This window comes from Aeromonas sp. 61P, from assembly GCF_051919545.1.
Classification (GTDB): domain Bacteria; phylum Pseudomonadota; class Gammaproteobacteria; order Enterobacterales; family Aeromonadaceae; genus Aeromonas; species Aeromonas veronii.
In genome coordinates this window covers 4,479,132-4,536,802 of sequence record NZ_JBQBEL010000001.1, presented here as the reverse complement: position 1 = coordinate 4,536,802, position 57,671 = coordinate 4,479,132, and the positions used below count along the sequence as shown (strand labels likewise).

Annotated in this window: 48 protein-coding genes, 2 tRNA genes and 5 pseudogenes (2 of these 55 cut by a window edge); 29 read left to right on the top strand and 26 right to left on the bottom strand. The window is 57.9% G+C overall.

Annotated features, from left to right (window positions below; genetic code table 11):
- From thiL to ACTG2O_RS20955, 6 genes are all read left to right on the top strand, one after another.
- Window positions 1-374, top strand: the 3' end of a protein-coding gene (gene thiL / locus ACTG2O_RS20980; RefSeq protein WP_026034998.1) for a thiamine-phosphate kinase. Its footprint begins 586 nt before the window's first position; only the last 374 of its 960 coding nucleotides appear in the window; its start codon lies beyond the left edge, outside the window; its stop codon occupies window positions 372-374.
- Entirely contained in the window at window positions 361-864 is a 504-nt protein-coding gene (locus ACTG2O_RS20975; protein ID WP_439976681.1) for a phosphatidylglycerophosphatase A family protein, read from the top strand. The genes thiL and ACTG2O_RS20975 overlap by 14 nt, the downstream gene beginning before the upstream one ends.
- 487 nt (window positions 865-1,351) lie before the next feature.
- Window positions 1,352-3,076: a dipeptide ABC transporter ATP-binding protein gene (locus ACTG2O_RS20970; RefSeq protein WP_163128772.1), complete on the top strand. Its 1,725-nt coding sequence runs from the start codon at window positions 1,352-1,354 to the stop codon at window positions 3,074-3,076.
- Between the two features lie 69 nt (window positions 3,077-3,145).
- Window positions 3,146-4,702, top strand: coding sequence for an ABC transporter substrate-binding protein (locus ACTG2O_RS20965; protein ID WP_439976588.1), 1,557 nt, complete (start codon window positions 3,146-3,148; stop codon window positions 4,700-4,702).
- A 99-nt stretch (window positions 4,703-4,801) separates the two neighbouring features.
- Window positions 4,802-5,776 (top strand): ABC transporter permease, encoded by a 975-nt coding sequence (locus ACTG2O_RS20960; protein ID WP_005349514.1) that lies wholly within the window; start codon window positions 4,802-4,804, stop codon window positions 5,774-5,776.
- Between the two features lie 3 nt (window positions 5,777-5,779).
- Complete coding sequence (locus tag ACTG2O_RS20955) at window positions 5,780-6,721, top strand: ABC transporter permease (protein ID WP_019445927.1); 942 nt, start codon at window positions 5,780-5,782, stop codon at window positions 6,719-6,721.
- A 76-nt stretch (window positions 6,722-6,797) separates the two neighbouring features.
- On the opposite strand, the pseudogene dxs reads toward ACTG2O_RS20955, so the two are convergent.
- From dxs to xseB, 3 genes and pseudogenes are all read right to left on the bottom strand, one after another.
- Window positions 6,798-8,602, bottom strand: a pseudogene (gene dxs, locus ACTG2O_RS20950) (1-deoxy-D-xylulose-5-phosphate synthase).
- Window positions 8,603-8,623: 21 nt separating this feature from the next.
- On the bottom strand, window positions 8,624-9,514 hold the full coding sequence (gene ispA, locus ACTG2O_RS20945; protein WP_005349523.1) for a (2E,6E)-farnesyl diphosphate synthase: 891 nt from the start codon (window positions 9,512-9,514) through the stop codon (window positions 8,624-8,626).
- Window positions 9,515-9,766 (bottom strand): exodeoxyribonuclease VII small subunit, encoded by a 252-nt coding sequence (gene xseB, locus ACTG2O_RS20940; protein ID WP_005338838.1) that lies wholly within the window; start codon window positions 9,764-9,766, stop codon window positions 9,515-9,517.
- 211 nt (window positions 9,767-9,977) lie between these two features.
- On the opposite strand from xseB, the gene pomA reads away from it, so the two are divergent.
- The 3 genes from pomA (at window position 9,978) to greA (ending at window position 12,271) form a co-directional block, all read left to right on the top strand.
- Window positions 9,978-10,736, top strand: a complete 759-nt coding sequence (gene pomA / locus ACTG2O_RS20935; RefSeq protein ID WP_005349525.1) for a flagellar motor protein PomA — start codon at window positions 9,978-9,980, stop codon at window positions 10,734-10,736.
- An 8-nt stretch (window positions 10,737-10,744) separates the two neighbouring features.
- The gene (locus ACTG2O_RS20930) at window positions 10,745-11,638 is read left to right on the top strand and encodes a flagellar motor protein MotB (RefSeq protein ID WP_005349528.1); all 894 of its coding nucleotides are present in this window, start codon (window positions 10,745-10,747) and stop codon (window positions 11,636-11,638) included.
- A 156-nt stretch (window positions 11,639-11,794) separates the two neighbouring features.
- Entirely contained in the window at window positions 11,795-12,271 is a 477-nt protein-coding gene (greA, locus tag ACTG2O_RS20925) for a transcription elongation factor GreA (protein ID WP_005338833.1), read from the top strand.
- A 76-nt stretch (window positions 12,272-12,347) separates the two neighbouring features.
- On the opposite strand, the gene ACTG2O_RS20920 is transcribed toward greA, so the two are convergent.
- Together ACTG2O_RS20920 and yhbY are read right to left on the bottom strand one after the other, a co-directional pair.
- A complete protein-coding gene (locus tag ACTG2O_RS20920; RefSeq protein ID WP_019445924.1) occupies window positions 12,348-12,929 on the bottom strand; it encodes a hypothetical protein in 582 nt (193 codons plus the stop codon).
- Window positions 12,930-13,032: 103 nt separating this feature from the next.
- Window positions 13,033-13,329, bottom strand: a complete 297-nt coding sequence (gene yhbY / locus ACTG2O_RS20915) for a ribosome assembly RNA-binding protein YhbY (RefSeq protein WP_005338829.1) — start codon at window positions 13,327-13,329, stop codon at window positions 13,033-13,035.
- A gap of 97 nt (window positions 13,330-13,426) precedes the next feature.
- On the opposite strand from yhbY, the gene rlmE reads away from it, so the two are divergent.
- The 15 genes from rlmE (at window position 13,427) to pnp (ending at window position 28,817) form a co-directional block, all read left to right on the top strand.
- Window positions 13,427-14,056, top strand: coding sequence for a 23S rRNA (uridine(2552)-2'-O)-methyltransferase RlmE (gene rlmE, locus ACTG2O_RS20910; protein WP_439976587.1), 630 nt, complete (start codon window positions 13,427-13,429; stop codon window positions 14,054-14,056).
- A gap of 45 nt (window positions 14,057-14,101) precedes the next feature.
- Window positions 14,102-16,048: an ATP-dependent zinc metalloprotease FtsH gene (ftsH, locus tag ACTG2O_RS20905; protein WP_019445922.1), complete on the top strand. Its 1,947-nt coding sequence runs from the start codon at window positions 14,102-14,104 to the stop codon at window positions 16,046-16,048.
- Between the two features lie 59 nt (window positions 16,049-16,107).
- Window positions 16,108-16,953 (top strand): dihydropteroate synthase, encoded by an 846-nt coding sequence (gene folP / locus ACTG2O_RS20900; protein WP_439976586.1) that lies wholly within the window; start codon window positions 16,108-16,110, stop codon window positions 16,951-16,953.
- Between the two features lie 15 nt (window positions 16,954-16,968).
- Window positions 16,969-18,303: a phosphoglucosamine mutase gene (gene glmM, locus ACTG2O_RS20895; protein WP_005338823.1), complete on the top strand. Its 1,335-nt coding sequence runs from the start codon at window positions 16,969-16,971 to the stop codon at window positions 18,301-18,303.
- 131 nt (window positions 18,304-18,434) lie between these two features.
- On the top strand, window positions 18,435-19,199 hold the full coding sequence (tpiA, locus tag ACTG2O_RS20890) for a triose-phosphate isomerase (protein ID WP_043822828.1): 765 nt from the start codon (window positions 18,435-18,437) through the stop codon (window positions 19,197-19,199).
- Window positions 19,200-19,526, top strand: a complete 327-nt coding sequence (gene secG / locus ACTG2O_RS20885) for a preprotein translocase subunit SecG (RefSeq protein ID WP_005338811.1) — start codon at window positions 19,200-19,202, stop codon at window positions 19,524-19,526. It begins immediately after the preceding gene.
- A 7-nt stretch (window positions 19,527-19,533) separates the two neighbouring features.
- Window positions 19,534-19,618 (top strand) — tRNA-Leu (locus ACTG2O_RS20880).
- 92 nt (window positions 19,619-19,710) lie between these two features.
- Window positions 19,711-19,787: transfer RNA gene (locus tag ACTG2O_RS20875), tRNA-Met, on the top strand.
- A gap of 166 nt (window positions 19,788-19,953) precedes the next feature.
- On the top strand, window positions 19,954-20,412 hold the full coding sequence (gene rimP / locus ACTG2O_RS20870) for a ribosome maturation factor RimP (protein ID WP_005338809.1): 459 nt from the start codon (window positions 19,954-19,956) through the stop codon (window positions 20,410-20,412).
- Between the two features lie 14 nt (window positions 20,413-20,426).
- Window positions 20,427-21,929, top strand: a complete 1,503-nt coding sequence (gene nusA / locus ACTG2O_RS20865; RefSeq protein ID WP_439976585.1) for a transcription termination factor NusA — start codon at window positions 20,427-20,429, stop codon at window positions 21,927-21,929.
- Between the two features lie 20 nt (window positions 21,930-21,949).
- Complete coding sequence (infB, locus tag ACTG2O_RS20860; RefSeq protein ID WP_005338806.1) at window positions 21,950-24,643, top strand: translation initiation factor IF-2; 2,694 nt, start codon at window positions 21,950-21,952, stop codon at window positions 24,641-24,643.
- 55 nt (window positions 24,644-24,698) lie between these two features.
- Window positions 24,699-25,136, top strand: coding sequence for a 30S ribosome-binding factor RbfA (rbfA, locus tag ACTG2O_RS20855; RefSeq protein ID WP_005338799.1), 438 nt, complete (start codon window positions 24,699-24,701; stop codon window positions 25,134-25,136).
- A gap of 1 nt (window position 25,137) precedes the next feature.
- Window positions 25,138-26,088 carry a tRNA pseudouridine(55) synthase TruB gene (gene truB / locus ACTG2O_RS20850; protein WP_005338798.1) on the top strand — a complete coding sequence of 317 codons (951 nt, stop codon included), beginning with the start codon at window positions 25,138-25,140 and terminating at the stop codon, window positions 26,086-26,088.
- A 144-nt stretch (window positions 26,089-26,232) separates the two neighbouring features.
- Entirely contained in the window at window positions 26,233-26,502 is a 270-nt protein-coding gene (gene rpsO, locus ACTG2O_RS20845) for a 30S ribosomal protein S15 (protein WP_005338797.1), read from the top strand.
- A 167-nt stretch (window positions 26,503-26,669) separates the two neighbouring features.
- Window positions 26,670-28,817 carry a polyribonucleotide nucleotidyltransferase gene (gene pnp / locus ACTG2O_RS20840; protein ID WP_439976584.1) on the top strand — a complete coding sequence of 716 codons (2,148 nt, stop codon included), beginning with the start codon at window positions 26,670-26,672 and terminating at the stop codon, window positions 28,815-28,817.
- Between the two features lie 98 nt (window positions 28,818-28,915).
- On the opposite strand, the gene ACTG2O_RS20835 is transcribed toward pnp, so the two are convergent.
- The 11 genes from ACTG2O_RS20835 to ACTG2O_RS20785 form a co-directional block, all read right to left on the bottom strand.
- On the bottom strand, window positions 28,916-29,974 hold the full coding sequence (locus ACTG2O_RS20835; RefSeq protein WP_005338795.1) for a protein-glutamate methylesterase/protein-glutamine glutaminase: 1,059 nt from the start codon (window positions 29,972-29,974) through the stop codon (window positions 28,916-28,918).
- Complete coding sequence (gene cheD, locus ACTG2O_RS20830; RefSeq protein WP_058059429.1) at window positions 29,971-30,462, bottom strand: chemoreceptor glutamine deamidase CheD; 492 nt, start codon at window positions 30,460-30,462, stop codon at window positions 29,971-29,973. The genes ACTG2O_RS20835 and cheD overlap by 4 nt, the downstream gene beginning before the upstream one ends.
- Window positions 30,463-30,465: 3 nt before the next feature.
- Window positions 30,466-31,269 (bottom strand): CheR family methyltransferase, encoded by an 804-nt coding sequence (locus tag ACTG2O_RS20825; protein ID WP_439976583.1) that lies wholly within the window; start codon window positions 31,267-31,269, stop codon window positions 30,466-30,468.
- Between the two features lie 57 nt (window positions 31,270-31,326).
- Window positions 31,327-33,081, bottom strand: a complete 1,755-nt coding sequence (locus ACTG2O_RS20820) for a methyl-accepting chemotaxis protein (protein WP_439976582.1) — start codon at window positions 33,079-33,081, stop codon at window positions 31,327-31,329.
- Between the two features lie 43 nt (window positions 33,082-33,124).
- A complete protein-coding gene (locus ACTG2O_RS20815) occupies window positions 33,125-33,694 on the bottom strand; it encodes a chemotaxis protein CheW (RefSeq protein ID WP_111899904.1) in 570 nt (189 codons plus the stop codon).
- A 12-nt stretch (window positions 33,695-33,706) separates the two neighbouring features.
- The gene (locus tag ACTG2O_RS20810) at window positions 33,707-35,632 is read right to left on the bottom strand and encodes a HAMP domain-containing methyl-accepting chemotaxis protein (RefSeq protein ID WP_019445911.1); all 1,926 of its coding nucleotides are present in this window, start codon (window positions 35,630-35,632) and stop codon (window positions 33,707-33,709) included.
- A gap of 10 nt (window positions 35,633-35,642) precedes the next feature.
- On the bottom strand, window positions 35,643-37,853 hold the full coding sequence (locus tag ACTG2O_RS20805; RefSeq protein WP_064337188.1) for a chemotaxis protein CheA: 2,211 nt from the start codon (window positions 37,851-37,853) through the stop codon (window positions 35,643-35,645).
- Between the two features lie 22 nt (window positions 37,854-37,875).
- The gene (locus ACTG2O_RS20800; RefSeq protein WP_005358513.1) at window positions 37,876-38,202 is read right to left on the bottom strand and encodes an STAS domain-containing protein; all 327 of its coding nucleotides are present in this window, start codon (window positions 38,200-38,202) and stop codon (window positions 37,876-37,878) included.
- Window positions 38,203-38,215: 13 nt separating this feature from the next.
- Entirely contained in the window at window positions 38,216-38,584 is a 369-nt protein-coding gene (locus ACTG2O_RS20795) for a response regulator (protein WP_005338778.1), read from the bottom strand.
- Window positions 38,585-38,593: 9 nt separating this feature from the next.
- A complete protein-coding gene (locus ACTG2O_RS20790) occupies window positions 38,594-39,808 on the bottom strand; it encodes a methyl-accepting chemotaxis protein (protein WP_019446273.1) in 1,215 nt (404 codons plus the stop codon).
- A 252-nt stretch (window positions 39,809-40,060) separates the two neighbouring features.
- Window positions 40,061-41,149, bottom strand: a complete 1,089-nt coding sequence (locus ACTG2O_RS20785; RefSeq protein ID WP_021230362.1) for a ketoacyl-ACP synthase III — start codon at window positions 41,147-41,149, stop codon at window positions 40,061-40,063.
- A 226-nt stretch (window positions 41,150-41,375) separates the two neighbouring features.
- Between ACTG2O_RS20785 and ACTG2O_RS20780 the strand changes: the two are divergent.
- From ACTG2O_RS20780 to ACTG2O_RS20770, 3 genes and pseudogenes are all read left to right on the top strand, one after another.
- Window positions 41,376-42,316: pseudogene (locus ACTG2O_RS20780) on the top strand (LysR family transcriptional regulator).
- 128 nt (window positions 42,317-42,444) lie between these two features.
- Window positions 42,445-43,053: a LysE family translocator gene (locus ACTG2O_RS20775; RefSeq protein ID WP_042060280.1), complete on the top strand. Its 609-nt coding sequence runs from the start codon at window positions 42,445-42,447 to the stop codon at window positions 43,051-43,053.
- 143 nt (window positions 43,054-43,196) lie between these two features.
- Complete coding sequence (locus ACTG2O_RS20770) at window positions 43,197-45,056, top strand: peptidase U32 family protein (protein ID WP_439976581.1); 1,860 nt, start codon at window positions 43,197-43,199, stop codon at window positions 45,054-45,056.
- 85 nt (window positions 45,057-45,141) lie between these two features.
- On the opposite strand, the pseudogene ACTG2O_RS20765 reads toward ACTG2O_RS20770, so the two are convergent.
- Window positions 45,142-45,614 (bottom strand): annotated as a pseudogene (locus tag ACTG2O_RS20765) (methylated-DNA--[protein]-cysteine S-methyltransferase).
- Window positions 45,611-47,155, bottom strand: coding sequence for an AlkA N-terminal domain-containing protein (locus tag ACTG2O_RS20760; RefSeq protein ID WP_439976580.1), 1,545 nt, complete (start codon window positions 47,153-47,155; stop codon window positions 45,611-45,613). Before ACTG2O_RS20760 ends, ACTG2O_RS20765 begins: the two are co-directional and overlap by 4 nt.
- A 207-nt stretch (window positions 47,156-47,362) precedes the next feature.
- Here ACTG2O_RS20760 and ACTG2O_RS20755 point away from each other — a divergent pair, with 207 nt between their 5' ends.
- Window positions 47,363-47,764, top strand: a complete 402-nt coding sequence (locus ACTG2O_RS20755; protein ID WP_071912335.1) for a VOC family protein — start codon at window positions 47,363-47,365, stop codon at window positions 47,762-47,764.
- Between the two features lie 70 nt (window positions 47,765-47,834).
- Here ACTG2O_RS20755 and ACTG2O_RS20750 read toward each other — a convergent pair whose 3' ends face one another.
- The 4 genes from ACTG2O_RS20750 to ACTG2O_RS20735 form a co-directional block, all read right to left on the bottom strand.
- Window positions 47,835-49,313 carry a carboxypeptidase M32 gene (locus ACTG2O_RS20750; RefSeq protein WP_439976579.1) on the bottom strand — a complete coding sequence of 493 codons (1,479 nt, stop codon included), beginning with the start codon at window positions 49,311-49,313 and terminating at the stop codon, window positions 47,835-47,837.
- A gap of 138 nt (window positions 49,314-49,451) precedes the next feature.
- Window positions 49,452-50,033, bottom strand: coding sequence for a DNA endonuclease SmrA (smrA, locus tag ACTG2O_RS20745; protein WP_019446284.1), 582 nt, complete (start codon window positions 50,031-50,033; stop codon window positions 49,452-49,454).
- A 188-nt stretch (window positions 50,034-50,221) separates the two neighbouring features.
- The gene (locus ACTG2O_RS20740; RefSeq protein WP_005338733.1) at window positions 50,222-50,401 is read right to left on the bottom strand and encodes a DUF3149 domain-containing protein; all 180 of its coding nucleotides are present in this window, start codon (window positions 50,399-50,401) and stop codon (window positions 50,222-50,224) included.
- Between the two features lie 121 nt (window positions 50,402-50,522).
- Window positions 50,523-51,425: a TraB/GumN family protein gene (locus ACTG2O_RS20735; RefSeq protein ID WP_439976578.1), complete on the bottom strand. Its 903-nt coding sequence runs from the start codon at window positions 51,423-51,425 to the stop codon at window positions 50,523-50,525.
- Between the two features lie 88 nt (window positions 51,426-51,513).
- On the opposite strand from ACTG2O_RS20735, the gene ACTG2O_RS20730 reads away from it, so the two are divergent.
- Window positions 51,514-51,846, top strand: a complete 333-nt coding sequence (locus ACTG2O_RS20730) for a DUF1904 family protein (RefSeq protein ID WP_201952443.1) — start codon at window positions 51,514-51,516, stop codon at window positions 51,844-51,846.
- 91 nt (window positions 51,847-51,937) lie between these two features.
- On the opposite strand, the pseudogene ACTG2O_RS20725 reads toward ACTG2O_RS20730, so the two are convergent.
- The 4 genes and pseudogenes from ACTG2O_RS20725 to ACTG2O_RS20710 form a co-directional block, all read right to left on the bottom strand.
- Window positions 51,938-52,764, bottom strand: a pseudogene (locus tag ACTG2O_RS20725) (SDR family oxidoreductase).
- 141 nt (window positions 52,765-52,905) lie between these two features.
- Window positions 52,906-54,360, bottom strand: a complete 1,455-nt coding sequence (locus ACTG2O_RS20720) for an OprD family outer membrane porin (RefSeq protein WP_019446288.1) — start codon at window positions 54,358-54,360, stop codon at window positions 52,906-52,908.
- Between the two features lie 500 nt (window positions 54,361-54,860).
- Window positions 54,861-56,798, bottom strand: a complete 1,938-nt coding sequence (locus ACTG2O_RS20715; RefSeq protein WP_439976577.1) for a methyl-accepting chemotaxis protein — start codon at window positions 56,796-56,798, stop codon at window positions 54,861-54,863.
- Between the two features lie 105 nt (window positions 56,799-56,903).
- Window positions 56,904-57,671, bottom strand: a pseudogene (locus tag ACTG2O_RS20710) (DMT family transporter); it runs 116 nt beyond the window's last position.

Sequence of the window (57,671 nt, the reverse complement as noted above, 5' to 3'; positions counted from 1 at the left end):
GTCAGGCACTGCGCGGGCTGGCGGGCAGTGCGCTGGATCTCTCCGACGGGCTGGCATCGGATCTCGGCCATATCCTCAAGGCCTCCGGTGTACGTGCTCAGATCGATCTCGATCTGCTACCGCTCTCGCCGGTGCTGCAGGATGCGGTGAGCGAGCAGGAGGCGTGGCAACTGGCGCTGGCCGGTGGCGATGACTATGAGCTCTGCTTTACCGTACCGGAGGAGCACCGCGGCGCGCTCGATACGGCGTTGGCCCACAGCGGGGTCAAGTTCAGCCGCATCGGCCGCATCGTGGCGGGCGAGCCGGGCATTGATTACCTGCGTGGCGACCAAGCGGTCGAGTTGCAACTGAAAGGGTGGGATCACTTCGCATGAGTTTGTTCAGAATAAAGCCCGAGCTGACACGACTGGATCTGAAAAATCCGCTTCATTTTTTGGCGGTGGGGTTTGGTTCCGGTCTCAGCCCCAAAGCGCCGGGCACCATGGGCACCTGGCGGCCATTCCGCTCTATCTGCTGGTGAGCGGGCTGCCGACCCACTGGTTTATCGCCTTGCTGGCGGTGGGTTTTGTTGTGGGGATCCGTATCTGCCAGAGCGCCACCGATGCCATCGGCATGCCGGATCACGGCGCCATCGTCTGGGACGAGGTGATCGGTTTTGGTGTCACCATGATCGCCGCGCCAGCCGGTTGGGAGTGGGTGGTGGCGGGCTTCGCGCTGTTCCGGTTGTTTGACGTGCTCAAGCCCTGGCCCATCTCCTGGTTTGATCGCCGCATTCACGGCGGATTCGGCATCATGCTGGACGATCTGATCGCCGGCCTGTTCGCCCTGTTTTGTATGCAATTACTGGCGTTCTGGCTTGGCTGAATGCCACCTTCCGGGGGATGACCGTTCTGGCATCCCCCGATTTATATCTGCTTAATTTTCATTCATCGGCATATGCTGCCGTTTATCATCCATTTCACATAAATATTCACTACTCATTCGGGGCTCGTGATCGTTTTTGAAATAGTGATAAATGCTGCTTGTTGCGTTGTTGTTGAAATTAAAGTAATGATACCAATAGATGTACGGACGCACCGGCCATTTGTGTGATGAAAATCATCATTTAACGCTGCCGAATTGGTGGTTATCTGCACAAAACATTGCGGAATTGTATAACTCAATCATTTACACCCGTGGTCAAACCGTCTAAGTTACTCGCGGGTTATTCCAAAAAAATGCAAAAAACCCGCCCGGATCGCTGGTTTCGCTGCCTCATGGATTGAGCAAATATTGCCCAAGGTAACAACCGGCATCTGCGGCTGATTTACGGACGAATTATTTGGGACGGATGTCCCCCGCAGAGGTAAACATGTCCTTGCTCGAAGTAAAGAACTTGCGGATCGAGTACCCCTCCCGCTACGGGGTGCTGGCCGCGGTGAAGGATCTCTCTTTCTCTATCGAAAAGGGTGAGATTGTCGGGGTGGTCGGTGAATCCGGCGCCGGCAAGTCCACCATCGGCAACGCCGTCATCGATCTGCTGAGCCCGCCGGGTCGCATCGCCCGTGGCGATATCTACCTCAATGGCGAGCTCATCTCCGGCAAGAGCCAGAACGAGATGCGGGCCATTCGTGGCTCCCGTATCGGGTTCATCTTCCAGGATCCCATGACCTCCCTCAACCCGCTGTTCACCGTTGAGCATCAGCTGGTCGAGACCATTCTGGCCAATACCAAGCTCTCCCGCGAGGCGGCCTTTGCCAAGGCGCTGGAGCTGATGGGGGCGGTGGGTATTCCGCAGCCGGAGCTGCGCATCAAGCAGTATCCGCATCAGTTTTCCGGCGGCATGCGCCAGCGGGTGGTCATTGCCATCGCGCTCTCCTGCGATCCTGAGTTGATCATTGCCGATGAGCCGACCACGGCGCTGGACGTCTCCATTCAGGATCAGATCCTCCAGCTTATCCGCGCCCTCTGCAAAGAGCGTCAGGTGGGCTGCATGCTGGTGACTCACGACATGGGGGTTGTCTCCAACGTTACCGACAAGGTGGCGGTGATGTATCGCGGCGATCTGGTGGAGTTCGGTCTGACCGAACAGGTGCTGGGCAGCCCCAATCACCCCTATACCCGCAGCCTCATCTCGGCGGTCCCCCGCTCCGATGTGAAGCTGGTGCGCTTCCCGCTGGTCTCCTATATCGAGGATGCCAGTGCGCCGGATACCAATATCGACCTCAAGACCCACTGGCTCGGCCAGAGTCAGGACGAGCGAGCCTATGAAGGGGCGCTGTTGCGGGTGGAGAACGTCGATCTGAAGTTCGTCACCAAGGACTCCATCTTCCCGAGCCGCCGCCAGTATGTACGCGCCTGCAACAACATCAGCTTCGAGATCTTCGAAGGGGAGACCTTCGGTCTGGTGGGGGAGTCGGGCTCCGGCAAATCGACCATTGCCCGCGCCATCACCGGTCTCTATCCGCCTGATACCGGCAAGATCTTCTTCGAGGGGATCGATCTGACCGCTCTCAAGAGCGAGCGCGAGCGTCGCCCGTTGCGTCGCCAGATGCAGATGGTGTTCCAGAACCCGTACTCTTCGATGAACCCGCGGATGAAGGTGCGCGACATCATTGCCGAGCCGATCCGCTTCCATCAGCTGGCGAGCAGTGAGAGCCAGATCGAGGGGATCGTCGGCGATCTGCTGGATCACGTGGGCCTTGGCCGCGGTGCCGGGGTCAAGTATCCCCACGAATTCTCCGGCGGCCAGCGTCAGCGCATCTCTATTGCCCGCGCCCTGGCCACTCGCCCGCGCTTCCTTATCTGTGACGAGCCGACCTCGGCGCTGGATGTGTCGGTGCAGGCCCAGATCCTCAACCTGCTCAAGGATCTGCAGCAGGAGCTCAAGCTCACCATGCTGTTTATCAGCCACGATCTGCCGGTGATCCGCCAGATGTGCGACCGCATCGGGGTGATGCAGCACGGTCATCTGGTGGAAGTGGCCGAGACCGAGAAACTCTTTACCAATGCCGAGCATGAGTACAGTCGCAAGCTGATCTCCCTCATGCCGGAGTTCAAGGGAATGTCCCGCGAGGGGCTGGAAATCGCAAGCTAGGAGAGCGCCGGTGCGCCGGTCTGCTTGTCAAAAAAGTGTCATAAGAAAGCCAAAAGCATGGAGAACAAGATGAAGAAAGGATTGTCCAAGATTGCCCTGGCGCTATTTGCCGCCGGTTTCGCCTTCAGTGTCTCAGCCGCTGATATCAAGGTGGGTGTCGCCTCTGACGCCACTTCGCTGGATCCGCAGGAGCAGCTCTCCGGTCAGACCCTGGAGATGTCGCACCTGGTATTCGATCCCCTGATGCGTTACACCCAGGACCTGCAGTTCGAGCCCCGTCTGGCCGAGAAGTATGAGCGTATTGACGATAAGACCGTCCGCTTCCACCTGCGCAAGGGGGTCAAGTTCCACTCCGGTAACGACTTCACCGCTGACGACGTGGTGTGGACCGTTAACCGCCTGAAATCCTCCGTCGACTTCAAGGCGATCTTCGATCCCATCAGCGAAGTGAAGAAGGTCGATGACTACACCGTGGATCTCGTCACCGCCAAGCCGTTCCCGCTGGTGCTGCAGACCGTCACCTACATCTTCCCGATGGACTCCAAGTTCTACACCGGCAAGACCGAAGCGGGCAAAGACAAGGCCGAGATCGTCAAAAACGGCGACTCCTACGCCTCTACCCACGTCTCCGGTACTGGCCCGTTCACCGTCAAGTTCCGCGAGCAGGGTGTGAAGCTGGATTATGCCCGTAACGCCAACTACTGGGATAAAGCCTCCAAGGGTAACGTCGAGAACCTGACCGTGGTGCCGATCAAGGAAGATGCGACCCGTGTTGCAGCCCTGCTGGGTGGCGACGTGGACATGATCTATCCGGTTGCGCCGAACGATCTGGAGCGCGTGAAGAATGGCAAGGACTCCCAGCTGGTCACCCTGTCCGGTACCCGTGCCATCATCATCGAGCTGAACCAGAACACCAACCCGGCGCTGAAAGACAAGCGCGTGCGTCAGGCGATCAACTACGCCATCAACCAGGTGGGTATCGTCGAGAAGATCAACAAGGGCTTCGGTACCCCTGCTGGTCAGCTGAGCCCGAAAGGCTATGCCGGTCACAACGAGGCGCTGGTACCCCAGTATGATCTGGCCAAGGCCAAGGAGCTGATGAAAGAGGCCGGTTACGAGAAAGGCTTCAAGATGACCTTCATCTCCCCGGCAGCCCGCTACGTCAACGACGTCAAGATTGCCCAGGCTGTCTCCGCCATGCTGGCCAAGATCAACATCAAGGTGGATCTGAAGACCATGCCGGTGGCCCAGTACTGGCCCGAGTTTGACAAGTGCGCCGCAGACATGCAGATGATCGGCTGGCACTCCGACACCGAAGATACCGCGAACTTCTTCGAGTTCCTGACCTTCACCAAGGACGCCAAGACCGGTATGGGTCAGTACAACTGCGCCGGTTATGCCAACGCCGAAGCTGACAAGCTGGTGATGGATGCCAACGCCGAGACCGATCCGGCCAAGCGTGCCGAGATGCTCAAGAAGGTCGAAGCCATGCTGATCGAAGATGCTGCCTACGTGCCGCTGCACTGGGAAGATCTGGCCTATGGCGCCAAGAAGAACGTCGACATCAAGCCGGTGGTCAACGTGATGAACTTCCCTTACCTGGGTGACCTGGTGGTCAGCAAGTAAGAGAACGTCGCAAGGAAGGACGGGGCGGGGTGGTCAGCTGGCCACTCCGCCCACTAACAGAAGCCTGTGCCACGACACAGGCCACGTAGAAGGACAAGCATGTTTACATTCCTGCTGAAACGGTTCTATCAGGCCGTGATAGTGATGTTCGTCATCAGCCTGGTCGCCTTCTCCATCCAGGACAACCTGGGTGACCCGTTGCGCGAGCTGGTGGGACAATCCGTCTCCGAAGCCCAGCGTCACGAGTTGCGCGAGAAGATGGGCCTTAACGATCCCTTCCTCATCAAATACAGCCGCTTTTTGAAAAATGCGGTGCATGGGGATTTGGGCACCTCCTATTTCTTCAAGCGACCCGCTCTCGAGGTGATCCTCGACAAGCTGGTGGCTACCCTTGAGCTGGTGTTTGCCGCCGCGCTCATCATCGTGGTGGTCTCCATTCCACTCGGTGTCTATTCGGCGATCCGCCCGCGCAGCATTCCCACCAAGATCATCATGGCAGGGAGCAGTATCGGTATCTCGATCCCGGTGTTCCTGACCGCCATCATGCTGATGTACCTCTTCTCCATCCAGCTGGGCTGGCTGCCTGCCTATGGCCGCGGCGAGACCCGTAACCTGCTGGGCTGGGAGTCGGGCTTCTTCACCTGGGATGGCATCCTGCACCTGATCCTGCCGGCGGTGTCCCTCTCTTCCATCATGCTGCCGCTGTTTATCCGGCTGGTGCGCTCCGAGATGCTGGAGCAGCTCTCCTCCGAATACGTCAAGTTCGCCCGCGCCAAGGGGCTGGACAACAACAAGGTCTACTATCAGCACGCTCTGAAGAACACCATGCTGCCGGTCATTACCGTCGGTGGGGTGCAGATCGGCACCATGGTGGCCTACACCATTCTGACCGAGAGCGTGTTCCAGTGGCCGGGCACCGGCTTCCTGTTCCTCGAGGCGATCCACCGGGTCGATACGCCCCTCATCACCGCCTATGTCATCTTTGTGGGGCTGATCTTCGTGGTGACCAATACCCTGGTCGACCTGCTCTACGGGTTGATTAACCCGACCGTTAACCTGACCGCCAAGGGGTAACAGATGACTAATGCTGTAACTGCAAGCCCAAGCCGTTGGGCACGATTCAAGAACTCTGACATCGTCTACTACTTCCTGCGGGACAAGGTAGCCATGTTCAGCTTTGCGGTGTTTGTGGTGTTCGTGCTGGCGGCGCTGCTGGCGCCCTGGCTCGCCCCGCACAACGTCTATGACCAGACCAGTTTTGATCTGATGGATGCCGAGTTGCCCCCCTCCTGGCTCGAAGGCGGCGAGGAGCGTTTCTGGCTCGGTACCGACAACCAGGGGCGGGATATCTGGAGCACCATTCTCTATGGCGCCCGTATCTCCCTTACCATCGGCCTGTTTGCGGTGGCGCTGCAGCTGGTGCTCGGTATCGTCATCGGTCTGATTGCCGGTTACTTCGGTGGCCGTATCGACAACCTGCTGATGCGCTTTGCCGATGTGCAGCTGTCGTTCTCCACCATGATGGTGGCGATCATCATCTCCGCCATCTTTCAGGCAACCTTTGGCTCCGAGTTCTACTCGAAGTTCGCCATCATGATGCTGGTGGTGATCATCGGTATCGCCGAGTGGCCGCAGTACGCCCGTACCGTGCGCGCCTCTGTGCTGGCGGAGAAGAAGAAGGAGTATGTGGAAGCGGCCAAGGTGATGGGGTTCCGCGCCCCGCGCATCATGTTCCGCCACATTCTGCCCAACTGTTTGTCGCCCATTCTGGTTATCTCCACCGTGCAGGTGGCCAACGCCATCATGAGTGAAGCGGCACTATCCTTCCTTGGGCTCGGGATGCCGGTAGACCAGCCGTCTTTGGGGTCGCTGATCAGCGTCGGCTTCAACTACATCTTCTCCGGCTCCTGGTGGATCACCGCCTTCCCGGGGATCTGTCTGGTGGTGCTGGTGCTGGTCATCAACCTGCTGGGTGACTGGCTGCGGGATGTGTTTAACCCGAAGATTTACAAGGGTTAACTCCGGTCAGAAGTGAAGATACAAGAAGGGCGCCATCAGGCGCCCTTCTTGTATTTGCTCTTTAACTCGCAGCAGGTCAGGCTTGCAGCCAGGCTTCGATGCTGCGCTGGATGCCGGCATCGTCCAGACCAAGCAGGGTATAGATCTCCTGCTGGGTGCCCTGTTCCACGAAGCGATCCGGCAGGCCGAGGTTGAGCACCGGCTTGTCTTCGATAGTGACGAAGTGATCGTGGCTGGCCGCAAGTGAGAGCACCAGCGCTTCATCCATCGGTTTGACGAAGCGCATGTCCACCAGGGTGGCATCCAGCACTTCGGCGGCCGCTTTGGCGTGGTGCAGCAAGGTGCCAAACGCCAGAATGGCAGTGCCCTTGCCCTCTCGCAGGACATGTCCCTTGCCAAGCTCCAGCGCTTGCATCTCTGACGAGATGGGGGCGTCGCTCAGGCTGCTGCCGCGCGGGTAGCGCACGGCGGCAGGGCCCTGATGGAGATAGCCGGTATAGAGCATCTGGCGGCACTCGTTCTCGTCAGATGGCGTCATCACCACCATGTTGGGCACGGTGCGTAGGAAGCTGATGTCGAACGCCCCCTGATGGGTCGGGCCATCGGCGCCCACCAGACCTGCCCGGTCGATGGCGAATAGCACCGGCAGATCTTGCAGCGCTACATCGTGGATCACCTGATCGTAGGCGCGCTGCAGGAAGCTCGAATAGATGGCCACCACCGGCTTCTTGTCGGCGATGGCAAGACCTGCGGCGAACGTGACCGCATGCTGCTCGGCAATGGCCACATCGAAGTAGCGATCCGGATATTGCTGGCTGAATTTCACCAGCCCGGAACCTTCGCGCATGGCGGGGGTGATGCCGACCAGCTTTTCGTCTTTGGCGGCCATGTCGCACAGCCACTGGCCAAAGATGGCGGAGAAGGTGGGTTTGGCGCTGCTCGCCTTGGGCAGGGAACAATCGTCAGGATTGAACTTGGGCACGGCGTGATAACCGATGGGGTCTTTCTCCGCCGGCTCGTAACCCTTGCCCTTCTTGGTTTTGACGTGCAGCAGTTGCGGGCCCTTGAGGTTGCGCATGTTGCGCAGGGTCTCGACCAGTGCCTCGATATCGTGACCGTCGATGGGGCCGATATAGTTGAAGCCGAACTCCTCGAACAGGGTGCCGGGTACCACCATCCCCTTGAGGTGCTCTTCGGCCCGCTTGGCCAGCTCCTTGACCGGTGGCAAACCCGCCAGCACCTTCTTGCCGCCTTCGCGGATGGTGGTGTAGAGCTTGCCGGACATGACCCGGGCCAGATGGTTGTTCAGCGCCCCGACATTCTCGGAGATGGACATCTCGTTGTCGTTGAGGATCACCAGCATGTCCTTGTGCACATCGCCAGCGTGGTTGAGCGCTTCGAAGGCCATCCCTGCGGTAATGGCACCATCACCGATCACTGCAACGACCTTGCGACCCAGCCCTTCGCTCTCGGCGGCGACCGCCATGCCAAGGGCGGCACCGATGGAGGTGCTGGAGTGGCCAACGGAGAGCACGTCGTACCGCTCTCGCCACGCCAGGGGAAGGGGTGCAGACCGTCTTTCTGACGGATGGTGTGGATCTGATCACGGCGCCCGGTCAGGATCTTGTGGGGATAGGCCTGATGGCCCACATCCCAGATCAGCCGATCGAACGGGGTGTTGTAGACGTAGTGCAGGGCGACGGTCAGTTCGACCGTGCCGAGACCGGAGGCAAAGTGTCCGCTGGAGCGGCTGACAGAGCGCAGCAGATATTCGCGCAGCTCGTTGCACAGCACCGGCAGCCGATCTTTGGGCAAGGAACGCAGCTCGACCGGAGTGTCCGCGAGGGCCAGGTTGGGGAAATTGCTAATATCAACGCTCATATTGTTACTGTTATCCAGCGTTTAGTGGGTTCGCTCGATGATGTAATCGGCAAACGCTTCCAGAATGTCGGTATTGTAGGGCAAGGATTGCAGGGCTGTTAAGGCTTTCCCATGCAGTTCGCGAGCCAGCTCACGGGCATTTTCGAGTCCGAGTAGGGCCGGGTAGGTACTTTTTTCCAGCGCCAGGTCAGAACCTTGTGGCTTGCCCAGGGTGGCGGTATCACCTGTGATGTCGAGGATGTCATCCTGCACCTGAAAGGCGAGGCCAATCGCGGCGGCATAGGTTTGCAGGGCAGCCAGCGTGGCGTCATCGACATCGGCTTTGCACAGGGCGCCGAGCGCCACGGCACATTCAATCAGTGCACCGGTCTTGTGGCGGTGTACCTGCTCTAGCTCGGCGAGCGAGATCTGGCGCCCTTCGGCCTGCAGATCCAGCGCCTGACCGCCACACATACCGAGATAGCCGGAGGCGCGAGCGAGGGTACTCAGCATCCGCACCCGGTTGGCCATCAAGGAGTCGGGCATGGGGTGATCGGCCAGAATGGAGAACGCCAGGGTCTGCAGCGCATCACCGGCCAGAATGGCGGTTCCTTCGTCAAACGCCTTGTGAACGGTTGGCTGACCACGACGCAGGTCGTCGTTATCCATGGCGGGCAGGTCATCGTGCAGCAGGGAGTAGGCGTGGATGCACTCCACGGCAGCCGCAGGGCCATCCAGCAGTTCGCTCTTGACGCCCAGCATCTCGCCGACCGCGTAGACCAGAAACGGGCGAACCCGCTTGCCGCCCAGCAGCAGGCCATAACTCATGGCATCGCGCAGGCGCGGCGCCATGGCGGGCAAGGATTCAAGTTGTGCTGACAAACAGTCGTCAATACGCTGACGATGCAGACGGGAAAAATGGTCCAGCGCCACTCACTCCTCTCCTTGTTCTGGCTGGAAGGGGGCGAGCTGGTCACTGCCATCGGCTTGACTGAGCAGGATCTGGATCTTCTGTTCGGCCAGTTCCAGCTTCTGCTGACCGGCCCGTACCAGATGAACGCCCTGCTCGAACTGCTTGAGTGCCTCTTCCAGGGGTAGGGAACCTTGTTCCAGCTGATGAACGATGGTTTCCAGCTCTTCCAGAGTGGCATCAAAACTCAGACGGTCGATTTTTTTACTGGCCATGTCCATCCTCGGGGATTGAAAAAAACGGCTTATATTAACATCGACCGTCCACAGGGGGGAGGCAGAAAAGCATTGCCCTCTCAAACTCTCGCTAAACTGGCCGATAATGAGCCATCATTCTCAGTGGATGCATGCTTGCCGCATGGGTCGCAATAGCAGAAAATTCAACAGACTATAAATAGACATAAGAACCGGTGACAGGAGTAGGGACGTGGATCTAGGCAGTCTGATAGGGATAGTGCTGGGTTTCGGGGTGGTGGTGTACGGCATGCTGCTGGGTGGCCCCATGAGCATGTATGTTGATATGCCATCGGTCTACATCACTGTATTGGGCTCAATCTTCATCGCCATGATGAAGTTCAACCTTGGCCAGTTCCTGATGGCATTCAAGGTGGCGGGCAAAGCCTTTATGTACAAGGGCGACAAGCTTGAAGACCTGATTACCAAAGCCGTTGAACTGGCTGACGCGGCTCGCAAAGGTGGCTTTCTTGCGCTGGAGGCCGCAGAGATCCCCAATGCATTTATGAAAAAAGGGATCGACATGCTGGTGGATGGTCACGATGCCGAAGTGGTGCGTGCCGTGATGGAAAAGGATATCGACCTGACAGCCGAGCGCCATGTCATTGCCATCAAGGTCTTCCGTACCCTTGGGGATCTGGGCCCAGCCATGGGGATGATAGGTACGTTGGTGGGTCTGGTGGCCATGTTGGCCAACATGAGTGACCCCAAGTCGATCGGGCCGGCGATGGCGGTGGCCTTGCTGACCACCCTGTACGGTGCGATAGAGGCCAATATGTTGGCGATCCCGATTGCCGACAAGCTGGAGCTGCGCAGCGGGGAGGAGAAGCTCAGTCGTACCTTGATCCTTGATGCCATTATGGGGATTCAGGATGGCCAGAACCCGCGGGTGATCCAGTCCATGCTGCAAAACTATCTGAACCAGTCCAAACGTAATACTGGCACCGAATAGGGGGCGCTATGTCTGATTGCAAGTGCCCACCACCAGGTCTTCCTGGTTACATGGGAACCTTTGCCGACCTGATGTCACTGCTGATGTGCTTCTTCGTGCTATTGCTCTCCTTTGCCGAGATGGATGTGCAGAAGTTCAAGCAGATAGCCGGTTCCATGGACAAGGCATTCGGGGTACAGAACATCCTTGAGGTGAAAGATATTCCCAAGGGAACCTCGGTGATTGCCCAGGAGTTCAGGCCCGGTCGCCCGGAACCCACGCCGATTGATACCGTGATGCAGCAGACCATCGATCTGACCCAGACCGAACTGGAGTTTCTGCCCGGCGAGTCGGATCAGGCCGGTGGTCAGGACAAGAGTGATGGCAAACAGACGGGGGGCGATACCGCGCAGGATGCGAAGAAGGCGCAAGAACAGTCCAATACCCTGGCCAAAGCACTCGCCGAACAGATGAAAGATCAGATCCAGGATGGCGCTATCGAAATTGAGGCGCTGGGCCAGCAGATCATCATCCGGATCAGGGAAAAAGCATCTTTCCCGGCCGGTTCGGCATTTCTGCAGCCACAGTTCTGGCCGGTCATTCGCAAGGTAGCGACCCTGCTCAAGGATGTGCCGGGTGAAATCACCATCTCCGGTCACACCGACAACGTGGCGACCGAAGATGAGCTGTTCCAGTCCAACTGGGAGCTGTCGTCGCAACGGGCGGTTGCGGTGGCGCACCAGATGCTGAAGGTCCCCGGTTTTGATCAGGGGCGACTGGTGGTGCAGGGGATGGCGGACTCCCAACCATTGGTGCCCAATACGACCCCGGAAAATCGTCGGATGAACCGGCGGGTGGAGATCGCCATCATGCAGGGCAAACCGACTGTTTCGGCCCCCATTTCCGTACCGGAAGGGAAGTAAGTGAAGGGAATGTCGATGACGCAAGTGGGATCTGCATCAGGGGGCTGACGTGGATTTTGTGTTGGCTTCATATTAAGATGCCTCATCCGAACCGATTGCTGCGGCCTCCTTGCAGATGGCCGCAGTTTCTATTTTCAAGCAACCCAGGTTTCGACTATGAATCATACTCCGATGACTGTTCGCGGCGCTGAGAAGCTGCGCGAAGAGCTCGATTATCTCAAGACCGAGCTTCGTCCCCAGATTATCGAAGCGATTGCCGATGCCCGTGAGCACGGTGATCTGAAGGAAAACGCCGAATACCATGCCGCTCGCGAGCAGCAGGGGTTCTGTGAAGGCCGCATTCAGGAGATTGAAGCCAAGCTCTCCAATGCGCAGGTGATCGATGTCACCAAGATGACCAACAACGGCCGCGTTATTTTTGGCGCGACTGTGACTCTGCTCAAGAGCGAGACAGAGGAAGAGGTGGTTTACCGCATCGTGGGTGACGATGAGGCTGATATCAAACAGAACCTCATCTCTGTCAACTCCCCCATTGCCCGCGCCCTGATTGGCAAGGAAGTGGACGATGTCGCTATCGTCAAGACGCCGGGCGGTGATGTGGAATACGAAGTACTGGAAGTCGCTTATATCTAAGCGAATGCTACAGACGATGAAACAGGGGGGCTGGCGCTCCCCTGTTTGTCTTTATCTATATGATTATTGATAAAAATCAGGACAGATACGCCTCGGTAAAGGCGTCCTGATGACGCTGAAACAACCAGTGGCGCAGCCGTTCGATGTTGCTCTCGCTCATTTGAAAGCTCAGTGCCCAGGTGGCATGGTCGGCATTGGCTTTAATGCGCCTAACCAGTCGTCCCTGTAGTGGAAGAGGGGGCTCTTGCTCGATGCAGAGCTCGCCGTTGATGGGGGTATCGGCCACCATGTCGATTGGCAAATTTTCCACGATGAGGCCGTTGAGGGAGAGGCTGAGTACCTGAAACAGGCCCAGCTCGCTGCATAGCTTGGCTTTTTGGGTAAGACGCCAGGCGCGCGGTTGCGCAAACCCCAGTTCCCTGATGACCGGTGCAGATAAGCGGGGCTCGACGAAGCCATCTTCCCCTTGGGTAAAGCTCAGAGGAAAACGCAGCTGATGGCCTGCGAAGCGGGCTTCGAGTACGAGGTGTTCGGCTTTTTGCAGCAAGCCAAGCATGGGGGCATCGAGGTGACCACTCAGAACATGGGTGTCCTGATTGCTCCCCAAGTCCCGCAGCATGGCCAGCTCATCGTCGGTCAGAATAGGAGGGTGAGCCATAATGCGTGTCCGGAAGTATTCATCGCAGGTTAAGGGCTTTGCGACTACTTTGGCAAGCGACTCGGGAAGAAGTGGAATAAGGAAAGAGCGATGCTCTTTCCTTTTACTTGCGGGGCAGCTGGATTTTGGGTTCGTTGGCTTGACGATAAATGGTCAGCACATGACCCATGCTTTGCACCTTGATTGAACCGGTTTCACGGACGATAGCATCCATAACCAGTTGTTTCATTTCGCGATCTTCAGAGGCAACCTTAACCTTGATCAGCTCGTGATGGTTCAGCGCCAGATCGATCTCGGCCAGTACACCTTCGGTCAGACCATGCTGACCCAGCAGGACGACAGGCTTGAGGCTATGGGCAAGGCCCTTGAGGTACTGTTTCTGTTTATTGTTGAGAATCATCGCAATTTCTTCATAAGTCAGGGTTGAAAGGGGCGTATTCTACCCCCACTTAGCCCTTAATACTAATAACCCTTGTGGTTTTTTAAAGTCGATTATCATGACCCAGAAAAAACGTTCCCCCAGTTCAACTCGCTGGTTAAAAGAACATTTCGACGATCAATACGTCAAAAAAGCCCAGAAAATGGGCCTGCGTTCTCGTGCTGTTTTCAAGATTGACGAGATCCAGGGCAAGGATCGCTTGCTGAAACATGGCATGACAGTAGTGGATTTGGGAGCTGCCCCCGGTGGTTGGTCCCAGTTTGCGGTTGAACAGGTTGGTGATTCGGGTCGTGTCATCGCATGTGACATTTTGCCGATGGATCCCATTGCTGGTGTCGATTTCCTGCAAGGGGACTTTCGGGAGGAAACTGTACTCGGCGCTTTGCTGGAGCGAGTGGGTCCCGAAAAGGTCGATGTCGTGATGTCTGATATGGCGCCCAACATGAGCGGTACCCAGCAGGTGGATCAGGCTCGCGCCATCTATCTGGTCGAGCTGGCGCTGGACATGTGCAATCAGGTATTGCGTAGTGACGGCAGTTTCGTAGTAAAGGTGTTTCAGGGTGAGGGCTTTGATGCCTATCTCAATGAAATTCGTAAACTTTTCTCCGCTGTCAAAATTCGTAAACCAGACTCATCCCGCGCCAGATCACGGGAAGTCTACATTGTGGCTACCGGTTTTAAACTGTAGTACCCTAACCTTCATCGTTAACTGTCAGTCTGCGAGGTTACTGATTTGAGTGACATGGCGAAAAACTTAATCCTGTGGCTGGTCATCGCCGTCGTTTTGATGTCGGTGTTCAATAGCTTCAGCCCCAGCGATACCACCAGTCGCCAGCTGGACTATTCCAGCTTCGTTAAAGAGGTGACCCAAGAGCAGATCCGTGAAGTGCGGATGGACGGTAAGGTCATTAATGGCGTCAAGCGTACTGGTGAACGATTCACCACCATCATACCTGCGCCGGATCCCCAGCTGCTCAACGACATGCTCAATCACAATGTCAAAGTGATGGGCGAGAAGCCGGAAGAGCCGTCTCTGTTGACCTCTATCTTCATCTCCTGGTTCCCGATGCTGCTGCTGATCGGTGTCTGGGTCTTCTTCATGCGTCAGATGCAGGGCGGCGGTGGCAAAGGTGCCATGTCGTTCGGCAAGAGCAAGGCTCGCCTGATGAGCGAAGATCAGATCAAGACTACCTTTGCTGATGTTGCAGGTTGCGATGAGGCCAAGGAAGAGGTGAAGGAGCTGGTCGACTATCTGCGCGACCCGAGCAAATTCCAGAAACTGGGTGGCAAGATCCCGACCGGTGTGCTGCTGGTTGGTCCTCCCGGTACCGGTAAGACCTTGCTGGCCAAGGCTATTGCGGGCGAGGCCAAAGTGCCGTTCTTCACCATCTCCGGTTCCGATTTCGTGGAGATGTTCGTCGGTGTCGGTGCCTCCCGGGTGCGTGACATGTTCGAACAGGCCAAGAAATCCTCCCCCTGCATCATCTTCATTGATGAAATTGATGCGGTCGGTCGCCAGCGTGGCGCCGGTCTGGGTGGTGGTCACGATGAACGTGAGCAGACTCTTAACCAGATGCTGGTCGAGATGGATGGTTTTGAAGGCAATGAAGGCATCATCGTCATCGCAGCCACCAACCGTCCTGACGTACTGGATCCGGCACTGCTGCGTCCGGGCCGTTTCGACCGTCAGGTTGTGGTCGGTCTGCCGGATGTCCGTGGTCGCGAGCAGATCCTGAAAGTGCACATGCGCAAAGTTCCGTTGGCGGATGATGTCAATCCGGCGCTGATTGCCCGTGGTACCCCCGGTTTCTCCGGTGCGGATTTGGCCAACCTGGTCAACGAAGCAGCCCTCTTCTCTGCCCGCGAGAGCCGCCGAGTGGTCTCCATGGCCGAGTTCGAGAAGGCCAAGGACAAGATCATGATGGGTGCGGAACGCCGCTCCATGGTGATGAAAGAGTCCGAAAAAGAGATGACTGCGTATCATGAAGCTGGTCACGCCATCATTGGTCGTCTCGTTCCTGACCATGACCCGGTTTACAAGGTCTCTATCATTCCGCGCGGTCGTGCGCTGGGTGTGACCATGTATCTGCCGGAGCAGGATCGCTGGAGCCACTCCAAGCAGCATCTGGAGTCAATGATTTCCAGCCTGTATGGCGGTCGCCTGGCAGAAGAGCTGATCTATGGTGCCGAGAAGGTTTCTACTGGCGCTTCCAACGACATCGAGCGAGCGACCGACATCGCCCGCAAGATGGTGACCCAGTGGGGTATGTCCGAGCGTCTCGGCCCAATGCTCTACGCGGAAGAAGATGGCGAGGTGTTCCTCGGTCGCAGCATGGCCAAGGCCAAGCATATGTCCGACGATACCGCTCGCGTGATCGATGCCGAGGTCAAGCAGGTCATCGACCGCAACTACGCCCGTTCCAAGCAGATCCTGCTGGATAACATGGACGTGTTGCACAGCATGAAAGATGCGCTGATGAAGTACGAGACCATTGACGCCAAACAGATCGATGATCTGATGGCGCGTCGCGAGGTACGTGCTCCGAGCAACTGGCATGACGAGCACGGTGATACCCCGCAAGGCGGTTCCACTGTGGCTGCCGAGGCCAAGCCTGCCGATGAGGCTGCACCGGTGGCGGATGTCACTATCGACAAAGCCAACGACGTGCCGGCCAAATAATCGTGACTCTCCAAACCCCGGGCTTGCCCGGGGTTTTTCTTTATCAGATGGACATGAAAATGCAGTTAACCAGCAAGGGGCTCAGCCTCTCCCTCGATCGTCCCCATGTGATGGGGATCCTCAATGTGACGCCCGACTCATTCTCCGATGGCGGTAATTTCAACCAGTTTGAACGGGCAATGGCCCATGCGCGCCAGATGGTCTCTGACGGTGCGACCCTCATCGACATCGGTGGCGAGTCAACCCGCCCTGGTGCGCCCGATGTGAGCGAGCAAGAGGAGCTGGACAGGGTCATTCCTGTCGTAGAGCAGATGGCCCGTGAGCTGGATGTGATGATCTCACTCGATACCTCCAAAGCGGCTGTGATGCGGGAGGGTTGCAAGGCGGGTGCCCATCTGATCAACGATGTGCGGGCACTGCAAGAACCTGGAGCACTGCAAGCCGCGGCCGAAGCTCGGGTTCCGGTCTGTCTGATGCATATGCAGGGGCAGCCGAGAACCATGCAGGTCGAGCCGCACTATGAGGACCTGATCGGGGAGGTTCGCGCCTTCTTTGATGAGCGTATTGCGGCTTGTCTGGCGGTCGGGATCCGTCGTGAAGAGCTGTTGCTGGATCCGGGATATGGCTTTGGCAAAACCCTTGCACACAACTATCAGCTGTTGGAGGCTCAAAAGGAACTGCTTGATTATGGCTTGCCGCTATTGGTGGGGATGTCGCGAAAGTCTATGATAGGCAACCTGCTGGGCCGTCCGGTGGATGAGCGTCTGGCGGGCAGTCTGGCATGCGCCCTTATCGGCATGCAGCATGGGGCCCGCATCATCAGGGTACACGATGTACGGGAGACCATGGACGCATTGCGCGTCGGTTGGCTGGCAATGACGGGACAAGATTTTATTTCCAGATAATAAAGAGAACAGACAATGGCAAGAAAGTATTTCGGTACCGATGGGGTACGCGGCAAGGTTGGCGAATACCCGATCACCCCTGATTTTGTAATGAAATTGGGTTGGGCTGCCGGCAAGGTGCTCTCCAAGAAGGGCACCAAAAAGGTGCTGATTGGCAAAGATACCCGCATCTCCGGTTACATGCTGGAATCCGCGCTGGAAGCGGGGCTCTCCGCAGCAGGCCTTAAAGCCATTCTGATGGGGCCCATGCCCACGCCGGCGGTTGCCTACCTGACTCGCACTTTCCGTGCCGAAGCTGGCATCGTCATCAGCGCTTCCCACAACCCCTTCTACGACAACGGCATCAAGTTCTTCTCCGCCGATGGCACCAAGCTGCCCGATGATGTCGAGCTGGCTATCGAAGCCGAGCTGGATCACGAGCTCAAGTGTGTCGAGTCGGCCGAACTTGGCAAAGCGGTGCGCATTGATGATGCAGCCGGTCGCTATATCGAATTTTGCAAGAGCACCTTCCCCTCCCACATGAATCTGGATGGGGTGAAAATGGTGGTCGACTGTGGCCACGGCGCCACTTACCACATTGCGCCTTCGGTTTTCCGCGAGCTGGGCGCTGAAGTGATCACCATGGGCTGTGCCCCGGATGGTCTCAATATCAACGATGGTGTCGGTTCGACTGCGCCTGACGCTCTGGTTGCCAAGGTACTGGAGTGCAAGGCCGATCTGGGGGTTGCCTTTGATGGTGACGGCGACCGTCTGATCATGGTTGACCATACCGGCTATCTCATCGACGGTGATGAAGTGCTCTATATCATCGCGCGCGATGCCCTGCGCAATGGTCGCCTCAAAGGCGGTGTCGTCGGCACCCTGATGGCCAACATGGGTCTGGAGCTGGCGCTGCAAACCCTGGGCATTCCGTTTGCCCGTGCCAAGGTGGGTGACCGCTATGTGCTGGAGATGATGGAAGAGAAGGGCTGGCGTATCGGTGGCGAGAACTCCGGCCACATTATCTGTCTGGATCAAACCACTACGGGTGATGGCATCGTGGCCGCTTTGCAGGTACTTACCGCCATGCGCAGTGCCGAGATGCCGCTGGCCAAGCTGCGCTCCGGCATGAGCAAGTTCCCGCAGGTGCTGGTGAATGTTCGTTTTGCCGAAGGCAAGGATCCGCTGGCCGCTGATGCTGTCATGGCTGAGGTTGCCAAGGTGGAACAGGAGCTGGCTGGCCGTGGTCGCGTACTGTTGCGTAAATCAGGTACCGAACCGCTGATCCGGGTCATGGTCGAAGGGGAGCATGAACAGCAGGTGCGTGACATGGCTCAGCGCATCGCCAAGCAGGTTGAATCGGCGTTTTAATGAACAACCAGGGCGACTTTTTAGCCGCCCTGGTTGTATCTTGTTCAAACGATTCAAAAATTTAAAAATAGCACTTGTCAGCTGAACATCCTCTGGATATTATCAGCCCCGCTTTCGCAAGGGAGTTGCCGATGGGACATCGCAAGCCGTTTGTAGCAGCCAACTGGAAGTTGCACGGTAGTAGGTCGCAGTTAGAGCAGTTTACGAGTCAGTGCCTAAACGGTGTTGACGGAAAAGTAGATGTGGTTCTCTGTCCTTCCCATGTACATCTCGACTTTAGTGCTTCACTGCTCAATGAGCAGAAGGTAATAAAGTTGGGGGCTCAGAATGTGAGTCAGCACGCTACTGGCGCTTACACTGGAGAAATCTCGTGTCAGATGCTGGTTGAGGCAGGGTGTCGTTACGTATTGGTAGGGCACTCCGAGCGCAGGCGTCTCTTTGGTGAGACCAGTTTTATAGTCGCAGAGAAGTTTGCGGCAGCCAGAGCGGCAGGCTTGATTCCCATCCTCTGTTTAGGTGAATCAGGTGCGGCGAGGCAGGCGAGAAGAGCCTTTGAGGTGATCGCTGAAGAGCTGGATATCGTCATAGAGAAAAATGGCGCGATGGCTTTCGATAATGCTATCATCGCCTACGAGCCGATTTGGGCTGTAGGTACAGGTAAATGCGCCACACCCGAGCAGGCACAAGAGGTTCATTCCTTTATACGTGGTCGCTTGGCGGAGGATACTCCGGTAATAGGTGAGAAAGTTAGAATCATCTATGGTGGGAGCGTAACGCCAAGCAACGCGAGAGATTTGTTTGCACAGCCCGACATTGATGGCGGACTGATTGGCGGAGCAAGCCTCGATAGCGATGCGTTTTTAGGAATTGTTGAAGCGGCAAAGGGTGCAAGTTAAATGTACGAGATTCTTTTAGTCGTTTATCTGCTGGTTTCACTGGCCCTGATTGGTCTTGTGATGATTCAGCAAGGTAAAGGGGCTGATATGGGCGCCTCCTTCGGCGCAGGGGCATCGAACACAGTATTCGGCTCCGGTGGTTCAGGCAGTTTCCTGACCCGAACAACAGCAATTTTGGCTACTCTGTTTTTCGTTATCAGCTTGGTGCTCGGATCTATGTCCAGCAACAAGGTCAAGCAGGGTAGTGAGTGGGAAAATCTGCAACAAACCCAACAGGTTGAGCAGACCAAAGCGCCAGTGAAGAAAGATACTGACGTTCCCGAGTAAGAGTTTTGCCGTGGTGGTGGAATTGGTAGACACGCTATCTTGAGGGGGTAGTGCTCTAGGGTGTGCGGGTTCGAGTCCCGCCCACGGCACCAATTAAGCAGTGAGCTCGGGAAACCGAGTGTATTATAGCCAGTCAGTCTTGTATCGAGAGAGTGAAGTGGCTATAATCTCGCACGATTTCGGACGCGGGGTGGAGCAGCATGGTAGCTCGTCGGGCTCATAACCCGAAGGTCGTCGGTTCAAATCCGGCCCCCGCAACCAAATTTCACGCATTTCCTACGCTCAGGAAGGCGGTCGCTGCGAGGCGACAATCAGGGTAAAGCGCCAAGCCCCGATTTGACATCGGGGCTTTTTGTTATGTGCAATTTACTCTGAATCGATATCTATCTGGGCTTTATGCCCTTTTTTTGTTTTTCGGAGGGTGACTTTGGCTACGTTGGAACAACGTTTGACCGATCTGCTCGAGGCTCCGGTCGTTGCCTTGGGTTTTGAACTTTGGGGTATTGAGTTTATCCGTGCGGGTAAACACTCCACCTTGCGTGTCTATATCGACGGCGAGCAGGGTGTGACTGTCGAGAACTGTGCTGAGGTCAGCCATCAGGTTGGCGCCATCATGGACGTCGAAGATCCCATCACCGAGGAGTACTACCTCGAGGTGTCCTCCCCAGGCCTGGATCGTCCCCTGTTCAAGGTTGCCCATTTCGAAAAATACGTTGGCCAAGAGGCGGCGGTAACGCTTCGGATGGCAACAAACAACCGCCGCAAGTTCAAAGGCGTAATCAAAGCTGTGCAAGGCGACATGATCACCCTGACAGTAGATGGTAAGGACGACGTGTTGGCTTTCACCAATATCCAAAAAGCGAACATAGTGCCGAACTTTGGTTAACGAGGCTATCGGATATGAATAAAGAGATTTTGCTGGTCGTTGACGCAGTATCCAACGAGAAAGCGGTACCCCGCGAGAAGATCTTCCAGGCTCTGGAAACCGCGCTGGCGACTGCGACCAAGAAGAAATATGAAGGCGAGATTGAAGTTCGGGTCGAAATCGATCGCAAGACCGGTGACTACAACACTTATCGCCGCTGGGTAGTCATTGCGGATCAAGCCGCGATGGAGAACCCCTATGCTGAAATCACCCTGGAAGCGGCACAAATTGATCAGCCGGAAATCCAGATCGGTGAGTATGTTGAAGACCAGATCGACTCTGTGACCTTCGACCGTATCACTACCCAGACCGCCAAGCAGGTTATCGTGCAGAAAGTGCGCGAAGCCGAGCGTTCACAAGTAGTTGATCAGTTTAAAGATAAAGAAGGCACCATCATCAGTGGTGTGGTCAAGAAGAGCAACCGCGACAACGTCATCCTGGATCTGGGCAGCAATGCTGAAGCCGTGATCTTCCGTGATGACATGCTGCCGCGTGAAACCTTCCGCCCGGGCGACCGTGTCCGTGGCCTGCTCTACGCAGTACGCCCGGAAGCCCGTGGTTCCCAGCTGTTTGTCAGCCGTTCCAGCCCGGACTTCCTGAAAGAGCTGTTCCGTATCGAAGTACCGGAGATCGGTGAAGAGATGATCGAAATCATGGGCGCTGCCCGTGATCCGGGTTCCCGCGCCAAGATCGCGGTGAAGACCAACGATCGTCGTATCGACCCGATCGGTGCCTGTATCGGTATGCGTGGTGCCCGTGTGCAAGCAGTCTCCGCCGAGCTGAGCGGTGAGCGTGCCGACATCGTGCTGTACGATGACAACCCGGCCCAGTACGTGATCAATGCCATGGCACCTGCCGATGTGGCCTCCATCATCGTTGATGAAGACAACCACACCATGGATATCGCCGTGGAAGCTGCCAACTTGGCTCAGGCCATCGGTCGCAATGGTCAGAACGTGCGTCTGGCCTCCCAGCTGACCGGTTGGGAGCTGAACGTGATGACCGTTGAGGACATGCGTGCCAAGCACCAGGCCGAAAACGACCGCATCATGAACCTGTTCACCAGCACCCTGGATATCGATGACGATTTCGCCGGTCTGCTGATGGAAGAGGGCTTCTCTACCCTGGAAGAGATCGCCTTTGTACCGGTCAACGAGCTGCTGGCTATCGACGGTCTGGATGAAGACATGGTCGAAGAGCTGCGCAAGCGCGCCAAAGATGCCCTGACTACCAAGGCACTGGCCAAAGAAGAGTCTTTCGATGGCGTTGAGCCGTCCGAAGAGCTGCTCAATCTGAACGGTCTGAGCCGCGAACTGGCTTACGCTCTGGCGGGCCGTGGCGTGGGCACCCTGGAAGATTTGGCTGAGCAAGGTATCGATGACCTTGCTGATATTGAAGGGCTGACTGCCGAGAAGGCAGGTGAGCTCATTATGGCTGCTCGCAATATCTGTTGGTTCGGAGAAGAGCAGTCCGAGTAAGATCAAACGGAGGAAAATGAATGGCAGAAGTATCAGTCAAACAACTTGCCACTGACATCGACACACCGGTTGATCGTCTTCTCCAGCAGTTTGTCGATGCCGGTATCAGCAAGAGCAAGGCCGACGACATGGTCAGCGAGTCTGAGAAACAGGCTCTGCTGGCACACCTGAAGAAACAGCATGGAGGTGACGAGGTCGCCGCTCCTGCCCGCATGACCTTGCAGCGCAAGACCAAGAGCACCATCAGTGTTCAGGGGACTGGCGGCAAGAACAAGGAAGTGCAGGTAGAAGTGCGCAAGTCTCGCACCTATGTAAGACGCTCGGCGCTGGAAGATGAACAGCGTCAGGCGGAAGCCGAGGAAACAGCGCGTTTGGAAGCAGAAGAAAAAGCTCGTCGCGAGGCCGAAGAAAAGGCTCGCCTCGAAGCTGAAGAGAAGGCTCGCCGTGAGGCTGAGCAGGCTCGTCGTGAAGCTGAGGAAAAGGCGCGGATCGAGGCACAATCAAAGGCTCGACAGGCTTCACAGCCCGCCAAAGCAGCCAGTAGCACAGCTCAGCAAGAGGCAGAAAAGATGGCCAAGCGCGAAGCAGAAGAACTGAAGCGCCAACAGGAACAAACAGCTTTGAAAAAAGCTGAAGAACTCGCCGCGAAGAAAGCCGAAGAGGCTCGTCTCATGGCGGAACAGAACGCAGCCCGCTGGGCTGAAGAAGAGGCCGCTCGCGCCAAAGAGAGTAGCGACTACCATCTGACCACCAACAAGCATGCGCAAGCCGCAGAAGACGAGTTGGATCGGAAAGAAGAGACCAGCCGCCGCACTGCCGCAGCTGCCAAGGCACCGAAGAAAGCCGGTCGTCGTGAAGATGATCGTGACTCTCGCAACCCGCGTGCCCGTAAAGGCAAGCGCGGCAAGGTCGCCATGCCGAACGCCATGAAGCACGGCTTCAACAAGCCGGCTGCCGTGGTGAACCGCGACGTCGTCATCGGTGAGACCATCACTGTGGCCGAGTTGGCCAACAAGATGGCCGTCAAGGGCGTTGAAGTCATCAAGGTGATGATGAAGATGGGTGCCATGGCCACCATCAACCAGGTGATCGATCAGGAGACCGCTCAGCTGGTCGCCGAGGAGATGGGTCACAAGGTTGTGCTGCGTCGTGAGAACGAGCTGGAAGAGGCGGTACTGTCCGATCGTGACGAGACCTCCGAAGCCAAGCCGCGCGCACCGGTCGTTACCATCATGGGTCACGTTGACCATGGTAAGACCTCGCTGCTGGACTACATTCGTAAAGCCAAGGTTGCTGCTGGCGAAGCCGGTGGTATTACCCAGCATATCGGTGCTTACCACGTCCAGACCGACAGTGGCATGATCACCTTCCTGGATACCCCGGGTCACGCGGCGTTTACCTCCATGCGTGCTCGTGGTGCCAAGGCGACCGATATCGTTGTTCTGGTTGTTGCAGCTGACGACGGCGTGATGCCGCAAACCATCGAAGCTATCCAGCACGCCAAGGCGGCCGGTGTGCCGCTGGTTGTTGCGGTCAACAAGATCGACAAGCCTGAAGCGGATCCGGATCGCGTCAAGACCGAACTGGCCCGTTACAACGTCATGTCCGAAGATTGGGGTGGAGACTGCCAGTTCGTGCATGTGTCCGCCAAGTCTGGCGAAGGCATCGACGACCTGCTGGAAGCCATCCTGATCCAGGCTGAAGTACTGGAGCTGAAAGCGGTGGTTGATGGCATGGCCAACGGCGTCGTGATCGAATCCTTCCTGGATAAAGGTCGTGGCCCGGTTGCGACCGTACTGGTACAAGAAGGTACTCTGCGTCAGGGCGACATCGTTCTGTGTGGTCTCGAGTACGGCCGTGTTCGCGCCATGCGTGACGAACTGGGTCGCGAGATCAAGGAAGCGGGTCCGTCCCTGCCGGTGGAAATTCTGGGTCTGTCCGGCGTTCCCTCTGCCGGTGACGAAGCCACCGTTGTCCGTGACGAGAAGAAAGCCCGTGAAGTGGCGCTCTATCGTCAGGGCAAGTTCCGCGAAGTCAAGCTGGCTCGCCAGCAGAAGGCCAAGCTGGAAAACATGTTCGCCAACATGACCGAGGGCGAAGTGTCCGAAGTGAACGTGGTGATCAAGGCCGACGTACAAGGTTCTGTGGAAGCGATCTGCGATGCGCTGGTCAAACTCTCCACCGACGAAGTGAAGGTGAAGATCGTGGGTTCCGGCGTAGGTGGTATCACCGAAACCGACGCGACCCTGGCTGCTGCTTCCAGCGCCATCCTGGTTGGTTTCAACGTCCGTGCCGACGCATCTGCGCGCAAGGTCATCGAATCCGAGAGCCTGGATCTGCGTTACTACTCCGTCATCTATGACCTGATCGACGAAGTGAAGCAGGCCATGAGCGGCAAGCTGGCCCCTGAGTATCGTCAGGAGATCATTGGTCTGGCTGAAGTGCGTAGCGTCTTCAAGTCTCCGAAGTTCGGCGCCGTTGCCGGCTGTATGGTTACCGAAGGTGTGGTCAAGCGTTCCAACCGTATCCGCGTTCTGCGTGACAACGTGGTTATCTATGAAGGCGAGCTGGAATCCCTGCGCCGCTTCAAGGATGACGTCAACGAAGTTCGCAACGGCTACGAGTGTGGTATCGCGGTCAAGAACTACAACGACGTGCGCGAAGGCGACCAGATCGAAGTTTACGAGACTGTTGAAATCCAACGGACTCTGTAAGCCGAGAGTTAGACAAAATAGGGGGCCGCGGCCCCCTTTTATCGCAGGATAGAATATGGCCAGAGAATTCAGCCGGACCCGTCGGGTCGGACAGCAGATCCAGCGTGAAATTGCGCTGATCCTGCAGCGCGAGGTGAAAGACCCGCGCATCGGCATGGTGACCGTTTCCGATGTGGAAGTGTCCCGTGACCTCAACTATGCCAAGATTTACGTCACCTTCTTGCAGCTGGAAAATGATGCCGAGCGCATCAAGGAAGGCTTGCAGGGGCTGACCGAAGCAGCCGGATATATCCGTAGTCTGCTGGGCAGTGCCATGCGTCTGCGCGTGGTGCCCGAGCTGCGTTTCTACTACGACCAGACTCTGGTCGAGGGGATGCGTCTCTCCAACCTGGTGACCAACACTGTGCGTGAAGACAAGCGCCGCATGGCCGAATCCGGCCGTGACGAAGAAGCTGAATCCGCACCGGATGACACGACTGAGGATAAAGCCTGAGATGACCCGAAGACGTCGTTTCAAGGGCCGTGATGTGCACGGCATTCTGCTGTTGGACAAGCCGACCGGCCTGACCTCCAACGATGTGTTGCAGAAGGTCAAGCGCATCTACAACGCCGCCAAGGCCGGTCACACCGGCGCACTGGATCCGCTGGCGACCGGCATGCTGCCGATCTGCCTCGGCGAGGCCACCAAGTTCTCCCAGTATTTGCTGGAAGCGGACAAGCGCTATGAGGTGACCGCCAAACTGGGCGAGCGCACCAACACCAGCGACTCCGACGGTGAGGTTGTCTCTACTCGTCCGGTGAACGTGGCTGTCGGTACCCTGATCGAGGCGCTGGACCAGTTCCGTGGCCCCATCATGCAGGTGCCCTCCATGTACTCCGCGCTCAAGCACAACGGCCGTCCGCTCTACGAATATGCCCGCGAAGGCATCGAGATTGAGCGTGAAGCCCGTCCCATCACCGTATTCGAGCTCAAACTGCTGAGCTTTGAAGGTGATGAGGTGCGCCTTGAAGTGCACTGCAGCAAGGGCACCTACATCCGCTCTCTGGTGGATGATCTGGGTGAAGTGCTGGGTTGTGGCGCCCACGTGACCCAGTTGCGCCGTACCCAGGTGGCCAGCTATCCGTACGAGCGGATGCTGACGCTGGAGCAACTCGAGTGCATCTTCGAGCAGGCCAAGGCCGAGAGCATCCCGCCGCGCGAGCAGCTGGATCCGCTGTTGCTGCCGATGGACACCGCCGTAGCAAGTTTGCCCGAGGTGAACATGCTGGCGGTTGTGGCTGCCTATGTGAATCAGGGCCAGGCCGTGCAGGTGGCGGGTGCGCCGCAAAGCGGTCAGGTTCGCATGACGGTCGGCCCGGAGCGCGAGTTCATCGGGGTTGGCGAGATTGATGATGATGGCCGCGTCGCCCCCAAGCGACTGGTGCGTTATCACGACGAGGAGTGATCCTCAGGCGGTATCAGCGCGTCTTTCCCATTTCGCCTCTTTATCGTTGCGAAAAGGGGCGGGGACGATTATGATACCGCCCTCATTTCACGGCTGAATTAGAGATTGGCTGTGAACCTTTAAACACTCTACTGGAGTATTACCATGTCTCTAAATGCTGAGATCAAAGCTCAAATCGTTGCTGACAACGCTCGTTGCGCCAACGACACCGGTTCCCCCGAAGTGCAAGTTGCCCTGCTGACTGCCCAGATCAACCATCTGCAAGGTCACTTCAAAGAGCACTCCAAGGACCACCACGGTCGTCGCGGTCTGCTGCGCATGGTTTCCCAGCGTCGTAAGCTGCTGGACTACCTGAAGCGTAAAGATTCCGAGCGTTATGCTGCTCTGATCGCCAAGCTGGGTCTGCGTCGTTAATCGACCATCAGATTTCGCGAAAAAGGGGAACCGTCAGGTTCCCCTTTTTTATTGCTCTTCAAGCCGTTGCCTGCCTCACAGAATTCGCGTCGCCGCTTACCTTTTGCATCGAATCAAGTATACTTGTGCGCGAATTTAAAGAGCCAAATTGTAAAAAGGAAATTCACGTGAATCCTATTGTAAAGTCATTCCAGTACGGTCAACACACCGTCACTTTGGAAACCGGTGTGATGGCCCGTCAAGCCACTGCGGCCGTTATGGTCAGCATGGACGATACCTGCGTATTTGTGACCGTAGTCGGCAAGAAAGAGGCCGATCACGGCCGTGATTTCTTCCCGCTGACCGTCAACTACCAGGAGCGTACCTATGCTGCTGGTCGTATCCCGGGTGGTTTCTTCCGTCGTGAAGGCCGTCCGAGCGAAGGCGAGACCCTCATCTCCCGTCTGATCGACCGTCCTATTCGTCCGCTGTTCCCGGAAGGCTTCCTCAATGAGGTTCAGGTCGTTGCGACCGTAATGTCCGTGAATCCGGCCGTATCCCCCGACATCGTTGCCATGATCGGTGCCTCTGCTGCACTGGCCATCTCCGGTATCCCGTTTGGCGGCCCGATCGGTGCTGCTCGCGTGGGTTACATGAACGGTCAGTATGTGCTGAACCCGACCACTACCGAACTGCCGCAGAGCGATCTGGATCTGGTGGTTGCCGGTACTGCCAATGCCGTGCTGATGGTTGAGTCCGAAGCGGCCATCCTTTCCGAAGAAGTGATGCTGGGCGCCGTGGTGTACGGTCACGAGCAGATGCAGACCGTGATCAATGCGATCAACGAGTTTTCCGCTGCCGTCGGCACCAAGCCGTGGGACTGGACTCCGCCTGCCGTCAACGAAGCGCTGAAAGCCAAGGTTGCCGAGCTGGCGAGCGCCGAGCTGGGTGAAGCCTACCGCATCACCGAGAAGGCTGTTCGTTACGAAACTATCGCGGCCATCAAGGGTCGTGTGGTTGAGCAAGTTATCGCTTCCGGTGTGGAAGAAGATGCCAAGAAGATCGGCGAAGAGTTCCACAGCCTGGAAAGCCGCATCGTTCGTGGTCGCGTAGTACGTGGTGAGCCGCGTATCGATGGTCGCGATCCGGAAATGATCCGCGCCCTGAGCGTAGGTACCGGTATTCTGCCCCGTGCTCACGGCTCTGCCCTGTTCACCCGTGGTGAAACTCAGGCCATCGTGGTCGCCACTCTGGGTACCGAGCGTGACGCCCAGAACATCGACGAGCTGACCGGCAACCGTGCCGATCGCTTCATGCTGCACTACAACTTCCCGCCATACTGTGTCGGTGAGACCGGCATGATGGGTAGCCCGAAGCGTCGTGAAATCGGTCACGGCCGTCTGGCCAAGCGCGGGGTTGCTGCCGTGATGCCGAGCGCCGCCGAGTTCCCGTACGTGGTGCGCGTGGTCTCTGAAATTACCGAATCCAACGGTTCCTCCTCCATGGCGTCTGTCTGTGGTTCCTCTCTGGCGCTGATGGATGCCGGTGTGCCGATCAAGGCCTCCGTTGCCGGTATCGCCATGGGTCTGGTGAAGGAAGAAGAAGGTTTCGTCGTGCTGTCCGACATCCTGGGTGACGAAGATCACCTGGGCGACATGGACTTCAAAGTAGCCGGTACCACCGAAGGTGTGACCGCGCTGCAGATGGACATCAAGATCGAAGGCATCACCAAAGAGATCATGGAGATTGCGCTGAAGCAAGCTCGTGGCGCTCGTCTGCACATCCTGAAAGTGATGGACGAAGCTATCCAGGCTCCCCGTGCCCAGATCTCCGATTTTGCACCGCGTATCCACACCATCAAGATCAATCCTGAGAAGATCAAGGATGTGATCGGTAAGGGGGGTTCCGTGATCCGTGCGCTGACCGAAGAGACCGGCACCAACATCGAGCTGGATGATGACGGTACTGTACGTATCTCCGCCGTGGCCAACGAAGCCGCCATGGAAGCGATCCGTCGCATCGAGGCCATCACCGCCGAGATCGAAGTGAACCGCATCTATGAAGGTAAAGTTGTCCGTCTGGCCGATTTCGGTGCATTCGTCAACATTCTGCCGGGCAAAGATGGTCTGGTACACATCTCCCAGATCACCGACGCTCGCGTGCAGAACGTGGCTGACCACCTGACCATCGGTGACGTAGTCAAGGTGAAGGTACTGGAAGTGGACCGTCAGGGCCGCGTACGTCTCTCCATCAAGGAGGCGAACGCCCCGACCGAAGCAACTGTACCTGCTGCTGATGCCGCTCCGGCCGCAGAAGAAGCGCCTGCTGCAGAGTAATCTGCTCGCCTGATACCGGATCGGTTCCGGTTGATGTAAAAAGTCCGGCTCCCCAATGGGAGCCGGACTTTTTTATGGTCAAAACGAGCAATAAGGGATTACTTGCCGAGGATGGCGTACTGCATCTCTTGCAAGGGAAGCACATGGCGAGCAGCCCCCAGCTTGATTGCCTCCTTGGGCATGCCAAAGACCACGCAGGATGCCTCATCCTGGGCATAGGTGTTGGCACCCGCATCCAGCATCTCGCGCAATCCCCGGGCTCCGTCATCCCCCATGCCGGTCATGATGATGCCGGTGGCATTCTTGCCGGCATATTTTGCAACGGAGCGAAACAGCACATCCACCGAGGGGCGATGGCGGTTGATAAGCGGCCCGTCGACCACCTCGACGTGATAGTAGGCACCGCTGCGTTTGAGCAGCATATGCTTGCCTCCGGGGGCAATCAGCGCCAGCCCCGGGATCACCCGGTCATTGTTCCTCGCCTCCCGCACTTCTATCTGGCAGACCCCGTTCAGGCGCTCGGCAAACATGGCGGTAAATTTCTCTGGCATGTGCTGCACGATGACGATACCGGGGCTGACCCGGGGCAAGGCAGTCAGCACGGCTTCCAGCGCCTGGGTGCCGCCGGTCGAGGTGCCGATGGCGATGAGCCGCTCTGTGGTTTGTGCCATGGCGTGCTGGTTGGGCGCCAGCATAGCATCCGCGTTGAGTTTGGTGCTGACTGGTACAGAGGAGGGCTTGCCCACGCGCTTGAGGTTGGCCTGGGCCGCGGCACGTACCGCCATGGCCAGGTCGTGGGCAGATTCTTGCAGAAAGCTTTTTATCCCCATGGTCGGCTTGGTGATGATGTCCACCGCGCCGGCAGCCATTGCCTGCAAGGTTGTCTCGGCCCCCTTTTCGGTGAGGGAGGAGCAGATCACCACCGGGGTTGGATGCTCTGCCATGATCTTGGTGAGAAAGGTGATGCCATCCATACGGGGCATCTCCACATCGAGCACGATGACGTCAGGCCACTCTTTCTTCAGTTTTTCCTGGGCAAACAGGGGATCCGATGCTGTGGCGATCACCCGGATATCGGGCTCCTGCTCCAGCACCGCTTGCAATACCTGTCTGACCACGGCGGAATCATCCACCAGCATGACCCGGATCTGCTTCATTCTCGCGACTCCCGTTGATGTGGCAGACGATGATGGCGGAGCCAGACACTGCCGTTGCTGAGCTCAAAGAGCAAGCTTCGGTGGCCGCTATGGCCAAGATGATGAGCCTTGATATCAAGGCCAAGGTGTCGGGTCAGCTGCCAGGCTGCCTGAATATTTTTGGTGGCGACATTGTTGTCGCTCTGTGCGTATTGAGGTTCGGTAAACATGTTGCCACCCCCGAACAACTTGGCCTCATATTCATGGATAGGGGCGGGATAGTGACTGGCCGCTTGCAGCAGCAAGGCAAGGGCCTCATCGGCATAGCGCCCATCCAGCTTGGCAGAGGGATTGCGCCGACTTGGCAGCATGTAGTGACACATTCCTCCCTGTTTCTGCTCCGGATGCCACAAGGTGATGGCAATACAGGAGCCCAGTACGGTTCTGACCACCACATCCTCCTTGCCAAAAAAGAGCTCTCCCGGTTGCAGGATCACCTCCCGAGTCATGACTTATTTCTTCTGATAGATGGAAGGCGAGACAAGCTGCAGACCGTGGTGCAGGCCATGGAGGCTCTCGGCGTGGCTTACCAGCAGGTAGCCACCTGGTTTGAGTCTGGGTACCAGCCGCTGCAATACTTGCCCTTTGGTCTCCTTGTTGAAGTAGATCATCACGTTTCTGATGAAGATGACGTCAAACATGCCGATGTCCGGCAGATCCTGATTGAGGTTGATCTGCATGAACTGCACCTTGTCCCGCAACTTGCGATCGATGATGAAGATGCCCTCCTGCAGGCCCACACCCTTGAGGCAATACTTCATCAAAAAGGGCAGTGGAATATTTTGCGCCCGCTCGATGGGGTAGCGACCGCTCATCGCCTGTTCCAGCACCCGGGACGAGATATCGGAGGCCAGGATCTCCCAGTTGAAGGTGCTGCGTTTTTCCGCGAGGGTCATGGCCAGACTGTAGGGCTCCTCGCCGGATGAGCTGGCAGCGCTCCAGACCCGCAGCGATTGCTCGGGCGGGTGCGCTGAGACTATCTCCCGTGTCAGAAACTCGAAGTGTTTGGGCTCCCTGAAAAAGTAGGTTTCGTTGGTGGTCAGCAGATCGAGCGCCAGCTGCAGTTCGCTGCTGCGATCGTTCATGATGAGCTGGAAGTAGTCGTCATAACTATCCAGCTCATAGTGGCAGAGCCGTTTCGCCAGGCGGCTGGCTACCAGCGCCTTCTTGGCCGGAGACAGCTCTATCCCCGCCGTTTGATGAAGCCAGCGTTGGAAACGGGAGAACTCATCATCATGCAGCTGGGTTTGATACAAAAAACTGTCCCTCTACCTGTGTTGTCGGAGATGGGAGAGGCAACGCCTCTCCCGTGACTAGAACCGGACAAAATCGCCATCGCCCGTGGGGCGTTGGACTGTGGCGGCTCGTTCCCGACTGTTGGCATTGCTCTCGTTCATGAAGCGACCTCGGGTATTGGGGTGAAGATGCGAGGTGGCTGCTTTACCTTCTTTGGTGTGGGCCTCGAGGGTAAAGAACTCCATGGCCAGCTGCAGCTGTTCAGCCTGGCTGCTCATCTCTTCTGCTGTGGCAGCCAGCTCTTCGCTGCAAGAGGCATTCTGCTGGGTAACCTGACTCAGCTGGTTCATGGCCTGATTGATCTGGCTGACACCGGTGGATTGCTCAACCGAAGCGGCACTGATCTCCTGCACCAGATCCGAGGTCTTGTTGATTGAAGGAACCATCTGATCCAGCAAACGACCTGCTTTTTCCGCCATCTCGACACTGCTGGAGGCCAGCTCGCCAATCTCCTGTGCTGCCACCTGGCTGCGTTCGGCCAGTTTGCGCACCTCCGCCGCCACTACGGCAAAGCCTTTGCCGTGATCGCCTGCCCGCGCCGCTTCGATGGCTGCGTTGAGTGCCAGCAGATTGGTCTGGTAGGCGATGTCATCGATGATGCCAATCCGTCTGGCGATCTGTTTCATGGCATCCACAGTCAGTTTGACCGCTTCTCCTCCCTCTACGGCCTCTTTGGCTGCTTTGCTGGCCATGCCATCGGTGACCTGGGCATTGTCGGTATTCTGGTTGATGCTGGCGCTCATCTGCTCGATGGAGGCGCTGGTCTCCTCCATGCTGGAGGCCTGTTCACTGCTGGATTGGCTGATCGACTGGGCGGTCGCGCTTACCTGCTCGGCGGCACTGGAGAGGTTGTCAGAGGCGCCGCGCACTTCGGTGACGATGTTGGTGAGCGAAGCGATAGTTTTGTTGAGCGCATCCTTGGTGGTGCCAAACACGCCGGGGTAGTCCGCCTCAATCTGTTGGGTCAAGTCACCTTTTGCCAGACATTGCACGACCCGGATGACGTCGTTGAGGGTGCTGTCGATCACTTCGGCAATCTGGTTGATCCCTTCTCCCATCGCCTGAAAGAAGCCGCTCTTGCCAGCAAGTTCCATCCTGCGGTGCAGCTCGCCATTGATCACGGCCTGCACAATGTCGGACATCTCTTTCTCTATCATTACCTCCTTGGTTCTGTCGGCCCATTCGACCACGGATCCCAACCGTTCTCCGGTATCGTTGAAGACCGGATTGGCGATCAGGGAGAAGGTGCGCCCCCCCAGCTGTATCTGGGTGCGGTAGGTGTTGTTGAGTTTGGCCAGCATGGCGCGCTGATGGCCGGGATTTTTATGAAAGCTGTCGATGTTGGCGCCCATTAGCTGATTGGCGTTGAAGCTGTATAGCTCTTTCTTGATGTCGGTCTCAGCCTGATTGAGCATGCCGGTCACAGCCTCGTTCATATAGATAATGTCGAGGTTGGTATCGGCAATCATCACGTTGGTGCTGGCGCAGTCGAGGGCTTTGCGAACCAGCTGGTTCTCATGGAGCAACATCTGGTTCTTTTTAATGTCGTTGCGGCTCTGTTCCAGCTTGTCACTGAGCAAGGTGACCACCTCGTTGATGGCATGTCCTACTTCACGCAAGGGGCTATCCATACCGGAAAGATCGAGTGGTGCTGGAGCCTGCTCTGCCAGGACTGCGTGTTGCAGCTGGCCGATTGCGTCGAGTAACTGGGTCCGCTGCCTCACTTCGGTGGCATTGTCTCCGAAGAGTTTTCCTAAGAGTGATTGGGTCATGAGCGTTTCCTTATGCTGCATGTCGTGGAGTATGGAGGCCTGTTCAGGAGGGTTGCAGGTTGCCTTGTGGCAACCTTGCCTGTGGCTGGGCCAGTTCGCTGAGTTGAGCCATCTCATCGAGTGACAACACTTTCCCGGTATCGATGAGGATGACGAATTTGCCGTTGACCTTGCCCATGCCGCTGATGAAATCGGCCCGGATGCGGGCACCAAAACTGGGTGGGGGCTCGATATCTGCTTGTGGGATACCCAGTACTTCCGATACAGAATCCACCACAACGCCAATATCCTGACCTACAGGTTCATCGCCCTGCGGGGCCATCCCCTCAATAATGACGATGCAACTGCGGCGAGTGATGACCGAAGGTGCATTGCCAAAGCGGGCATTCAAGTCTACGACCGACACTACCGCTCCTCTGAGGTTGATTACGCCACGAATAAAACCCGGCATCATCGGAACCGGAGTGATATTGCCGTATTCGATGATCTCTTTGACCCCCAGAATATTGATGGCGAACATCTCGTTGTTGATCAGAAATGTCAGGTACTGGGCATCGCCACTGCTCTCGTCAGCGGCCGCTGATGGCACCGTGATGTCGGTGGATGTATGCATGGTCGCCTCCGGTTAAAAGCGGACAAAATCCGCGTCATCAATGGAATGGGATGATGGTTGATTGGGCTGGCTGGCCCGTTGTGGGGGGGCGATGAAACTGCCTCTGGGAGGCATGCCCTTGTGGCCGGTTTCATTGGGCCTGGTGTTGAGCTGCGCACTTTTCTCCAGAGCAAAAAAGGCCATGGTTTGCTGCAGTTCGCTGGCTTGCGAGCTCATCTCTTCGGCCGTGGCCGCCAGCTCCTCGCTGCTGGCCGCATTTTGCTGTGTCACCTGATTAAGCTGGTTCATGGCCAGACTGATCTGGTTGGCTGCGCTGGCCTGTTCACCTGAGGCGGCATTGATCTCTTGTACCAGATCAGAGGTTTTGCGAATGGAGGGGACGATCCTCTCCAGCAGGTTGCCAGCCCGCTCTGCCTTGCTGACGCTGTCGGAGGAGAGCTCGCCAATCTCCTGCGCTGCGATCTGGCTGCGCTCTGCCAGTTTTCTCACCTCGGCAGCAACCACCGCGAAGCCTTTGCCATGCTCTCCGGCGCGAGCCGCCTCGATGGCGGCGTTGAGGGCAAGCAGGTTGGTCTGGTAGGCAATGTCGTCGATGATGCTGACTTTCTTGGCGATTTGCTGCATGGCGGTCACCGTCTGTTGAACGGATTGGCCCCCTTCGGTTGCCTCCAGCACCGAGTTGCTGGCCATGCTGTCGGTGATCTTGGCGTTCTCGGTGTTCTGATTGATGCTGGCGCTCATCTGCTCGATAGAGGCGCTGGTCTCTTCAACGCTGGCCGCTTGCTCGCTGGTGGCCTGGCTCAATGCCTGCGCCGTGTTGCTCACCTGATTGGAGGCATTGGTCAGGTTGTCGGCGGCGTTGCGTACCTCTTCGATGATATTGGTCAGCGCAGTGATGGTCCGGTTGAGGCCGTCTTTGGTCTGGCCAAAAATTCCTGGATAGGGCTCATCGATCCGTTGGGTCAGGTCACCCTTGGAGAGCGCGGTGGCAATGCGCATCACATCTTCCAGGCTGGTATCTGTCACGTGGGAGAGGCGATTCAGCAGCTCGGATACCCGCTTGATATATCCCTGACGATCCTCCAGCGCAATCTTGTGGCTGAAGTCGCCCTGTTCGACAGCGGCAGTAACCAAGGTCTCGATATCCGTGATCAAGGCCCCGAGTTTCTTGACCATGTTATCCATCGCCATCAAGAGCTGACCCGCTTCATCGTTGGACTCTATCTGGATCGATACATCCAGATTGCCATCGGCCAGACTATTGGCCACGCGTAGAGCCTGTTCGATGGGGGTGATGATGCTTTTGATCAGCAGGGTGCCAAACCAGGCTGCGAGTGCGATGCCGACCGCGATAACCACCGCCATGGTTAGCAGCATCACGTCATACCAGGATTGCGCTGCGGTATATTCCGACTTGGCCACATTGAGCTGCAGGTTGACCAGCTCGGTGATTTTGTTGCCTATCGGGTCGATGGAGCCATAGAGGGCACCGTCAAAATTGTTCAGCATGCCAGTAATCATGCCGTGCTGGGTGGCTAGGTATTTCTCCAGCTTGCCAATATCGGTATCGGCCGCGTTGAACAGGGTTGTCGCCTCGGCTGACAAACGCTGTTCATCTGGTGTGAGAGTGGTGGACTGGTAGTGATGCCACTCGTTTTTGATTGTCTGCTGGGCCTGTTGTATCTGCTTCAAAGCCTCTTCTGCCGGGATCAGTCCCGCATTGGCCTTGTTGAGGTTGTCGATGATCGAGACGGCATAGCTGTCGGAGATGGTCTTCAGCTGCTTGAGGGGAACCACCCTGTCGTTGTAAACGCGCTGCAACCCGGTATTGCTGCTCTGCATGTTGTATAACCCGAGGCTGCCAACGGCCAGCAGCAGCAGGCAGAGCATGCAGAGCAGTACAATAAGACGCAATTTGATGGTGGAATTTTTTAACATGATGGTCCCCTCAGTTGATGCTGGATTGAGGCAGGTTGCGCGACACTGTCAACCTGTTGAGCTGACAGGATTCCTGAGTGATTGCGTGCTGGATCAGCGAAGGAATGTCGAGGATCAGGGCGACCTCCCCCCCCCCCAGAATGGTTGAACCACTAATGCCCTGCAGGCGCTGGAACAATTTCCCCAACGGCTTGATGACGGTCTGGAATTCTCCCAGCAGTTCATCCACTACCAGTCCGGATTTTTTGCCTGCATGGCTGACCACGACAATGTTCTCGCGCCTCCCTTTGCTGCCATTGGTATCGAAGTAGTGTTGCAGGCGGATAAAGGGCAGCACCTCGCCACGCAAATTGATGTAATTGCGACCCTGGGTATCGGACAGTGCACTCTGGGTCAATTCAACGCACTCGATCACCATATCGAGGGGAATGACGTAGTGGGTGTCGCAGACTCGCACCAGGAAGCCGTCGATGATGGCAAGGGTAAGCGGCAGGCGGATCTGCACACGGGTTCCTTTTCCCGGGATGCTGTCCAGATCGACCGTGCCGCGCAGGGCTGTGATGTTGCGTTTGACGACATCCATGCCAACCCCGCGACCGGAGAGGTTGGTTATCGCCTCGGCGGTAGAGAACCCCGGCTCGAAGATCAGGTTGTATATCTCCTGATCCGTCAGCGTGGTGGTTGGGTTGATCAGACCGCGCTCGATGGCTTTTTGCTGGATCCTGGCTTTGTTGAGACCTGCACCGTCATCCCGAATTTCGATGACGATACTGTTGGAGTCGTGATAGGCATTAAGATTCAGGGTGCCACGGGGGGATTTGCCTGCCAGCAGCCGTTGCTCTGCCGATTCAATGCCATGATCCATCGAGTTTCTGACCAGATGCATCAGCGGATCGCCGATCTTCTCTACCACCGACTTGTCCAGTTCAGTCTCGGCTCCGGAGATCACCAGAGTGATATCCTTGTTCAGTTCCTGACTGACATCGCGCACCACCCGCTGGAAGCGGTTGAAGGTATCGCCGATAGGCACCATTCGCAGGCGCAGTGCACTGTCGCGGATCTCTTCCACCAGCATGGCAATGACCGAGGTGGCTTCCTGCAGTTGGCTTTCGCGGGTGCGTTGGGCCAGCAGATTGGCTCCTGAACTGGCGACTACCAACTCCCCGACCAGATTGATTAGATCGTCCAGCTTGTCGGCATGCACCCTGACGTAACGGCCCTCTTTGCTCTTGCTCTCCTTGGTCTGGTTCTGTTTTTTCAGGGCGGCATCGACGACGGCTTCGTTGACAGCTCCCTGCGCAATCAGGATCTCCCCGAGTTTGGGCGCTTGTTCTGCCGGGGTCGCTTGTTGTGCCTGCAGACCGCTTGCTAACTCCTCTGCCGTCAGGGCGCCGGTGTTGACCAGCAACTGCCCCAACATGGAGCTATCTTCAGGCAGCGACTCGATCAGGTTGATGAACTCGGCGATCTTGCTGTGGGGCGGCAAGATGGTGATCTGGCAGTCATCTCTGACAAATTCAAAGACATCGCTGATGGCTGCCTTATCTGCCTGCGAGTCGAAGTCTATCTCGTAGCCGAGGTAGCAATTCTCCGGATCGAACTGTTCCCAATCCGGTAGCGCCTGATGGATGGTCTCCACCGAGCATATGATTCCTAGTGTGCCGAGATAGCGCAGAAATGCGGCCGGATCCATGCCATTGCGCAGCACATCGGGACCAAAACGCAGGGATATATGCCACAGGGAGGCGGAGCTGGTAATCCCTCCCTCTTTTTCGATCTTGGGTTCCGGCGTATGTACAGTATCTGGCAGCGTGGCATGGGGGACGCACTGATGACGGGTGAGGGTGAGCCTCAGCCGTTCATCCTGGTTGGCATCGCCCTCGCTTAAGGTGCTGCCCTGTTCTGCAACGACACTGATGAGCGTCTGGATGTGGTCACAGCTCTCCAGCAGATCCTTGATCAGAGGAGAGGTGACGGTGAGCTGCTGATTGCGGATCTGGTCGAGCAGATCCTCGACGATATGGGTAAACCCGACGATGGGTTGCAGACCAAACAGGCCAGCTGACCCCTTGATGGTATGAGCAGCACGGAAGATGGCACCAATCAGCTCGCTATTGTCAGGGTCAGATTCCAGTGATAGAAGGGCTGACTCCATCTCTTCAAGCAACTCGCGTGCCTCGGCGATATAGGTTTGTAAAGCCTGATCAAGATCGATGCTCACGGTGACTCCTTGTCATGGGGGCTCAGGGCCGTTCGCCATGGGTGATGAGGGTGGGGTCGCCAAAAAAGGCCGAGAGCTGGCAGAGCTCCAGCAGTTCAAGCACAACATGGCTGTGCCAGACCAGCGCCAGGGAGGAGCCCTGCTGCAGAGCGGTCTTCTTCGCTGCCAGCAGCAGTTGCAGCCCGGCGCTGTCTATCTCGGATACCGCTGCCAGATTCAGCTCCAGTTCGTTCCCCTGATGCAATAAGGGCGAGAGAGCATCTTTCAGCTCGCTGACTGTATAAATGGTGATCTCATCCGGCATGGTCACCACTACCTTGTTGTCGAGTAGCTCACTCTGTAGTTGCATGATGCGCTCCGGATCACGGCATGATGAGCTTGGCGACTGCGGCCAGCATCTGTTCGGGCTGGAAGGGTTTGACCACCCAGGCTTTGGCTCCCGCGGCTTGTCCCTCCTGCTTCTTGCTGTCCTGAGACTCGGTAGTTAGCATGATGACAGGGGTAAATTTGTAGTTGGCCAGCTTTTTGGCCTCTTTGACGAAGGTGATGCCATCCATGTTCGGCATGTTGACGTCACTGATGATCAGGTTGATCTTCTTGCCATCTAGTTTGTTGAGCGCATCTTTGCCGTCAGAGGCTTCCATGACCTCATAACCGGCTCCCTTGAGGGTCATGCCCACGACTTGGCGAATAGTTGCCGAGTCATCCACGATCAGGATCGTTTTGCCCATATCTCTCTCCTAGAAAAATGTGATGTCGGCGCTGCTTGGTTGCGCGTTGACAGAACGGGTGGTGCGACCATGGTGAATATTGCGCTGTTCGTCGGTGGCGTATGAGAGTTCCATCTCTGCCAGCCAGCGATTGGCATCGATCTGGATTGGCCCTGTCGCATTGCTGCTCTGCTCCGAAGCAACCAGATGGCTGGAGAGGCTCTCCATGTTTTGTCTGACGTGGCTGAGGATCTGGCTGACCCTGTCTTGAAATTGCAGCGAGACAATGACGCTGGAGATTTCGCGATGGATATCGGTGCTCTCGTTTTGCAGCAGGGAGGCGGATTCCGCCAGGCTGTCAGTGGCATGGCGAAAACGGGCCAGCACCTGTTCGATTGTCTGCTCCGAATTGAGCGCCGAGGCGTGATCCCGTGCGGCAGCATTTTCGGCAATCTGGAAGGCGCGACCGATAGCAGTATTGATGGTATCCACCTTGTCGGTCATCTTCTGGGCGGTTTCGCTGGAGAGGCGGGAGAGGTTGCGCACTTCATCAGCGACCACAGCAAAGCCACGGCCTGCTTCCCCTGCACGAGCCGCTTCAATGGCGGCGTTGAGGGCCAGCAGGTTGGTCTGGGAGGCGATTTTGGCCACATCCATGGCCATGGTGTTGAGCTCTATGGTGTAGGTGGTCAGGCTTTTTATCTCACCCAGCATGGCGTCCCGATTGGCCTGGGCGGAGTGCAGGATGGCCACTACCTCATTGAGTTGCTGCTGGCTCTCGCTCAAGACTCCAGCCATGCCACGGGAATTGGCATCACCCAGTTCTCCGGCTGCCAGATGAGAAGCATTGACTGCTTCCTCCAGCTTGTTGGCCAAGCCGCTGAAGCGTTGAGTCAGGTCAATCATCGCGGCTTCGGTTTGTTGACGAGAGCTTTCAATTTGCTGGGACCAGATGGGGAGTGCCTTCTCACACACCTGTTCGAGCCCGATGATGGAGTGGGCGAGAGGATCGGTTGCGACGGTTTGTTCCTCTCCTGCACGATGTCGGGGTGTGTGCTGATGGAAGTTACTCGATGTCCAGAGCGCGGCGGCAATACCAACCAGCACATTGAGCAGCAGGTAGAGAGGTGACAGCGCATCGGCAAGCTGCAGCAACAGGCAGCTCAGCAGAGCAAGACCGATGCAGCAAATCCAGCAAACCGGTTCCCAAAGCGGTGTGTTCACGCCACTTTTGTGTTGTGCCATACGTAGCTTATCCCTGTGCAATTATTTGGTAAGAGGTAAAGGCGCAGGACCGAAACAGTCATGGTGCCCCTTGACGCTCTTTTCTTTATTTATAGTTGGCACAATAAGGTTAGCGGAAAAAATTAATTGGCTGCAAATCGGAGTTGTTTGTATCAGCGATTGCCGTATCAAGTGGCTTGCGAAGTGGGGGGAAGAGCCAGGTGGGGATGAAAAGGAGAGAAGGAGCCTGAGGATTCAGGCTCCTGATGAGGATCACGCCTCGTTGGCGTGAGCCTTCTGGCAACCTTCCACGGCGTGGGCGATGAGCTCCAGCGCGCTCTTGTCGCATGGGGGGAGTTCAGCATCGCACGCCTTGATGGGGGTGACGCGATCGCCCCATTTGATGATGGCGGCTCCCCATGTCAGACCGGCACCGAAGGCAGCGGTCAGCAGATAGGAGTTCGGCTTGACGCGGCCCTGCTCCAGCGCTTCGCACAGAGCGATGGGCACAGTGGCTGCGGAGGTGTTGCCATAGTTTTCGATGTTGACCATCACCTTCTCCATCGGCGCATTCATCCGCTTGGCGAGGGTCTCGATGATGCGGATATTGGCCTGGTGCGGCACGATCAGGTCGACCTGCTCCGGCGCAATACCGGCCTGCGCCAGCACTGTGCTGGTGGCTTCACCCATGCCGCGTACGGCGCGTTTGAAGATCTCCGGACCTTCGAAGTTGAAGGTGAACAGCCCATCGATATCGGCAAAACGCACCCGATCAGTACCGAAGTTCGGTACGTGCAGGATCTCCCGGGCTTCGCTGTCACAGCCCAGCTTGTTGGCGATCAGGCCACACTCCTGTTCGCTTGCCTCGATCACCACGGCACCTGCCCCGTCGCCAAACAGCACGGCGGTATCGCGGCGTGCCCAGTCCAGCAGGTAGGTGAGGCGCTCGGCGCCGATCACCAGCACCTTCTTCATCATGCCGGTCTGCACCAGCGAGGTGGCGACGGAGAGGGAGTAGACAAAACCGGTGCAGGCCGCGTTGAGGTCGAATACGGCAGCGTTGACTGCGCCCAGCTTCTTTTGCACCGCAGAGGCGGCGCTTGGCAGCAGGTTGTCCGGGGTGGCGGTAGCCAGGATGATGCCATCGAGATCGCTCGCTTCCAGACCGGCGCAGGCCAGTGCGCGGCGACCGGCCAGGGTGGCGAGATCCGAGGTGCTGACATGGGAGATCCGGCGGGCCTTGATGCCGGTGCGCGGATAGATCCACTCGTCTGACGTATCCATGATGGTGCTGAGGTCGTCGTTGGTCAGCACAGAGGGAGGCAGGCATTTGCCCCAGCCGGTGATATTGGCGTATTTCATCTTGTTACCGCTTCTCAAAGTGGATCGCCCGCGGGCGGAAAATCGTGCAATTATGCCGTACGAGACAACCACTGTCATCTTGTGGTCATGGTTATGTGCGGGGGGCTCAGCTGTGCCATCTGGTCGCAAAGGGCTGCAACGTGCTGAGCATGGCTGGAAATTTTGCTTAAAACGCGGGACTCCTCTGCCCTAAGATAGGCGTTTCACCACCGATGAGGGTATCTCCTTGCTCAGAGCCAATCTCAACTTGTTGCCGACCCTCAAGGTACTGCTGGAGACCCGTAATATCAGCCGCGCCGCCGAGCTGCTGCACCTGAGTCAGCCCTCCATCAGCAAGCAGCTTGCCCAGTTGCGCAGCGAGTTTGACGACGAGTTGCTGGTGCGGGAGGGGCAACGCTGGCTGCTGACGCCGCGTGCCGAAGCGCTGGCCGCCCAGCTGGCGGATTCTCTCGGTGCGCTGGAGCGGCTCTACGAGGCCCCCGGGTTTGACCCGAGCCGCTGCGAGCGGGTATTTCGGCTCGCCTCCTCCGATTATGTGGCCCAGCATATCCTGCCCGATATCTGTGCCGCGCTCGCCAAACAGGCGCCGTTGGCGGCGCTGGAGTACAGCCTGTGGGACAACGTCAGCTGCCGCAGCTGTGGCAGTCCGAGCTGGATCTGGTCTCTACCATCACCGAGCAGGTACCGGAGCAGATACGCGGTCTGCATCAGGGGGAAGATCGGCTGGCGGTGCTGATGGGACGTCACCACCCGTTGGCAGGCAAGACGCTTAATCTCGATGACTATCTCGCCTGGCCTCACCTGCAGGTGAGTGGCGGTGGCGACAAGGACAGCCCGGTGGAGCAGGTATTGGCGCCGCAGGGACTGAGTCGGCGCTGGTTTGCCAGAGTCCCCTTCTTTCAGGCGGCAGTGGAGGTGTTGCTGCGCACCGATTGCCTGATGACAACCCCGGCCCATATCGCCTGGCAGCTCTCCTGCGGCCATGAGCTCACCTTTGTCGATCTGCCATTTGCTACCCGCGACCAGCAGTATCATCTGCTGTGGCATAAGCGCCACCATCAGGATCCGGCCCACCGCTGGTTTCGCGAGCTGGCCTACCCATTCCTGCGGGATCACCTGCAACGTACCGTCGGCGAGAGTCGCAAGCTGCTCGGTCTCGGCGGTTAGCCGCAGTCAGTTGTGTGGTGCCATAGCCATTGGTTATGGAATCTATTCATAATTTTCACTACTGGCATAATGGCTCAGCCCGTACCCTGAATGCAGGTCATCATATCGAGCATATAAAGAGGAAATGCATGGAACTGACGAGTTGGCTGGCACTGGCCGCAATCTGCGTGATGGGCGCCATCAGCCCGGGGCCGAGTCTGGCGCTGATCATCCGCAACACGGTGCAGGGAGGGCAGGGGCACGGCGTCGCCACTGCGCTCGGCCACGGCTTCGGGGTCGGTATCTATGCGCTGGTCACCGCGCTTGGCCTCTCCATTCTGATCACCCAGACCCCGATCCTGTTTGATCTGATCCGCTACGGCGGCGCCGCATTTCTTGCTTGGCTCGGGGTGAAAGCCTTGCTGGCAAAACCAGCCAGCAGCGAAGCGAGTGAAGAGGTGCATCAATTGCGCGGTCGGCAGGGGGCCTTTGAAGGTTTTATGGTGGCTTTCCTCAATCCCCAGCTGGCGGTCTTCTTTATAGCCCTGTTCAGCCAGTTTGTGCGAGCCGATACCGGCTGGAGCGAAGGGGGCATCATGATGCTCACCGCGGGCGGGATCGATGCGGTCTGGTACGTGCTGGTGGCGCTGGTACTCTCGCGCGGGCCGGTGCTGGCGTGGCTCAAAGCCAAATCCTTCGTGATCGACAAGGTGAGCGGCCTGGTGTTGCTGGGATTGGCCTTGAAGGTGGTGCTTTAGTCCTCTATCGGACGATCTGTTGCTGGCACCTAAGGTGGTTATCTAATCCTGCATTTTTTGGATACCTTAAGCGGGATCAAGGCACGCGGGTGGTGAATGGGCTAGAGTAGCGGCCATTTGCTGTCCGCCCTGATCCCGAGACCATGCACCAGAACAAGCACCCGTTAAGCCACAACAACCGGTTGGAGCTGCTGGCTCCGGCCAAGAACCTCGCCTACGGCATCGAAGCCATCAACCATGGTGCCGATGCCGTCTACATGGGTGGCCCTGCCTTCGGCGCCCGCAGTGCGGCGGGCAACTCCCTCGAGGATATCGAGGCGCTGGCGCGCCACGCCCACCGTTTCGGTGCCCAGGTCTTTGTCGCCTTCAATACTTTGCTGCACGATCACGAGCTGGAGCAGGCCCGGCGGCTGACCCACCAGATCTACGAAGCCGGTGCCGATGCGCTGATTGTGCAGGATATGGGGCTGCTGGCCCTCGATCTGCCACCCATCGCGCTCCATGCCAGTACCCAGACCGACAACCGCACGCCGGAGAAGGTGAAGTTTCTGCAGGATGTGGGTTTCTCTCAGGTGGTGCTGGCGCGCGAACTGTCCCTTGCGCAGATCCGCGAGATCAGCGCGGCGACCAATGTGCAGCTGGAGTTCTTTATCCACGGCGCGCTCTGTGTCTCCTACAGCGGCCAATGCAACATCAGCCATGCCCGTACCGGCCGCAGCGCCAACCGTGGCGAGTGTGCCCAGCTCTGCCGTCTGCCCTGCTCGCTGCAAAAGCCGGATGGCGAAGTGCTGGTGGCCGACAGCCACCTGTTGTCCCTCAAGGATATGGATCAGACCGACAACCTGGAGGCGCTGATCGAGGCTGGGATCCGCTCCTTCAAGATTGAAGGGCGACTCAAGGGGCTCGACTACGTCAAGAACGTTACCGCCTGGTATCGGCAGAAGCTGGACGCCATTCTGGATAGTCGCTCCGATCTGGTGGCCGCCTCTGCTGGCCGTTGCAGCTACAGCTTCACGCCTGACCCCAAAAAGAGCTTCAACCGCGGCAGCACCGACTACTTCCTCCATGGTCGCCAGCAGGGGATCGACTCCACCAAGAGCCCGAAATATGTGGGCGAACCGCTGGGGCGGGTTACCAGGGTGACCCGTGACGGTATCGAGATTGATGGCAAACAGGTCACCCTCAACAACGGCGACGGTTTGGGCTTCTTCAAGCCGAACAACGAGCTGGTGGGGATGCGCCTCAACAAGGTCGAAGGTAAGCAGTTACTTCTATCAGAACGCATGCCGGGGTTGAAGGTGGGCACCGAAATCTACCGCAACCACGATCAGGCGTTCAGCAAGATGCTGGAGAAGGCGAGCGCGGATCGCCGCATCCGGGTCGATATGGTGCTTGCTGAGTGTGATGAGGGATTGCGCCTCACGCTCACCGACGAGCAGGGCATCAGCGCCGCGGTGACCCTGCCTTGCGACAAACAGCCTGCCGACAACCCGGAGCGGGCGCTGCAACAGGCGCGTGATCAGCTTGGCAAACTCGGCAATACCCTGTTTGTGGCGCGCAAGATTGAGTTGGTATTCACTCACCCGCTATTTATCGCCGCATCACAGCTCAACGGGCTGCGTCGGGACGGCATCGCCGCGCTGGAGGCGGCTCGCGTGGCCAGCTACCAGCGCCCCGAGCGACGGATTGCCCTGCGGGATATCAACTATCCCCAGCACCGTCTCTCCTACCTTGGCAATGTGCTGAACAGCGCGGCCGAGCAGTTCTTCCGCGAACACGGGGTGGAGCGGATTGCTCCCGCCTATGAGGCGAACAAGGAGGAGCGGGAAGTGGTGCTGATGATCACCAAGCATTGCATCCGCTACAGCCAGAACCTCTGTCCGAACGAGGTACCCGGTCTCAAGGCCGAGCCGCTGGAACTCAAGATGGGTAAAGACACCTTCCGCCTGCGTTTTGACTGTAACCGCTGTGAAATGCATGTGATGGGCAGCCTGAAACGCTGATCAAACAGCCCCTTTCTCAGTCAGGAAAGGGGCAATTTTTTATCGCAGGCGCTCTACTCAGACTCCTTTAATCGCCCACCTCCCTTTAATTGCCCCTCTCCAGCGCCAGCAGCGCTTTTTTAATCTCCAATCCCCCCGCATAGCCGGTCAGGCTGCCGTTTTGGCCGATCACCCGATGGCAGGGGACGATGATCGAGAGCGGATTGCGGCCGTCGCCGCGCCCACTGCCCGCACCGCATCGGGTTTGCCGATGGCGCGGGCAATATCGCTATAGCTGCGGGTCTCGCCGTAGGGGATCTCGCACAGCGCTTGCCACACGGCTTGCTGAAAGGCGGTGCCACGGGCGGCAAGGGGCAGGGAGAAACGCTGCAAGCGACCGGCAAAATAGGCGTCAAACTCGGCGAGGAAGGGGGCCAGCGCTGCGGGGTCTTGCAGCCAGCCGCTCATATCGGGCAGTGCCCGCAGGCCCGCCACAAAATCCACATGCACCAGACCATGCTCGTTGATGGCAACCAGCAGATCGCCGCAGCGGGTCGGCAGAATATCGTAGCGGATCATGATGTTATCTCCTGTTGTTGGTTGCCGGACTGCACTTCGTTGTTACCGGTATCAGTAAGCAAGGCAGGCGCTTCGCTCATGGCGTGCCACAGCCAGCTTGCCGCATAGCTGCGCCACGGTTGCCATGCGGCGCTTTGCGCCAACACATCCTTCACCGGCAGCTTGGCACCGCCTCCAAGCGCTTTTTGCAGTACCAGGTCGGAGGCGGGGAAGGCATCGGTATCGAGCCCGCAGCGCAGTCGCCAGTAAGCGACCGTCCAGGGGCCTATGCCCGGTAGCGCCAGCAACTGTTCATCACTGGCTGTAGTGAGGGTCAGCTCGCCGCTGGCCAGTGCCTGCGCCACGCCCCGCAGGGTGCGAATGCGGCTGCCGGGCATGCCGATGCCGTCGAGATCGAGTTCGCACAACTGGGCGGGGGTCGGTAGTTGCGCCACCCCGAATTGGGCCTCGGTGCGCGCCACCAGTCGCCCGAGTATGGTGATGGCCCCCTTGACCGAGACCTGCTGGCCGACGATGGCGCGCAGCATCACCTCGTACTCGTCCCAACCACCCGGCAGCCGTACGCCGGGCCAGCGCGCTTGCAAACGGGCCAGTAGCGGATCCTGACCGAGCAGATCGCCGATCCGCTGCATATCGGCATCGAGATCCCACATCCGGCGCACCCGATAGAGCAGATCAGGCAGCGCCGCGAGCGGCAGATCATGGACGGTGAGCTGGAGGCAGTGCCCCTTGCCCTGTGCGATGCGCACCAGTGCAACCTGATCGCCAACCAGATAGCGCCGCTCATACACCTCGCCATCCACCCGCTCCAGCCCGGGGATCGCACGCAGCCGATAGAACGCCAGCATGGCCGCCACGTTATACGGAGGGCGGTAGGGCAGTTGCAGCGTCAACCTTGCCCCACGCTGGCCTGAAACACTGTGGTCGGCCATATCGTCACAACCTTCCTGCAGGCGAAGGGTGCGCGGGGCCAGTCCATAGGCGTTGAGCCAGGCGTCATTGAAGCGACGGATGCTGGCAAAACCGGCGGCAAACGCGATATCAGTGATGGGGAGCCGGGTCTCGGTCAGTAGCCGTTTCGCGAGTAGCAGGCGGCGCGTCTGCTCCACCTGCTTTGGCGAGGCGCCAAGGTATGCCTCGAACTGGCGGCGTAGCGTGCGCTCACTGATACCGCTCTCGGCCGCCAGTTCGGCGAGTGTGCTGTCTGCCAGCTCGCCGCGATCGATACGCGCCAGCAGCCGTGTCAGCTCAACCGGCAGATCGCCACGGGCGGCGGGGGCCAGCTCAGGGCGGCAGCGCAGGCATGGTCGCAGCCCATACTGCTCGGCAGCTGCGGCGCTTTGGAAGTAGCGTACATTGTGCTCGTGCGGCGGACGTGCCGGGCAGACTGGCCGGCAGTAGATGCCGGTCGAGAGCACGCCGGTAAAGAAGCGGCCATCAAAGCGAGCGTCGCGGGCGAGCCGTGCGGCGTGGCACTGCTCGCGACTGAGGGCGTTGATCTGGTGATCCTGTTGCTGGTCACGCTCGTGCTGCGGCGTCATGGCATGGCTCTCTTGCTGGTAGGTGCCGGGTGTGTGCTGATGCGGCACAAAAGGGATGAGTGAGAGACTAAGCAGGATCGCGAGGGATGACTAGCCAGAAACGGACAGGGATAGCAATTAAGTTTGCGCGGAATGTGCGCTGAAAAAGGTGAAGGTCATGCGCAACTGTGCGAAGGTGGATGAGCCTTTATCACCGAGGATTGCACTATGCCAGGTCCCGCCCGTGCCGGCGCCCTGATCTACGCCAGGGAGCCGGGCTTGCTGAGCCACTTTTACCGAACCTTGCTGCAGATGGAGATCCGCAGTCAGAGCGAGCAGCTGATCGTGTTGGAGAACGGCGACATCCAGCTGCTTGTGCATGCCATCCCCGAGCCCTATATCGGACAGGTCGTTGTCACGACGCCGCCAGCGCTGCGTGAACAGGGGGCCATCAAGCTCTTCTTTACCGTGCCAAGCCTTGCGTGGGCAGAGGCGAAAGCGGCGGATCTCGGTGGCGGCCTGCTGCCGCAGCAGTGGTCAGGGCCCGGTTTCGTGGTGCGCAATGCGTTTGACCCAGAGGGCAATATCTTGCAACTGCGCGAGTTTTTAAGCGTGCAGGATCCGCTCTGACACGGATCGTTTACCAATAAAAAAACGGGGCCTGTCATGGCCCCGTCATGTTTTACCCGTATTGCACGGATCACTTCAGATAGCGCTGCTCCAGATGCTGGCGCAGCCAGTGCGGGTTCAGCGCTTCGCCGGTAGCGCGGCTGATTAGCTCATCCGTGCTGTAGCGGCTACCCTGCGACCAGATATGGCGGCCGAGCCAGGCGAAGATCTCCGGCAGGCGGCCTGCGGCGATCACCTCACTCATGCTGCTGAGTTCTTTCTCCAGAGCAAAGCGCAGCTGCGCGGCATACATGGCGCCCAGCGTGTAGCTCGGGAAGTAGCCGAACGAACCGTCAGTCCAGTGGATATCCTGCATGCAGCCATTGCGGTAGTTGCCCGTGGTGGAGAGTCCCAGCCACTGCTGCATCTTCGCATCCCACAGTTCGGGGATGTCTGCCACTTCGATCCGCCCTTCTATCAGGTCGCGCTCCAGTTCGTAGCGCAGGATGACGTGGGCAGGATAGGTCACCTCATCCGCATCAACCCGGATAAAACCGGGCTCGACCCGGCTGTAGAGCTTGGCCAGATTGTCCGGCGCAAACGCCGCCTGCTCGCCGAAGTGGTGACGAATACGTGGCGCCAGCAGCGCGAGGAAGGCTGGATGATGCCCCAGCTGCATTTCACAAAACAGGCTCTGACTCTCGTGGATCGCCATGGAGCGCGCCTCGGCCACCGGCTGACCCAGCAGATGGCGCGGCAGCCCCTGCTCGTAACGGGCGTGACCGGTCTCGTGCACTATGCCCATCAGGCTGGAGACAAACTCCTGCTCGTTATAGCGGGTAGTGATCCGCACGTCGGTCGGCACGCCGCCACAGAAGGGGTGACTGCTCACATCGAGCCGGCCGTGGGCGAAATCAAAGCCGAGCAGTCCCATTACCTCCTGACCGAGCGCTTGCTGGGTCGGGATGGGGAAGGGGCCTTGCGGCAGCAGCAGGGCATCGCCCTTCTGCTGTTCACTCACGGTCTGGATAAGAGCCGGCAGCCAGCTGGCGAGATCGCCGAAGATCTGATCGAGCCGTGCGCTGGTCATGCCCGGCTCATAGAGGGCAAGCATGGCGTCGTAGGGGCGCACGCCAAGCGCATCGGCCCGCAGCTGCGCTACTTCACGGGAGAGTTTCACCACCTCCTCGAGATTGGGGGCAAAACCGGCCCAGTCGTTGTTCTTGCGCTGGCTGCGCCAGGCGTGCTCGCACTTGCTGCCAGCGAGCGACAGCGCTTCGACCAGCTCACCGGGCAGCAGGCTTGCATCTTGCCACTGGCGCTTGATCTCGCCGAGGTTGGCCCGTTGCACTTCATCGAGCGGTTCGCTCTCGGCCTTGGCAATCCAGTCGCCCAGCTCGGGAGCGGTGCGCTTCTGGTGGATCAGCAGACCGAGTTCGGCCATCGCTTCGGCGCGGGCATCGTTGCCCCCTTCCGGCATCATGGCCGCCTGATCCCAGCCACAGATGGCGGCGAGGTGGCTAAAGCGGTGGATCTGTTGCTGATGTTGTTCAAGCTTTTGATATGACATGGGATTGTCCTTGTTATCGTCCCTGATGGTATGCCGCCCCGTACCTGGCATGCTCGGGGCCGTTCGATGCTAACACCGCCGCTGTATAGTTGACCACCTTCACGCAGGCGGGCCAAAGGCGTGGGGGCGAAACGCGGATTAGCCGAGCCGCTTCTGGTGCCGTTCGCGGTTTTCCGCTTTTTTGCGTTCGCTTTTACGCAGCAGCACATAGAGGGCACCGCTGCCGCCGTGGCGACGCTCGGCGCTGTGGATCGCCATGACGGCGGGCAGTTGTGGCAACCAGGCGCTCACATAGCTTTTCAGCAGGGCGCGCGGGGTGCTGCGCTCCCCCTTGCCGTGCAGGATCAGCAGACAGCGGATATCCCGGGCTTCACAATCCGCAATGAACTGCACCAGCGTCTGGCGCGCCTCATTGAGGGTTTTCTGGTGCAAGTCCAGGCTGGCCTGCAGCTCGTATTTGCCGAGCCGCAGCTTCTTGTAGACCCCCTCCTGCACCCCATCACGCTTGAAGCCGACGATTTCGTGCGGATCGCGCATCTCGATGGCCTCCATGGTGAGGTGGTCGAGGGCGAGTTGCTCGGCGGTGGCAGCCTGACGGCGAGCGAGCTGCGCCTCGGTCGGGGCGGATTTGGCCGCATGGGGATGGATGTTGTCGCTGCGAATGGGCCGCACGTCGGCCACTTCATTCATAAATAGCGAGAGTTCGTCGTTATGAGACACGGCAGGCTCCCCATAAGAAAAAGTGGGGGCCATTATAACGGTCGCAACCGGCACAGAAAACGGGGAAAGGGGGAGGGGGATAAGGGAGGCCCAGCATGGATACCAGTGCAGCTTGGCTCGGGAATCACAGTCGCGAACCATAAAACAGCACAGGCGGTCAGTGTGAACTGCCGCCTGTGGTCAGAGGATTATTTTCCCTCTTTGGGTTGTTGAGAATGGGGTTGCTGTGAATGAGGCGGTTGCGAGTGCATCACCTTGTAGATGAAGTAGGCCGCGTAAGAGCTGATGAGCAAGAAGGTGCCGATAATCACCAGCATCGACATCAATCCCACGCTGTTGCCAAACATCAGGTCCAGCCAAAAATCCATTTTATTGCTCCTGTCACCCGGTTGATGACAGGCATGATAAATACCTCTTTGCCCCGTCCGGGATGATCCCGATCAACTCCCTTGCAGGTTGTTTAATAACCAGTGCAATCTGTGATCGTTCTCACTGGACTCCTTGCGACCGAGCCTGCACAGGGCCCGGTGTGGTGAGCGGGGTAATGCGCCACCCTTGCCGTTCCAGCAACGCCAGCAACCCCTGTTCGCCGTAAAGGTGCAGGGCGCCTACCACGATAAAGCTCTCGTTGGGCAGGGTGGACCATTTCTTCAGCCAGTTGTGGTTGCGCTCGGCCAGCAGGGTCTGCTCCATCCAGCTTTGTAGCGCAGGCGGGGCCATCTCCTCCTTGAGCAGATTGATCAGTGTCTCCTCATCTCCCTGCTGCCACGCCTTCATCACGGCGGCGAAACCACTCTCCAGCATTGGTAGCTCATCCAGGGTGCTGGCGAGCATCAGGGTCTGGTTGTCACCCACGCTGGCCAGATAACCGAGTTGTTCCAGCAGGGTTTCAAAGCCCACCACCGGTTTGCCCTCTTTGGCGGCCCGGGTGGCAAAGTGCTGATCTATCCCGAGTTCACTCTTGAAGTCGGAGCGGGCCATGGCGGCCTGGGTCAGGGTAATGGCGGCAAACCAGGGGCGCAGGGTGGCGAGGGTCGCCTCGTCGATGCCATAGCGGGCGCCTGCCATCAGAGTGCGTTGATAGAGCTCGGCAGGCAGATGATCCTTGAGCGGTTTGCCATCCACCAGTCGGGTGAGAGAGCCGGTCTGTTGCCACTGATCCGGCGTGATGCTGTTCATGTCCACCTCCATCACCAGTGCGCGACTCTGCAGCCAGGCACGCTCGACCGGCTCGGGCAGAGGATAGAGGGCTGGTTTGCCCGCATGGATGGAGCCCAGCAGCCAGTGTTGCTGGTTGCCCTTGCTCACCCGATAGAAGGCGGGATCGGCAAAGGCGTGCAGCGGTAGCAGCAGGCAGAGCAGGAAGGCAAAGAGGGTGCGATGAAATCTCATGGGGATCCTTAATATGCGCCGGGTGACTTCTCTTGCTGACAATAACTCCTATGATAAGTCCTCATTTCTGATAACCAAGAGGTTTGCCATGCCCCATCTTCGTTTTCGCGCCGTGACGCTAGATACCCTGCAACAGGTGAGCGGCCCACTGCTGGCCGAGCTTTGCGAGCTGACCGGCGGCAAGCCGGAGTTTGTCACCATGGAGCGGATTGATAGCTGCTGGATACGCAACGGCGAGCCAGAGACGGGTTTTCCGTTTGTTGAGCTGCACTGGTTCGAGCGGCCACAAGAGATGCAGGACGCGGCCGCGCGCCTTATCACGCGCCATTTGAAACGGGTGCTGGGGGAGCAGACCTATGTAGTGGTGCAGGTGATTCCCTTGGTCAAGAGCGCCTACTACAGCAATGGCGAGCACTATTGAAGAGAGGGACAAACCAGGTTGGCGGGACGGGTGATGCCGTTACGCAGCTAACTCTACATGGGCCACCTGATGCCCACCGTCAATTACGGGATCAGGCCGATTTTGCCAGCAGTTTATCGAGCCAGCGAGTGGGCAATACCCGTCGCAGGAAGGCAAACAGCCGGGTTGGAGTGGTCACCGGATAGCGCGCTTTGGGATGGGCGTGGGTCAGCGCATGGAGCAGCGGCGGGATGCAGGCTTCGCTCGGGAGGGTAAAGCCGCTGGTGGCCCCTCTTTTTCCAGCCGTGTCAGGGTCTGGCGGTAGGCCGACTGATGACGGCTCTGGGCCGGATCGATGTGCCGCAAGAAGGCGCTGCGGGCATTGGCACGAAAACGGGTATCGATGGGGCCCGGTTCAATCAGGCTGATATATACCCCGCTACCCGCCAGTTCGAGGCGCAGAGTGTCGCTATAACCTTCCAGCGCAAATTTGCTGGCGTTGTAGGCGCCGCGATACTTCATGGCAACCAGCCCCAGTACCGAGCTGTTCTGCACTATCCGTCCCTCTTTGGCCTCCAGCATCGGCGGCAGCACCTGACGGATCAGATGGTGCCAGCCAAACAGGTTGGTATTGAACTGCTCCCTGAGCGCTTCGGTGGGCAGATCTTCCAGCGCCCCGGGTTGGCCATAAGCGCCATTGTTGAACAGGCCATAGAGGCGCCCGCCCGCCAGATGGAGCGCCGCACTGGCACCCAGCTCGATAGAGGCAGAATCCGCCAGATCCAGCTGTACCGCCAGCAATCCCTGTTGCTGCAGACGGGCCACATCTTCCGCCTTGCGCGCCGAGGCGATCACGGTAAAACCGTGCTGCCCGAGCGCCTGTGCGGCGGCGAGGCCAATGCCGCTGGAACAACCGGTGATCAGAACAAAACGGGGCATGATGGCGTCCTTGTGACTGCTGACAAAAGCGTGCGGGCGGGTGAGTGGATAAAACCCTTATCCGGTTCGCATGTTAGCTTGCCAACCGGTAAAAAGAAAACCGGGCCAAGTGGCCCGGTTTGCTGACATCGTATTGCCTGATTACATGATGGTAAACGGCATGATGATGTGGAACTTGACGTCACGCTCGGAGGTAAACACGTTCGGATAGTCAGTCCAGCCCTTCCAAGTTGATGGCAGGTCATTGTTGTAGTCGGTGTAGTGCAGTTTGAACAGGGTGCCTTTCAGCTTGCCATCCTGCACGGTATAGCTGACATCGAAGTTGGCTGCCCACTCGGTATCGCCTTCAGCAACTTTAGTTCCATCACCTTTCTCCATATCCCAGCCGTAAGCACCGGATACGCCTACAGACCAGCCAGGAGCACCAACCAGGTCATCCAGAGAACGTGTTACACCGAAGAACAGCGCTTTTTCGTTGTTGGCGTTCCAGTCAGAGCGGGAGTCCCACCAAATTTCGTTGGCGCCCTGGGAGTTGCCGTAACCACGGGTCAGACGGGGCAGGTAGTTGCCTTCAACACCCTCAGCTTTGGTCCACATACCTTCCAGACGGAAACCGTACTGCGCATAGTTCCACGCAGCTGTCAGTGCTTGTTGCCATGCCAGGCCATCATAAGTTTCTACATCACGACCAGAGGCGTTTTTGTACGTTTCTGTTTCGGAGCCATAGAATTGGTAGCTGGTTGACAGGCCGCCCAGTACGTCAAACTTGTGAGCCAGTTTGAAGTGGTAGCTATCCATATAATCGGCTGATTGGCCGAAAGAGCCAGTAATGGCTGTGCCATTTTCAAAGGTGTAACGAGCGGCGACGGCATGGATGTAGTCGATCTCGTTTTCTTTATCGAAGGTATTACCCCAAGCTCCGCCCCACGCTTTACTTTTATAAAAGCCTTGGGTTTCTTTGAACCAGGGAGCTTTGTATTCATCTGCGATAGCGTAGGTCAAATAGAGACCACCTACGTTACCTTCAACTTGTCCACCACGATAAGTACCTGGTTGGTAGGACCAGTTAACGCCAATCTGGCCAGGAACATACAATTGGGTATAGCCAGCTTTTGCAGTAAGACCTTCAACCAACTTCAACTTAAGGGCTGCGTTGGTCAGGCTTGCGCCATTTTCTGATTCGGTGTTGCTGGTTCCCCAAGCTCGCCCCCAGAAAGAGAATTCATTCTCGGCGTTGACCGGGTTACTTTCATCAATGGCTAAGTCATAGGCAGTGTATCCGCCCAAGTCCAAGCCAACCACGTCCCATGCATAACCCGAGTTGAAGTTAAGAGCTAATTGAGCGGTCGCATGGCTCAGGTTTGAGCGATATTTTCCGGTGTTATCTGCAGGTACTACACCTGAGTCAACACGGGCGCGATCACGCTGGAAGTAGAACAGACCACCGGTCAGTTTGGAGTCTTTCACGAAGGTTTCATAGGACTGGCCGTATTCCGGGCTCATCATATCCTGAGCAGCCAACGCCATACCGGGGGCGACCAGAGCGGCTACCACAGCGGCACTCAAAGCGGCGCGCTTGAAGATCACTTTTTCCATTTTTATTGCTCCTGATTTTATGGACTTAGCTTTTTTTCCGGCAGTTGGCATCGGCCTACCGCTCGGTATTGGCATTGCAATCAAAACCCCGAAGGGCAAAAAATCTTGTCTTGGCTACCTGCAAACCCGGATGTCTTGGCACATCTGTAGTTGGCAGTCCTGATCATCACATGTTGTTTTTTTATGTTCCGATTCTTGGCTATCGGACAACCCCAAGAGTACGTTCGCGGTGCGAAATATCAATGAAAAGTTCCCTCAACGTTTCAAAAGTATGACCGAGTGCAAATAATCATGGGCAAGGTCGTAAACAGCCTCATGGCAGGTATCACGGTGATGAGAGCGTTTTCTTGAGGCCGCAGCCAGCGCCAGTACGGGTTTTCATCCGGTACGGGGGAAAAGGTGTCAGTTAACCTGCCGATAACAGATAATTTTGTGTTACAAAAAAACTTTCCCTCTGGTTGAGGGAAAGTGATCTGGTGAGGATATGGGACGAATAGGGTTCAGCCTTGCTGGCCGAGGATGCGGGGGATCTGCTGCGCCTGATGGTGGATATGGGAGGAGACCTGCACCGAGAGCTGACTCACCTGACGGGCATGCTGATGGATACGGGTGATCAGATCGGCAAAACTGGCCAGCTTGTGTTCCTGACTTTTGGCGTTGTCGGCGCCCTGCAGGGCGATCACTGCGGTGTTGCGGGCGATCTCCCTCACTGCCTGGGTGGTCTGGCGCAGTTGTTCCGCCTGCGCCCGCTGGCGGCTTGATTCGTTGGTGATCCGGTTCAGTACAGTGCCAAGCTGTTCACCGGATTGGGTCAGACGTCCCAGAATATCGGTGATCTGGTTGAGGGATTGCTGGGTATTGGCCGAGAGGTGGCGCACCTCATCGGCAACTACGGCAAAACCGCGTCCCTGTTCCCCTGCGCGGGCCGCTTCGATGGCGGCGTTGAGGGCCAGCAAGTTGGTCTGCTGAGCGATATGACCGATCACATCGACAATGGCTGTCACATCGGCAACCGAGCGGGTGAGGGCTTGCAGCGCCTCATCGCTTTCGTCAATCGCCAGTCCGGTCTGATGAGTGGCGTGTAGCATGCTCCCCACCAGATCTTCGCTCTGGCTCATCGCCTGTTCGTTATGGTGGGCATGCTGGGCGATGTCGGCGGCGACCTGATGGACCTCTCCGGCCAGCTGGTTCAGCTCATCCATCATCTGACCGCTCTCGTCGACCACCTGTTCGGTGGTGCGGGTGCTGTGGTGGATCTCGTCAACCTGACTGACCATCCCTTGCAGACTGAGGGATACCGCTGACAGCTGCCCCTCTTTTTGCTGTTGGTCCAGTTGCAGACGACCGATCAGCCGATTGTAGCTGGCAACAATATCGGCCAGCTCGTTGCGATCGCGCCCGGTAGGCAACGGCTCGGCCTGCCCCGTCTGATCGAGTTGCATAAAAGCTCCACGCAGTCGCAACAAGGGGGTGAGCAGCCAACGTCGTTGCACCAGCGCAAACAGCAGGGCGACTATCACCAGACAGAGCGCCAGCGTGCCGAGGATGGTGGCCAGCTCCTGATTGACGGCTTGCCGTTCGCGGGCAAGTTGTTCCCCCATCTGTCTGGTCGCTTGCAACATCGCCATGATGTCTTGCTGCACGGTCTGGCGGCCAGCCTGTTGCTGTTGCAGCGCCGCACGGCTGTTGGCCAGCTCCTGTGGATAGCGGCCCAGCAGCGAGCGTAATTCGCTGCGCGGTTGATCTCCCAGCTCCTTGCGTACCGGCTCCCCCAGCGTGAACTCATCGGCGGGCGCCTCTTCATACAGGCCGAGCAGTGGCAAGGCTTGCAGCGCTTGGGCCTGTTTTTGCAGTGCCTCCAGCTCGAAGCGGATCCCTTCGAGCAGCTTCTCATTGCCCTGTTCCATATAGCTTTGGCGCAAATGGGCGAGGCGCGGCAGGCTCGCCAGGATCTCGGCTGCGCCGCTGCGATATTGCTGTGCTGCGGCAGATTGTTCCGTGCTGGCGCCTTGCTCCCCATAGCGGATCAGCGCCATGGCCTGGCTGCCCAGCTCACTCTCGGCATTTTGTAGCAGCAACTGGCTGTTGCCCGAGAGCTTGCCTGCGGCCTGATAGTCGTGCGCGATGCGCTGCGCCATCTGTTCGAGTTGCTGCCTGAGCGGGGCCGCCACGGCATCATCCTGAGCGGCCAGCGAGGAGAGCGCTTGCTGGCGGATCTTCTCCGCAGCTGTTAGTTGTTGCGGATCGCCGCTGTTGAGGTAGTCACGCAGACTGTTTTGCAGGGTCACTGTCACCAGTTGTTGCAGCGTCTCGTGCTGATGCTGTGCCTGATTGGTATGTGCAAGCTGTTGCCAGCCGTGGTAGAGGGCCAGCGCCTGTCCTCCCGCAACCAGTAGCAAAACAAGGGAGGATAGGGTGGCGTAATGGGCGATTTTCACGGGGTAATTCCTGTCAGCACAGACCATGGGGGAGCGTGGCCCGAGCCTAAACAGGGATGATGGCGTTTTTATGACAGCATGGTCAGGTGGCCCTATTTTACCGACTTAACTGGCTGGGGATGCTTGAGCGCTGTTGTGTTGGCCCAGCATACCGAGCAGGGCGCCTCCCATAATAAGTGCCCCGGCCAGCAGATGGCGAGAGGTCAGTTCCTCTCCGTTCAATGTCACTAACAGCAAAGTACTCAGCAGAGGGGTCAGGTAGGCAAGGGCACCGATCCGGCGTGGATCGCCGTCTCGCAGTGCCAGATACCAGGTCACAAAGGCCGCCCCCATGGGCCCCAGCGCCAGCCCGATGATCAGCCACCAGTCACTGGTGGGGATCTGCACGAGCGGCAGGGGCCCCTCCAGCAGACGGGCAAGCAGCAGCGCCAGCAAACCCGCGGGCAGACAGGCTGCCGCAGTGACCACGGCGGGGGCTGGCGGCAGACGGCGTGATAGCACCGAATAGGCCCCCCAGACGACAGCTGCACCGAGCGCCAACAGGTATCCCGGCAGATAGGTCTGTTGCAGTTGCAGCTCGCCGTTGACCATCACCAGCATGGAGCCTGCCAGACCAAAGGCGCCAGCCAGCAGGTGACGGGCATGGAGTGGATGGCCGGGCAACAACAGCGGGGTGAACAGAATGATGCAGAGCGGCCAGAGGTAGTTGATGAGGTTGGCCTCCAGCACCGGGGCATGGCGAAAGCTCATAAAGAGCAGCAGATGGTAGAGCAGCAATGCCGTAACCGTCACCAGCCAGGTAATAGGACGAGCGCGCCATTGGCGCCAAAACGGCAAAGCCCCGCCCCCGCAGAAAAACAGCACCAGCCCGAC

Coding starts and splice junctions, on each gene's coding strand:
- folP (WP_439976586.1), top strand. CDS start 16,108: ATGCAGTTAACCAGCAAGGGGCTCAGCCTCTCCCTCGATCGTCCCCAT.
- ACTG2O_RS20755 (WP_071912335.1), top strand. CDS start 47,363: ATGCCAGGTCCCGCCCGTGCCGGCGCCCTGATCTACGCCAGGGAGCCG.
- ACTG2O_RS20775 (WP_042060280.1), top strand. CDS start 42,445: ATGGAACTGACGAGTTGGCTGGCACTGGCCGCAATCTGCGTGATGGGC.
- ACTG2O_RS20790 (WP_019446273.1), bottom strand. CDS start 39,808: ATGGCACAACACAAAAGTGGCGTGAACACACCGCTTTGGGAACCGGTT.
- truB (WP_005338798.1), top strand. CDS start 25,138: ATGACCCGAAGACGTCGTTTCAAGGGCCGTGATGTGCACGGCATTCTG.
- ACTG2O_RS20785 (WP_021230362.1), bottom strand. CDS start 41,149: ATGAAATACGCCAATATCACCGGCTGGGGCAAATGCCTGCCTCCCTCT.
- ACTG2O_RS20965 (WP_439976588.1), top strand. CDS start 3,146: ATGAAGAAAGGATTGTCCAAGATTGCCCTGGCGCTATTTGCCGCCGGT.
- rbfA (WP_005338799.1), top strand. CDS start 24,699: ATGGCCAGAGAATTCAGCCGGACCCGTCGGGTCGGACAGCAGATCCAG.
- rlmE (WP_439976587.1), top strand. CDS start 13,427: ATGACCCAGAAAAAACGTTCCCCCAGTTCAACTCGCTGGTTAAAAGAA.
- nusA (WP_439976585.1), top strand. CDS start 20,427: ATGAATAAAGAGATTTTGCTGGTCGTTGACGCAGTATCCAACGAGAAA.
- ACTG2O_RS20760 (WP_439976580.1), bottom strand. CDS start 47,155: ATGACGCCGCAGCACGAGCGTGACCAGCAACAGGATCACCAGATCAAC.
- infB (WP_005338806.1), top strand. CDS start 21,950: ATGGCAGAAGTATCAGTCAAACAACTTGCCACTGACATCGACACACCG.
- ACTG2O_RS20970 (WP_163128772.1), top strand. CDS start 1,352: ATGTCCTTGCTCGAAGTAAAGAACTTGCGGATCGAGTACCCCTCCCGC.
- cheD (WP_058059429.1), bottom strand. CDS start 30,462: ATGACTCGGGAGGTGATCCTGCAACCGGGAGAGCTCTTTTTTGGCAAG.
- ACTG2O_RS20960 (WP_005349514.1), top strand. CDS start 4,802: ATGTTTACATTCCTGCTGAAACGGTTCTATCAGGCCGTGATAGTGATG.
- ACTG2O_RS20740 (WP_005338733.1), bottom strand. CDS start 50,401: ATGGATTTTTGGCTGGACCTGATGTTTGGCAACAGCGTGGGATTGATG.
- ACTG2O_RS20810 (WP_019445911.1), bottom strand. CDS start 35,632: ATGTTAAAAAATTCCACCATCAAATTGCGTCTTATTGTACTGCTCTGC.
- ACTG2O_RS20735 (WP_439976578.1), bottom strand. CDS start 51,425: ATGAGATTTCATCGCACCCTCTTTGCCTTCCTGCTCTGCCTGCTGCTA.
- rpsO (WP_005338797.1), top strand. CDS start 26,233: ATGTCTCTAAATGCTGAGATCAAAGCTCAAATCGTTGCTGACAACGCT.
- ACTG2O_RS20820 (WP_439976582.1), bottom strand. CDS start 33,081: ATGACCCAATCACTCTTAGGAAAACTCTTCGGAGACAATGCCACCGAA.
- ACTG2O_RS20795 (WP_005338778.1), bottom strand. CDS start 38,584: ATGGGCAAAACGATCCTGATCGTGGATGACTCGGCAACTATTCGCCAA.
- ACTG2O_RS20835 (WP_005338795.1), bottom strand. CDS start 29,974: ATGAAGCAGATCCGGGTCATGCTGGTGGATGATTCCGCCGTGGTCAGA.
- ACTG2O_RS20930 (WP_005349528.1), top strand. CDS start 10,745: ATGTCTGATTGCAAGTGCCCACCACCAGGTCTTCCTGGTTACATGGGA.
- ACTG2O_RS20750 (WP_439976579.1), bottom strand. CDS start 49,313: ATGTCATATCAAAAGCTTGAACAACATCAGCAACAGATCCACCGCTTT.
- ACTG2O_RS20815 (WP_111899904.1), bottom strand. CDS start 33,694: ATGCATACATCCACCGACATCACGGTGCCATCAGCGGCCGCTGACGAG.
- tpiA (WP_043822828.1), top strand. CDS start 18,435: ATGGGACATCGCAAGCCGTTTGTAGCAGCCAACTGGAAGTTGCACGGT.
- glmM (WP_005338823.1), top strand. CDS start 16,969: ATGGCAAGAAAGTATTTCGGTACCGATGGGGTACGCGGCAAGGTTGGC.
- ACTG2O_RS20955 (WP_019445927.1), top strand. CDS start 5,780: ATGACTAATGCTGTAACTGCAAGCCCAAGCCGTTGGGCACGATTCAAG.
- ACTG2O_RS20800 (WP_005358513.1), bottom strand. CDS start 38,202: ATGCAACTACAGAGTGAGCTACTCGACAACAAGGTAGTGGTGACCATG.
- ACTG2O_RS20770 (WP_439976581.1), top strand. CDS start 43,197: ATGCACCAGAACAAGCACCCGTTAAGCCACAACAACCGGTTGGAGCTG.
- xseB (WP_005338838.1), bottom strand. CDS start 9,766: ATGGCCAGTAAAAAAATCGACCGTCTGAGTTTTGATGCCACTCTGGAA.
- yhbY (WP_005338829.1), bottom strand. CDS start 13,329: ATGATTCTCAACAATAAACAGAAACAGTACCTCAAGGGCCTTGCCCAT.
- ACTG2O_RS20720 (WP_019446288.1), bottom strand. CDS start 54,360: ATGGAAAAAGTGATCTTCAAGCGCGCCGCTTTGAGTGCCGCTGTGGTA.
- ACTG2O_RS20730 (WP_201952443.1), top strand. CDS start 51,514: ATGCCCCATCTTCGTTTTCGCGCCGTGACGCTAGATACCCTGCAACAG.
- greA (WP_005338833.1), top strand. CDS start 11,795: ATGAATCATACTCCGATGACTGTTCGCGGCGCTGAGAAGCTGCGCGAA.
- secG (WP_005338811.1), top strand. CDS start 19,200: ATGTACGAGATTCTTTTAGTCGTTTATCTGCTGGTTTCACTGGCCCTG.
- ACTG2O_RS20920 (WP_019445924.1), bottom strand. CDS start 12,929: ATGGCTCACCCTCCTATTCTGACCGACGATGAGCTGGCCATGCTGCGG.